Origin of the sequence: Burkholderia sp. Bp8992 (genome assembly GCF_003853705.1) — a bacterium.
In the GTDB taxonomy this organism is placed as follows: Bacteria; Pseudomonadota; Gammaproteobacteria; order Burkholderiales; family Burkholderiaceae; genus Burkholderia.
Genome location: NZ_QTQI01000005.1, coordinates 343,957 through 400,262, shown reverse-complemented (window position 1 = coordinate 400,262; position 56,306 = coordinate 343,957). Strand labels below are relative to the sequence as shown.

54 protein-coding genes and 3 pseudogenes (2 of these 57 only partly in view) are annotated in these 56,306 nt (G+C 64.9%); 31 read left to right on the top strand and 26 right to left on the bottom strand.

Translation table 11 applies throughout. The features are described from left to right. The 6 genes from DIE03_RS11000 to DIE03_RS10975 all read left to right on the top strand — a co-directional run. Positions 1-677, top strand: the 3' portion of a protein-coding gene (locus DIE03_RS11000) for an ABC transporter substrate-binding protein (protein ID WP_124450132.1). Its footprint begins 406 nt before the window's first position; 677 of the gene's 1,083 nt are visible here — the last part of the coding sequence; the start codon falls outside the window, past its left edge; its stop codon occupies positions 675-677. Positions 678-692: 15 nt separating this feature from the next. Then, positions 693-1,535 carry an ABC transporter permease gene (locus tag DIE03_RS10995; protein WP_124450130.1) on the top strand — a complete coding sequence of 281 codons (843 nt, stop codon included), beginning with the start codon at positions 693-695 and terminating at the stop codon, positions 1,533-1,535. A gap of 31 nt (positions 1,536-1,566) precedes the next feature. Beyond that, positions 1,567-2,388, top strand: coding sequence for an ABC transporter permease (locus DIE03_RS10990; RefSeq protein WP_124450128.1), 822 nt, complete (start codon positions 1,567-1,569; stop codon positions 2,386-2,388). 40 nt (positions 2,389-2,428) lie between these two features. Continuing rightward, positions 2,429-3,274, top strand: a complete 846-nt coding sequence (locus DIE03_RS10985; protein WP_124450126.1) for an ABC transporter ATP-binding protein — start codon at positions 2,429-2,431, stop codon at positions 3,272-3,274. Between the two features lie 133 nt (positions 3,275-3,407). Then, complete coding sequence (locus DIE03_RS10980) at positions 3,408-4,361, top strand: TauD/TfdA family dioxygenase (RefSeq protein ID WP_124450124.1); 954 nt, start codon at positions 3,408-3,410, stop codon at positions 4,359-4,361. A gap of 149 nt (positions 4,362-4,510) precedes the next feature. Next, positions 4,511-5,458, top strand: a complete 948-nt coding sequence (locus tag DIE03_RS10975; RefSeq protein WP_124450123.1) for a TauD/TfdA family dioxygenase — start codon at positions 4,511-4,513, stop codon at positions 5,456-5,458. Between the two features lie 44 nt (positions 5,459-5,502). Here the strand turns inward: DIE03_RS10975 and DIE03_RS10970 are convergent, their stop codons facing one another. Next, a complete protein-coding gene (locus tag DIE03_RS10970) occupies positions 5,503-7,164 on the bottom strand; it encodes an ABC transporter substrate-binding protein (RefSeq protein WP_124450121.1) in 1,662 nt (553 codons plus the stop codon). Positions 7,165-7,464: 300 nt separating this feature from the next. On the opposite strand from DIE03_RS10970, the gene DIE03_RS10965 reads away from it, so the two are divergent. Together DIE03_RS10965 and DIE03_RS10960 are read left to right on the top strand one after the other, a co-directional pair. Continuing rightward, positions 7,465-7,872, top strand: coding sequence for a DUF427 domain-containing protein (locus DIE03_RS10965; protein WP_124450119.1), 408 nt, complete (start codon positions 7,465-7,467; stop codon positions 7,870-7,872). A gap of 182 nt (positions 7,873-8,054) precedes the next feature. Continuing rightward, entirely contained in the window at positions 8,055-9,047 is a 993-nt protein-coding gene (locus tag DIE03_RS10960) for a sulfonate ABC transporter substrate-binding protein (RefSeq protein WP_124450117.1), read from the top strand. A gap of 3 nt (positions 9,048-9,050) precedes the next feature. On the opposite strand, the gene DIE03_RS10955 is transcribed toward DIE03_RS10960, so the two are convergent. Further along, entirely contained in the window at positions 9,051-9,632 is a 582-nt protein-coding gene (locus DIE03_RS10955; protein WP_124450115.1) for a putative glycolipid-binding domain-containing protein, read from the bottom strand. 217 nt (positions 9,633-9,849) lie between these two features. On the opposite strand from DIE03_RS10955, the gene DIE03_RS10950 reads away from it, so the two are divergent. Next, the gene (locus tag DIE03_RS10950) at positions 9,850-10,755 is read left to right on the top strand and encodes a LysR family transcriptional regulator (RefSeq protein WP_124450113.1); all 906 of its coding nucleotides are present in this window, start codon (positions 9,850-9,852) and stop codon (positions 10,753-10,755) included. A 3-nt stretch (positions 10,756-10,758) separates the two neighbouring features. Here the strand turns inward: DIE03_RS10950 and potE are convergent, their stop codons facing one another. Next, positions 10,759-12,144, bottom strand: coding sequence for a putrescine-ornithine antiporter (potE, locus tag DIE03_RS10945; protein ID WP_124450111.1), 1,386 nt, complete (start codon positions 12,142-12,144; stop codon positions 10,759-10,761). Between the two features lie 74 nt (positions 12,145-12,218). Beyond that, the gene (locus tag DIE03_RS10940; RefSeq protein WP_124450109.1) at positions 12,219-14,519 is read right to left on the bottom strand and encodes an Orn/Lys/Arg decarboxylase N-terminal domain-containing protein; all 2,301 of its coding nucleotides are present in this window, start codon (positions 14,517-14,519) and stop codon (positions 12,219-12,221) included. A 507-nt stretch (positions 14,520-15,026) separates the two neighbouring features. On the opposite strand from DIE03_RS10940, the gene DIE03_RS10930 reads away from it, so the two are divergent. Both DIE03_RS10930 and DIE03_RS10925 read left to right on the top strand, forming a co-directional pair. After that, complete coding sequence (locus DIE03_RS10930; RefSeq protein ID WP_124450107.1) at positions 15,027-17,207, top strand: ornithine decarboxylase; 2,181 nt, start codon at positions 15,027-15,029, stop codon at positions 17,205-17,207. A 59-nt stretch (positions 17,208-17,266) separates the two neighbouring features. Continuing rightward, positions 17,267-17,788, top strand: coding sequence for a hypothetical protein (locus DIE03_RS10925; RefSeq protein WP_124450105.1), 522 nt, complete (start codon positions 17,267-17,269; stop codon positions 17,786-17,788). A gap of 37 nt (positions 17,789-17,825) precedes the next feature. Here DIE03_RS10925 and DIE03_RS10920 read toward each other — a convergent pair whose 3' ends face one another. From DIE03_RS10920 to DIE03_RS10910, 3 genes are all read right to left on the bottom strand, one after another. After that, a complete protein-coding gene (locus DIE03_RS10920; protein ID WP_124450103.1) occupies positions 17,826-18,983 on the bottom strand; it encodes an iron-containing alcohol dehydrogenase in 1,158 nt (385 codons plus the stop codon). Next, positions 18,980-19,315 (bottom strand): putative quinol monooxygenase, encoded by a 336-nt coding sequence (locus DIE03_RS10915; protein ID WP_124450101.1) that lies wholly within the window; start codon positions 19,313-19,315, stop codon positions 18,980-18,982. The genes DIE03_RS10920 and DIE03_RS10915 overlap by 4 nt, the downstream gene beginning before the upstream one ends. 152 nt (positions 19,316-19,467) lie before the next feature. Beyond that, a complete protein-coding gene (locus DIE03_RS10910; protein WP_124450099.1) occupies positions 19,468-20,187 on the bottom strand; it encodes an SDR family oxidoreductase in 720 nt (239 codons plus the stop codon). A 132-nt stretch (positions 20,188-20,319) separates the two neighbouring features. Between DIE03_RS10910 and DIE03_RS10905 the strand changes: the two genes are divergently transcribed. Further along, positions 20,320-21,303 (top strand): LysR family transcriptional regulator, encoded by a 984-nt coding sequence (locus tag DIE03_RS10905; protein ID WP_124450097.1) that lies wholly within the window; start codon positions 20,320-20,322, stop codon positions 21,301-21,303. Between the two features lie 5 nt (positions 21,304-21,308). Here the strand turns inward: DIE03_RS10905 and DIE03_RS10900 are convergent, their stop codons facing one another. Next, positions 21,309-22,046: an SDR family oxidoreductase gene (locus DIE03_RS10900; protein WP_124450095.1), complete on the bottom strand. Its 738-nt coding sequence runs from the start codon at positions 22,044-22,046 to the stop codon at positions 21,309-21,311. A 103-nt stretch (positions 22,047-22,149) separates the two neighbouring features. Between DIE03_RS10900 and DIE03_RS10895 the strand changes: the two genes are divergently transcribed. The 3 genes from DIE03_RS10895 (at position 22,150) to DIE03_RS10880 (ending at position 25,145) form a co-directional block, all read left to right on the top strand. Next, positions 22,150-23,094, top strand: a complete 945-nt coding sequence (locus DIE03_RS10895) for a LysR family transcriptional regulator (RefSeq protein WP_124450093.1) — start codon at positions 22,150-22,152, stop codon at positions 23,092-23,094. Between the two features lie 116 nt (positions 23,095-23,210). Continuing rightward, on the top strand, positions 23,211-24,599 hold the full coding sequence (locus tag DIE03_RS10885; protein WP_124450091.1) for a nucleobase:cation symporter-2 family protein: 1,389 nt from the start codon (positions 23,211-23,213) through the stop codon (positions 24,597-24,599). A 120-nt stretch (positions 24,600-24,719) separates the two neighbouring features. Then, the gene (locus DIE03_RS10880) at positions 24,720-25,145 is read left to right on the top strand and encodes an NUDIX hydrolase (RefSeq protein ID WP_124450089.1); all 426 of its coding nucleotides are present in this window, start codon (positions 24,720-24,722) and stop codon (positions 25,143-25,145) included. Positions 25,146-25,204: 59 nt separating this feature from the next. Here the strand turns inward: DIE03_RS10880 and DIE03_RS10875 are convergent, their stop codons facing one another. Then, positions 25,205-25,417 (bottom strand): hypothetical protein, encoded by a 213-nt coding sequence (locus DIE03_RS10875; RefSeq protein WP_124450209.1) that lies wholly within the window; start codon positions 25,415-25,417, stop codon positions 25,205-25,207. A gap of 290 nt (positions 25,418-25,707) precedes the next feature. Further along, positions 25,708-26,031 (bottom strand): hypothetical protein, encoded by a 324-nt coding sequence (locus DIE03_RS10870; RefSeq protein ID WP_124450087.1) that lies wholly within the window; start codon positions 26,029-26,031, stop codon positions 25,708-25,710. Positions 26,032-26,440: 409 nt separating this feature from the next. On the opposite strand from DIE03_RS10870, the gene tkt reads away from it, so the two are divergent. Next, a complete protein-coding gene (tkt, locus tag DIE03_RS10865; protein ID WP_124450085.1) occupies positions 26,441-28,498 on the top strand; it encodes a transketolase in 2,058 nt (685 codons plus the stop codon). 110 nt (positions 28,499-28,608) lie between these two features. On the opposite strand, the gene DIE03_RS10860 is transcribed toward tkt, so the two are convergent. Together DIE03_RS10860 and DIE03_RS10855 are read right to left on the bottom strand one after the other, a co-directional pair. Continuing rightward, on the bottom strand, positions 28,609-30,570 hold the full coding sequence (locus DIE03_RS10860; RefSeq protein ID WP_260434855.1) for an FUSC family protein: 1,962 nt from the start codon (positions 30,568-30,570) through the stop codon (positions 28,609-28,611). Between the two features lie 102 nt (positions 30,571-30,672). After that, positions 30,673-31,773 (bottom strand): branched-chain amino acid aminotransferase, encoded by a 1,101-nt coding sequence (locus DIE03_RS10855; protein WP_124450083.1) that lies wholly within the window; start codon positions 31,771-31,773, stop codon positions 30,673-30,675. 183 nt (positions 31,774-31,956) lie between these two features. Here DIE03_RS10855 and DIE03_RS10850 point away from each other — a divergent pair, with 183 nt between their 5' ends. The 5 genes and pseudogenes from DIE03_RS10850 to DIE03_RS38700 all read left to right on the top strand — a co-directional run bounded on the left by DIE03_RS10850 (position 31,957) and on the right by DIE03_RS38700 (position 34,179). Beyond that, the gene (locus DIE03_RS10850; protein ID WP_221623684.1) at positions 31,957-32,415 is read left to right on the top strand and encodes an Lrp/AsnC family transcriptional regulator; all 459 of its coding nucleotides are present in this window, start codon (positions 31,957-31,959) and stop codon (positions 32,413-32,415) included. Between the two features lie 408 nt (positions 32,416-32,823). Further along, complete coding sequence (locus DIE03_RS38225; RefSeq protein ID WP_311767301.1) at positions 32,824-33,117, top strand: transposase; 294 nt, start codon at positions 32,824-32,826, stop codon at positions 33,115-33,117. Further along, positions 33,050-33,325 (top strand): annotated as a pseudogene (locus tag DIE03_RS38220) (IS3 family transposase); the annotation flags it as partial. The gene DIE03_RS38225 and the pseudogene DIE03_RS38220, both read left to right, overlap by 68 nt. A gap of 293 nt (positions 33,326-33,618) precedes the next feature. Beyond that, positions 33,619-33,984: pseudogene (locus tag DIE03_RS38705) on the top strand (transposase); the annotation flags it as partial. Between the two features lie 24 nt (positions 33,985-34,008). Further along, complete coding sequence (locus DIE03_RS38700; RefSeq protein WP_260434863.1) at positions 34,009-34,179, top strand: transposase domain-containing protein; 171 nt, start codon at positions 34,009-34,011, stop codon at positions 34,177-34,179. 259 nt (positions 34,180-34,438) lie between these two features. Here the strand turns inward: DIE03_RS38700 and DIE03_RS10830 are convergent, their stop codons facing one another. Further along, complete coding sequence (locus tag DIE03_RS10830; RefSeq protein ID WP_124450079.1) at positions 34,439-35,845, bottom strand: cation:dicarboxylate symporter family transporter; 1,407 nt, start codon at positions 35,843-35,845, stop codon at positions 34,439-34,441. Positions 35,846-35,871: 26 nt separating this feature from the next. After that, positions 35,872-37,242 carry an adenylosuccinate lyase family protein gene (locus DIE03_RS10825; protein WP_124450077.1) on the bottom strand — a complete coding sequence of 457 codons (1,371 nt, stop codon included), beginning with the start codon at positions 37,240-37,242 and terminating at the stop codon, positions 35,872-35,874. A gap of 154 nt (positions 37,243-37,396) precedes the next feature. Here DIE03_RS10825 and DIE03_RS10820 point away from each other — a divergent pair, with 154 nt between their 5' ends. Next, positions 37,397-38,128, top strand: a complete 732-nt coding sequence (locus tag DIE03_RS10820; RefSeq protein WP_124450075.1) for a GntR family transcriptional regulator — start codon at positions 37,397-37,399, stop codon at positions 38,126-38,128. 105 nt (positions 38,129-38,233) lie between these two features. On the opposite strand, the pseudogene DIE03_RS10815 reads toward DIE03_RS10820, so the two are convergent. The 3 genes and pseudogenes from DIE03_RS10815 to DIE03_RS10805 all read right to left on the bottom strand — a co-directional run. After that, a pseudogene (locus DIE03_RS10815) lies at positions 38,234-38,410 on the bottom strand (ATP-binding protein); the annotation flags it as partial. A 62-nt stretch (positions 38,411-38,472) separates the two neighbouring features. After that, a complete protein-coding gene (locus tag DIE03_RS10810) occupies positions 38,473-38,691 on the bottom strand; it encodes a helix-turn-helix transcriptional regulator (RefSeq protein WP_124450073.1) in 219 nt (72 codons plus the stop codon). A gap of 2 nt (positions 38,692-38,693) precedes the next feature. Beyond that, the gene (locus DIE03_RS10805) at positions 38,694-39,266 is read right to left on the bottom strand and encodes a DUF2975 domain-containing protein (RefSeq protein WP_124450071.1); all 573 of its coding nucleotides are present in this window, start codon (positions 39,264-39,266) and stop codon (positions 38,694-38,696) included. A gap of 404 nt (positions 39,267-39,670) precedes the next feature. On the opposite strand from DIE03_RS10805, the gene DIE03_RS10800 reads away from it, so the two are divergent. Further along, entirely contained in the window at positions 39,671-40,003 is a 333-nt protein-coding gene (locus DIE03_RS10800) for a hypothetical protein (protein WP_124450069.1), read from the top strand. Between the two features lie 306 nt (positions 40,004-40,309). Continuing rightward, entirely contained in the window at positions 40,310-41,290 is a 981-nt protein-coding gene (locus tag DIE03_RS10795) for a S9 family peptidase (protein WP_124450067.1), read from the top strand. A gap of 40 nt (positions 41,291-41,330) precedes the next feature. On the opposite strand, the gene DIE03_RS10790 is transcribed toward DIE03_RS10795, so the two are convergent. After that, positions 41,331-41,702: a hypothetical protein gene (locus tag DIE03_RS10790; protein WP_260434854.1), complete on the bottom strand. Its 372-nt coding sequence runs from the start codon at positions 41,700-41,702 to the stop codon at positions 41,331-41,333. Between the two features lie 42 nt (positions 41,703-41,744). Next, a complete protein-coding gene (glcC, locus tag DIE03_RS10785) occupies positions 41,745-42,515 on the bottom strand; it encodes a transcriptional regulator GlcC (protein WP_124450065.1) in 771 nt (256 codons plus the stop codon). Positions 42,516-42,731: 216 nt separating this feature from the next. On the opposite strand from glcC, the gene glcD reads away from it, so the two are divergent. Genes glcD through glcF form a run of 3 tightly spaced genes read left to right on the top strand, consistent with a single transcriptional unit; the run spans position 42,732 to position 46,564 of the window. Further along, positions 42,732-44,231, top strand: coding sequence for a glycolate oxidase subunit GlcD (glcD, locus tag DIE03_RS10780; protein ID WP_124450063.1), 1,500 nt, complete (start codon positions 42,732-42,734; stop codon positions 44,229-44,231). Continuing rightward, positions 44,231-45,319, top strand: coding sequence for a glycolate oxidase subunit GlcE (gene glcE, locus DIE03_RS10775; RefSeq protein ID WP_124450061.1), 1,089 nt, complete (start codon positions 44,231-44,233; stop codon positions 45,317-45,319). Before glcD ends, glcE begins: the two co-directional genes overlap by 1 nt. Positions 45,320-45,343: 24 nt before the next feature. After that, positions 45,344-46,564, top strand: a complete 1,221-nt coding sequence (glcF, locus tag DIE03_RS10770) for a glycolate oxidase subunit GlcF (RefSeq protein WP_124450059.1) — start codon at positions 45,344-45,346, stop codon at positions 46,562-46,564. A gap of 454 nt (positions 46,565-47,018) precedes the next feature. On the opposite strand, the gene DIE03_RS10765 is transcribed toward glcF, so the two are convergent. The 3 genes from DIE03_RS10765 to DIE03_RS10755 are packed head-to-tail and all read right to left on the bottom strand — an operon-like array spanning position 47,019 to position 49,722. Next, on the bottom strand, positions 47,019-47,285 hold the full coding sequence (locus DIE03_RS10765) for a hypothetical protein (RefSeq protein ID WP_109342621.1): 267 nt from the start codon (positions 47,283-47,285) through the stop codon (positions 47,019-47,021). Positions 47,286-47,289: 4 nt separating this feature from the next. Then, entirely contained in the window at positions 47,290-48,528 is a 1,239-nt protein-coding gene (locus DIE03_RS10760) for a CaiB/BaiF CoA-transferase family protein (RefSeq protein WP_109342622.1), read from the bottom strand. A 6-nt stretch (positions 48,529-48,534) separates the two neighbouring features. Further along, positions 48,535-49,722 (bottom strand): acyl-CoA dehydrogenase, encoded by a 1,188-nt coding sequence (locus tag DIE03_RS10755; protein WP_109342623.1) that lies wholly within the window; start codon positions 49,720-49,722, stop codon positions 48,535-48,537. Between the two features lie 130 nt (positions 49,723-49,852). On the opposite strand from DIE03_RS10755, the gene DIE03_RS10750 reads away from it, so the two are divergent. After that, complete coding sequence (locus tag DIE03_RS10750; protein ID WP_124450057.1) at positions 49,853-50,803, top strand: LysR substrate-binding domain-containing protein; 951 nt, start codon at positions 49,853-49,855, stop codon at positions 50,801-50,803. Positions 50,804-50,891: 88 nt separating this feature from the next. Here the strand turns inward: DIE03_RS10750 and DIE03_RS10745 are convergent, their stop codons facing one another. The 4 genes from DIE03_RS10745 to DIE03_RS10730 form a co-directional block, all read right to left on the bottom strand. Then, entirely contained in the window at positions 50,892-51,485 is a 594-nt protein-coding gene (locus tag DIE03_RS10745; protein ID WP_124450055.1) for a malonic semialdehyde reductase, read from the bottom strand. Positions 51,486-51,529: 44 nt separating this feature from the next. After that, on the bottom strand, positions 51,530-52,066 hold the full coding sequence (locus DIE03_RS10740) for a cupin domain-containing protein (protein ID WP_124450053.1): 537 nt from the start codon (positions 52,064-52,066) through the stop codon (positions 51,530-51,532). Positions 52,067-52,146: 80 nt separating this feature from the next. Then, positions 52,147-53,256, bottom strand: coding sequence for an alcohol dehydrogenase catalytic domain-containing protein (locus DIE03_RS10735; protein WP_124450051.1), 1,110 nt, complete (start codon positions 53,254-53,256; stop codon positions 52,147-52,149). A 134-nt stretch (positions 53,257-53,390) separates the two neighbouring features. After that, entirely contained in the window at positions 53,391-53,972 is a 582-nt protein-coding gene (locus DIE03_RS10730) for an amino acid synthesis family protein (RefSeq protein ID WP_109342627.1), read from the bottom strand. A 120-nt stretch (positions 53,973-54,092) separates the two neighbouring features. On the opposite strand from DIE03_RS10730, the gene DIE03_RS10725 reads away from it, so the two are divergent. The 3 genes from DIE03_RS10725 to DIE03_RS10715 form a co-directional block, all read left to right on the top strand. Beyond that, positions 54,093-54,941: a fumarylacetoacetate hydrolase family protein gene (locus DIE03_RS10725; protein WP_124450048.1), complete on the top strand. Its 849-nt coding sequence runs from the start codon at positions 54,093-54,095 to the stop codon at positions 54,939-54,941. Between the two features lie 28 nt (positions 54,942-54,969). After that, positions 54,970-55,533, top strand: coding sequence for a VOC family protein (locus DIE03_RS10720; RefSeq protein WP_124450046.1), 564 nt, complete (start codon positions 54,970-54,972; stop codon positions 55,531-55,533). A gap of 77 nt (positions 55,534-55,610) precedes the next feature. Next, on the top strand, positions 55,611-56,306 hold the beginning of the coding sequence (locus tag DIE03_RS10715; protein ID WP_124450044.1) for an aldehyde dehydrogenase family protein. It continues 738 nt past the right edge of the window; the window shows 696 of its 1,434 coding nt (coding positions 1-696); its start codon is at positions 55,611-55,613; its stop codon lies beyond the right edge, outside the window.

Below are 56,306 nucleotides of genomic sequence, written 5' to 3'. Positions count from 1 at the left end.
ACTCGACGATCCGTTCGATCAAGGACCTGAAGGAGCGCCGCGTGTCGATCTTCCGCGGCACCAACCTGCAACTCGTCGCCGACAACGCGCTCGCGAGGAACGGCCTCAGCGAGCGTGACCTGCACGTGATCAACCTCGACGCTGCCAGTTCGCTCGCCGCGCTCGCGTCGAAAGGCATCGACGCGTCGGTGGGCGATTACGCGCTCTACAAGCTGCGCGACGCCGGCCTGGCGAAGATCATCTACGAATCGCAGAACGACGGCCCGCAGTTGACGCGGCAGACCCACCTGCTCGTGCTCGACGATTTCGAGCGCGCGCACCCGGACATCGTGCAGCGCGTCGTCACCGCGTACGTGAAAGGCGCGCAATGGTCGTCCGACGAGGCGAACCGCGACGCGCTGTTCAAGCTGTGGACGAAGAGCGGCGTGCCGTACTCGTCGTGGCAGGCCGACTTCGCGAACCAGCGCCTGAAGGACCGGCTGTCCCCGCTGATCGATCCGTTCGTCGTCGCGCGCTACAAGGCCGTCGCGCAGGATGCGCTGAACCTGAAGCTGATCCGGCAGCCGGTCGACGTCGACGGCTGGTTCGAGCCGAAGTATCTCGACAACGCGCTGCGCACGCTGAAGCTCGAGAACTACTGGCCGCGTTACGACGCGGCCGGCAAACCGCTTTCCTGACCCGGACCTGCGCCGATGAGCGACACCGCGTTTTCGATTCCGTCGCCCGAGCATCATGCGCTCGCCGCGCCGCCGCGTCGCGCGGCGGTCGTGAAACGGCTCGCATGGCAGCTCGCACCCTGGCTGCTCCCGGCGCTGCTGTTCGCGCTGTGGACCGTCGGCAGCGCGCGCGGCTGGATCGCGCCGCAGATCCTCCCGCCGCCCGAACGCGTGTATGAATCGCTCGCGGACCTCGCGACGAGCGGCGATCTCGCGCGCCACACGCTGATCAGCCTGCAACGCGTCCTGGTCGGCTTTGCGGCCGGCACGCTGCTCGGCGTGTCAATCGGCGTCGCACTCGGCCTGTCGCGCACGCTGGAGGCCTACGTGCTGCCGAGCTTCAACGCGCTCGTGCAGATTCCGGTGCTCGGCTGGCTGCCGTTCCTGCTGCTGCTCGTGGGCGTCGGCGAACCGCTGAAATACCTGCTGATCGCGCATGCGGCGCTCGTCCCCGTCACGCTGAGCACGTTGCAGGGATTCCGCCAGACACCGCCCGCACTCGACGAAGTCGCACGCGTGTTCGGCTACACGCGCCGGCAACGCATCGTCCATGTCGTGCTGCCGGCCGCGATCCCGACGCTCGCGACCGGCGTGCGGCTCGCGTTCACGAAATCGTGGCTCGCGCTCGTCGTGGTCGAACTCGTCGCATCGTCCGAAGGGCTCGGCTACCTGATCGTGTACGGGCGGCAACTGTTCCAGCTCGATCTCGTGATGGCGTCCGTGGTCGTGGTCGGCGCGGTCGGCCTGCTGATCAACCGGCTGCTCGACGCGCTCGAGGCGCGCCTGCGCCGCGGCGTGCCGTCCGCGTTCCGCGGCTGATCCGGCCTGCCCAACCGAAGGAGCGTCACCCATGCCGGATTCCGCCCACCCCGCACTCCCGCCGGAAGACGCTGCGACACCCGAGCGCCGCCTGCACGCGCCCGACTGGCGTGGCTTCGTGCTGCCGCTCGCGGCGTTCGCACTCTGGTGGGCGATCGCTTCCGCCCATCTCGTGAAAAGCGGGCTGCTCGTCGGCCCGTCCGACGTGCTGCGCACCGCATGGGCACAGGCCACGAGCGGCGCGCTCGGCCGCGCCTTGTCCGCATCGCTCGCGCGCGAAGCGTGCGGCTTCGCAATCGGCGCGACGGGCGGGCTGCTGCTCGGCGCCGCGCTGGGCCTGTCGCGCGTCGCCGCGCGCATGGTCGGCCCGAGTTTCGACACGTTCAAGCAGATCTCGCTGTTCGCGTGGATTCCGCTGATTTCCGTCTGGTTCGGCCTGGGCGACGCCGCCAAGGTCGTGTTCCTGTCGCTCGCCGCGCTGCTGCCCGTCGCCGCGCACACGTGCGACGGCATTCACGCGGTGCCGCGTACGTATGTCGACGTCGCCCGCGCGCTGCGCTACTCGCGGCTCCAGCTCATTCGCCACGTGATCCTGCCGGCCGCGCTGCCGTCGATCTTCACTGGGCTGTATCTCGGCCTGATCTATTCGTGGCTCGCGACGCTCGGTGCCGAATACCTGCTGGTCGCGGGCAGCGGCATCGGCAACACGCTGATCGACGGCAGCGAGCAGTTCCGGATGGATCTCGTGCTGTTCGGGATCATCGTCGTCGGCGTGACCGGCTGGGCACTGAACGCGATCGCACGGGCGATCGAGCGCAAGGTGCTGGCCCGCCGCGGCGACCTGCCGCGCTGATGTTGCGCCCCTTGTCCGCCACAACCTTCATCACCCTGCCATGACGACGCTCGCCTCCGATTCGCTCGACATCCTCCATGTGAGCAAGCACTACGCACAACGCGGCGCGACGCTCGCCGTGCTCGACGACGTGTCGCTGCACGTGCGTGCCGGCGAATTCGTCACGATCGTCGGCGCGAGCGGCTGCGGCAAATCGACCCTGCTGCGGCTGGTGGCCGGGCTCGACACCGACTACGAAGGCGAGATCCGCGCCGGCGACGAACGCGTGCGCGACACGTCGCTGCAGCGCGGGATCGTGTTCCAGGATCACCGGCTGTTCCCGTGGCTGACCGTCGAACAGAACATCTCCGCCGCACTGCGCAACGCGCCGCTCGACGCGGCCGAAAAACGGCGTGCGGTCGCGGATCACGTCGCGCTCGTCGGGCTGAACGGCTTCGAGCACGCCTTTCCGAACCAGTTGTCGGGCGGGATGGCCCAGCGCGTCGCGATCGCGCGCGGCCTCGTGAACCGCCCGCGCGTGCTGCTGCTCGACGAGCCGTTCGGTGCACTCGACGCGCAGACGCGTGCGCGGATGCAGAACGAACTGCTGCGCATCTGGGAACAGGAGCGCATCACGATGATGCTCGTCACGCACGACGTCGACGAGGCCGTCTATCTCGGCGACCGCGTCGTCACGATGGCGCCGCGCCCGGGCCGTATCGAACGCATCGTCGACGTCGCGCTGCCGCGGCCGCGCCGGCGCGATTCGCCGGAATTCGCGCGCTTGCGCGATACGGTGCTCGCCGATTTCGACGAGAGCGAACCGCCGCGCAACGACGGCACGGGCGGCAAGCGTCCCGACACGCCGCGCCCGCACCGGATCGGCGAATGGCGGCTCGCATGGTAGCGGCGCGATTGCTTCGTATCACATATCGTTCATCACAGCGGGAACGCTAAGGTTGTGACGATTCATCGGTTCCGGTTCCGCGCAGTCCCTGCTTGAATGGAGACTCGACCGACCCGACTCCAGGAGACTCACGATGTCCGAAGTCCAGCACGCCGCACAACCGTCTTCGCATGCTTCGCACGCCGCGCCGCGCACGGCCGCCGTTCCGCTTCAGCTTCGCCAGGTCGCCGGCCGGATCGGCGCCGAAATCGCCGGCGTCCGGCTGTCGGCCACACTCGACGACGCGACGTTCGACGCGGTCCACGCGGCGCTGCTGCGCCACAAGGTGCTGTTCTTCCGCGGCCAGCATCATCTCGACGACACCGCGCAGGAAGCGTTCGCACGCCGCTTCGGCGATACCGTCGCACACCCGACCGTGCCGTCCGTCGACGGCAGCGCCCATCTGCTCGAACTCGATTCCGCGCACGGCGCGCGCGCCAATTCGTGGCACACCGACGTGACGTTCGTCGATGCATACCCGAAGATCTCGATCCTGCGCGCGGTCGTGATTCCGCCGTTCGGCGGCGATACCGTGTGGGCCAATACGGCCGCCGCGTACGCGCATCTCCCCGACCCGCTGCGCGCGCTCGCCGACACGCTGTGGGCGCTGCACACCAACGCCTACGACTACGCGTCGACCCATGTGCATGCCGACGACACGCAACTGAAACGCTACCGCGAAGTGTTCACGTCGACCGTCTATGAAACCGAGCATCCGGTCGTGCGCGTGCATCCGGAAACCGGCGAGCGCACGCTCGTGCTCGGCCACTTCGTGCAGCGGCTCAAGGGGCTGTCGTCGCAGGATTCCGCGCACCTGCTGCAGGTCTTCCACGAGCACGTGACGCGTCTCGAGAACACCGTGCGCTGGAGCTGGCAGGAAGGCGACGTCGCGATCTGGGACAACCGTGCGACGCAGCACTACGCGATCAACGACTACGGCGATGCACGCCGCGTCGTGCGCCGCGCTACCGTTCACGGCGACGTGCCGGCCGGCATCGACGGTCGCCGGAGCATCGTGCTGAAAGGGCCGGGTGCGACGCTGCAGTAACGCCCGTCTCTCGCGGCGGCGCCACGTCCCGCGCGCCGCCGCGCCTGTCCTACCGGAGCCCCGATCATGAGCTTCCTGCCGCCGCACCGACACTTGCACGCGCAACGATGTCGGCTCTCCGCCCCGTTCACTTCCGCCAGGAGCGTCGCATGAGCGCCCTACTCGAACCCGCCGCCCAGCCGGTCGACGTGATTCCGCTGTCCGCCCACATCGGCGCGGAAATCCGCGGCGTCGACCTCACGCAACCGTTGACCACGCCGCAGATCGCGGCGATCCGCGCCGCCTTGCTGCAATGGCGCGTCATCTTCTTCCGCGAACAGTTCCTCACGCACGAGCAGCACGTCGCGTTCTCCGCGCAGTTCGGCGAACCGACGGTCGGCCACCCGGTGTTCGGCCATGTCGACGGCCACCCGGCCGTCTATTCGATCGCGAAACATCGCAAGGCGACGCGCTTCGAAGGCGAACCCGTGCGCCGGCCCTGGACCGGCTGGCATACCGACGTGACGGCTGCCGTGAATCCGCCGTGGGCGTCGATCCTGCGCGGCGTGACGATCCCGCCGTACGGCGGCGACACGCACTGGACGAACCTGGTACGTGCGTACGAGACGCTGTCCGCGCCGCTGCGCGGCTTCGTCGACGGCTTGCGCGGCGTTCACCGCTTCACGCCGCCGGCCGGTGCGCGCGCCACCGGCGCATTCGACGCGGCGGTCGAACGCCGCCCGCTCGTGACCGAGCATCCGCTCGTGCGCGTGCACCCGGAGACGGGCGAACGCGCGCTGTACGTGAGCCCGAGCTTCCTGAAATCGATCGTCGGGCTGACGCCGCGCGAAAGCCAGGCGTTGCTCGAACTGCTGTGGGAACACGTGACGCGGCCGGAATTCACGATCCGCTTCAAGTGGGAGCCGCGCAGCATCGCGTTCTGGGACAACCGCGCGACCGCGCATCTCGCACCGGTCGACATCTTCGATCTCGACTTCGACCGCCAGCTCTACCGCACGACGCTCATCGGCGACGTGCCGGTCGGCCCCGATGGCCGTCCTTCGGTCGCACTCGAAGGCTCGCCGGTCGAAGCGGCGGCCGCCGTCGCACTGAACTGACGCAGCGAACGCCGGCGCGCACGCGCGCGCCGGCTGTTCCTCCATCAATCGAGCCACACGCCGTCGAACCGGTGTCCGCCGAGCGGCGAGAACGTCAGCCCGTGCACGCGTTTGGAGATCGGCAGCGACACGATCGACGTCGCGATCGGCGTGAACGGCACCTGATCCTTGAACACGACCTGCGCCTGCTCGTACAGCGACGTGCGCTTCGCGACGTCCCCGTTCGAACGCGCGGCGGTAACGAGTCGTTCGAAATCCTGATTGCACCACTTCGCGAGATTGCTGCCGTGCACGGCGTCGCAGCCGAGCAGCGTGCCGAGCCAGTTGTCGGGGTCGCCGTTGTCGCCCGACCAGCCGTACAGGATCGCGTCATGCTGGCCGTCGTGCTTCGCGCGGCGGTTGTATTCGCCCCATTCGTAGCTGACGATCTTCGCGCGCACGCCGATCTTCGCCCAGTCCTGCTGGATCAGCTGCGCCATCAATTGTGCATTCGGGTTGTACGGCCGCTGCACCGGCATCGCCCACAGCGTCAGGTCGAAGCCGTTCGGGAACCCGGCCTGCGCGAGCAGCGCCTTCGCGGCGGCCGGATCGCGCGGCGCATCCTTCAGGCGCGGGTTGTACGACCATTGCGAGGGCGGCATCGGATTCGTCGCGATCGTCGCATCGCCGTTGAACACGGTCCTGATGATCGCCGTCTTGTCGATCGCGATGTCGAGCGCGCGCCGCACGTCAACGCGATCGAGCGGCGGATGCTGCGTGTTGTACGCGACGAAGCCGACGTTGAAGCCCGTCCCCGAAAACAGCGACAGCTTCGGGTCGCGCCGCACCGTCTCGAGATCGGCCGGGCGCGGAAACGCCGATACCTGGCACTCGCCGGCCACGAGCTTCTGCAGGCGCGCGGCCGGATCGGGCGTGATCGCGAACACGAGGCGCCCGAGCTTCACGTCGTCCGGCTTCCAGTAGTCGGGATTTGCGTCGTAGCGGATCAGCGCATCCTTCTGGTACGAGCGCAGCAGGAACGGCCCCGTGCCGACCGGGAACTGGTTGATGTCCGACTCACGATGACGTTCGGCAAGCTGCGACGCATATTCGGCCGACAGCACCGACGCGAACGCCATCGCGAGGTTGCGCACGAACACGACGTCGGGTGTCTTCAGCACGAAGCGCACCGTGTAGTCGTCGACTTTCTCGATGCGCTCGACGTTGCGGTCGAAACCGAGATCGCTGAAATACGGGAAGCTGACCGGGTAGGCCTTGCGGAACGGATCGTCCGGATCGAGCATGCGGCGAAACGTGAACACGACGTCGTCGGCCTGGAACGGCCGCGTCGGCTTGAACCATGCGGTCGTCTGGAATTTCACGCCGCGCCGCAAATGAAACGTGATCGTGCGCTGGTCGGGCGACACGTCCCAGCTCGTCGCGAGCGCCGGTTCGAGATCGAGCGTGCCGCGCTTGAACTGCACGAGCCCGTTGTAGATCGGGTACGTGCTCGCGTCGAAGTCGGTGCTCGTCGTGTGCTGGCCCGGATCGAAACCGGCCGGGCTGCCTTCGGTGCAGTACACGAGCGTCTTGCCGGTCGGCGCGGCCAGCGCCTGGGTCGCGGCACCGGCGAGCAGCAGCGACGCGGCGATGCAGCGCAGTGCGGCAACGGCATGCGGTACGCCACGCGCATGACGCGTGGCTGACGAAACGTAAGCGTTCTTCATGGTGGCGGAGAGAAAGGATGACTGTCATGCGAATGACGACGGCCGATCTTCGCGCGCCTCCCGCCGATCGCTTACCAATTAATTCGGCGATGCTTATCGTCGCCGATGCATCCCGCTGCCCGTGCATGGAAACGTCCGCGCGAGCGCCGGACGCACGATCCTGCCGCCTTTCGCGCGGCTGCCTTCCGGCCCCCTGCAGACTTTCCGGAATGAGCGCATCGTATCGGCTGGCAAACGCCGGCACCGGCGCGCCGGGATCCGCCCGGTGCCGCTGCGCCGCCGCGTCCTGGAGGATCCACGATGTCGATCAGTCCCGATACGCCCGCTCGTCCCGTGAAATCGCCGGGCCCCGATCATCCGATCACGATCGAGCCGCATCCGCGGCGCGTGGTGGTGACGGTGGCCGGCAAGGTCGTCGCCGATACGCGCCGCGCGCTCGCGTTGCGCGAGGCCAGCTATCCGGCCGTGCTCTACCTGCCGCGCGAAGATGCCGACATGTCGCTGCTGCAACGCACCGACCATGCCACCTATTGCCCGTACAAGGGCGACTGCGCGTACTACTCGATCGCGGCCGGCGGCGAACGCTCGAACAACGCCGTCTGGACCTACGAGCATCCTTATCCGGCCGTCGAAGCGATTCGCGGGCACCTCGCGTTCTATCCGGATCGGGTCGACTCGATCGAGGAAAGCGCGGCCGGCACCGATTGAGCACCGCCGCGCCGCTGATTTGCATATACGCATTCGTTGGTTGGCCACCGGCCGGTGCGGCCGTATCGTCCTGAGTCCGGCGCGGGCCGGCCGGTTGCGTGCAGCGCCCGCATCCGGCCCTGCCTCGCGTCGGCCGCGCCGTCCCTGTGCGCGGCCCGTGAACCCGCACGCAGGATGGCCCGATGAACGACACACCGCACACCGACGTTGAAACGACCCTGGCGAGCCCGCACCGCCGCCAATGGCTGCAGGGCGCGGCCGCCGGCCTGGCCGGGCTTGCGCTCGGGCCGCTCGCGGCACGGCCCGCGCTGGCCGACGACACCGGCACGCGGCTGCGCATCGGCTTCCAGAAGTACGGCAACTTCGTCGTGCTCAAGGCTCGCGGCACGCTCGAGAAGCGTCTCGCGAGCCAGGGCGTCACCGTGCAATGGCTCGAATTCCCGGCCGGCCCGCAACTGCTCGAAGGGCTGAACGCGGGCGCGATCGACGTCGGCACGGTCGGCGAGACGCCGCCGATCTTCGCGCAGGCCGGCGGCGTCGATTTCGTCTATATCGGCAACGAGCCGCCCGCGCCGCAGGGCGAGGCGATCATCGTGCTGCCCGACTCGCCGATCCGCACCGTCGCGCAACTGCGCGGCAAGAAGGTCGCATTCAACAAGGGTTCGAACGTCCACTTCCTGCTCGTGAAGGCGCTCGAACGCGCGGGCCTCACGTATGCGGACATCCAGCCGATCTACCTGACGCCCGCCGACGCGCGCGCCGCGTTCGTGCAGCGCAGTATCGATGCGTGGGTGATCTGGGACCCGTACTTCGCCGCCGCCGAGCGACAGCTCGGCGCGCGCGTGGTCGCGAACGGCGACGGGCTCGTGCGCAACACGCAGTACTACCTCGCCGCGCGCAAGTATGCGGCTGCCCACCCGCAGGTGCTGCGCACGCTGCTCGACGAAGTCGACGCGGTCGACCGCTGGGCGCGCGATCACGTCCCCGAGGTCGCCACCCAGCTGTCGCCGCTCGTCGGCCTCGACGCGCCGACGCTCGAAGTCGCGCTCAAGCGCGCCGGCTACGGCGTGCAGCCCATCACCGATGCGACGGTCGCGTATCAGCAGAACATCGCCGACACGTTCAGCACGCTGAAGCTGATTCCCGGCAAGCTGTCGGTCGCCAGCGCGCGCTGACGCTTATGGCGCGGGCGCGGCGCCGATGCGCCGCCACTCGTCGTAGTCGGTGACGAGGCCCGCATCGTCGATCGCGATATCGGCCGCGTACGTGCCGCTCTCGTAGCGATACACGCCTGGCGCCGTACGCGTATAGCGCTGCTCGCCGCGTACGATCGCGAAATCCGGAAAACGCAGCCACGCCGTGCGGATCACGGCCGATTCGCCGACGGCGAGCGCGAGCCGCCGGATCGGCAGCGTATTGGTCGACGGGCTGAAACCGAGGTCGATATCGGTCGCGCCCGCCAGTGCCGGCGCCTCGACGCCGTCGATCGTCCATTGGCCTGCGTCGCAGGCGATGTCCCACTGCTGCTGCGTCGTGCCGGCCCAACGTGTCACGCGCGCCGAACGCGTCAGCCAGTCGGCACCACATGCAATCGCGTAGTCGACGCGAAACGGCGTGCCGTCGATCGCCCCCGATACCGAACCCGACAGGTCGATGCCCGAGGGCGATTCGACGAGCCGGCACCATTCGCACGCGTGCCACGTCCGCACGATCTGCCATGCGACGCAGCGCGTGCGCACGGCTTCGTCCTGTTGCGTCATGTCGTCTCCTGTCGTCGGTCGCGCGCAAGCCGATTGTCGCTCATCGTGGCGATGAATACACGTGGCGCCGGCGGCCGAATCCGCCGGGCGGCGATCGCCACCGGTTGCCTTCCTGCCGATAGTCAGTATCGGTCCCGCACATACCATCGCGCCGACGCCGCTTTGGTACCATCCGTCGATCGGAAAAATCGAACCGGAAGACAAAAGGCGCGACTTCATGGATTTATTGGCGACGATGCGCATCTACGTCAGGGTCGTGGAGCGCGGAACGATGTCAGGCGCGGCGCGGGATCTCGACATGGGTCAACCGGCCGTCAGCGAGCGCATCGAGAAACTCGAAAAGCATCTCGGCACGCGGCTGCTGATGCGCAGTGCACGCACCCTCGCCTGCACGGAGGAAGGCCGCATCTTCTACGAACGCAGCAAGGCGCTGCTCGAAGCGGCCGACATGGCAGTCGCGTCGGTCGCGAAGACGGAAAACGCGCTCGACGGCACCATCCGGCTCGCGGCGCCGCAATGCTTTGGCGAGGTCGTGATGCCGGGCGTGCTGATGCAGATCCGCGACGCGTATCCGAAACTGCACATCGACCTGGTGCTGAACGACGATATCGTCGATCCGGTCACCGAGGGCGTCGACATTTCGATCCGGGTCGGCCAGCTCGGCGACGGCGGGTTCGTCGCGTACGCGCTCGGCGCGGTCGGCCGCGTGCTCGTCGCCGCACCGTCGTATCTGGATCGGCACGACCCGATCGGTACGAAAGCCGATCTCGCGCACCATCCGTTCATCCGCGTGAAAGGCGTGTTCGCGAACGAACAGGTGCCGCTGCAGCGCGACGGCGGCGCAGTCGAATACGCGCGAATCCAGACGATCATGACCACCAGCCACTGGCACCCGATGTTCGACACGATCGCGGCGGGCGGCGGTATCGGCGTGGTTCAGCACCCGGCTTGCGCCGGCGCGCTCGCGCACGGCCGGCTCGTCCGCCTCCTGCCGCAATACGACATCCCCGACTTCCCGCTCAATGTGCTGGTGCACGCGCAGCGGCCGCTGCCGCCGCGCGTGCGCACCGTCGTCGACCTGCTGAAAAGAGAGCTCCCCCTGCTGATGCAACGTCAGCAGTAGCCGTCACGCCTGCAGTGACTTGCCCGGTTCCTTCACGTGCGCGTCGACTTCCATCTGGTAGAAGCGCGCACTGACGAAGCCGAACAGCGTCCAGCCCAGGAACACGCACAGGCCGCCGAGCATCAGCGCCTGCTCGCCCGAGCTGAACAGCGCATAGAAGCTGTACGCGGTGGCGACCATCGCGATCACGTTCGTCACCAGCGCCTTGGCCGGCGGCACCTTCGCCACCTTCTGGATGGTGATCAGCGCGGCCATCGACATCACGTAAGGCACCAGGTTCGTGACGACCGCGAGATCGACGATCTTCTGGAACTGGCTGCTCAGTTCCGGGCTGATCGTCATCAGCGCCAGCGCGACCTGCGCGACGAGCAGGATCACCATGCCGACGATCGGCGTGCCCGTGCGCGTCGCCCGTGCAAACACCGGCAGGAAGTAGCCGACGTCCGCCGAGCTCTTGAACACCTGCGCGACCGTGAACTGCCAGCCGAGCAGCGAGCCGATGCACGCGATCACCATCAGCGCGGTGACGATCGTGCCGACGGTCGGCGTGAACATCGTCGCGAATGCGATGCCGAACGGCGCGTTCGACTTCGCGAGGATCGCGTTCGGCACGATGCCCGCGATCACGTTGGTCGACACGATGTAGAAGATCGCCGACGCGATCGTGCCGCCGAGCACGGCGATCGGCACGTTGCGCTCCGGATTTTCGACGGCGTCCGAATTCGCGCACGCCGATTCGAGGCCGAGGAACGCCCACAGCGTCACCGCGATCGAGCCGCCGACGGCCGGCCCGAACGGCATGTTGTGCGGATTCCATGCCGCGCCCCAGGTCGCGCCGCTGAACCAGAACCAGCCGATCAGCGACACGACGACGACCGGAATGATCACGCCCCACACGGTCACCGCGCCGATCCGGCCGGTGATGCGAGAACCGCCGAAGTTCGCGACTGTCGTGAGCACGAGCAGGAAGATCGTCCACAGGCCCATCTGCAGCGGCGACAGCGTCGCGTCGAACAGCACGGTGCCGTAGCCGACCGCCGTGACACCGATCGCGACGTTGGCGATCACGAGCGACAGCCCGTACGTGTAGTTCGCCATGTAGTTGCCGGCCTTGCCGAACGCGTACTCCGCGTAGCCGCCCATCCCGCCCGGCTTGCGGCTCAGCATCCCGCAGCGCGCGAACGCGTAGGCCAGCGCGAGCGAGCCGCCGGCCGTGACGATCCACGACAGCAGCGAGATCGTGCCGACCTGCGCGAGCTTCGACGGCAGCAGGATGATGCCGGAGCCCATCATGTTGACCGCCGTGAGGATGGTCAGCTGCCAGACATTCATCCGGTTCTTCGGCGCGGCCGCCGGGGCCGCGTCGGTCATGCTCGCTGCGTTTTCCATGATGTCGATCCTTCGATGTGAGGCCGCCTTGCGGCCGGTCGCTCGTTCGTCCGTTCGTCCGTCCGTTGGGGCGCTCACGCAGTCAGGCAGTACACGCGGTACGTGCCGTCCTCGACTTCGACGCCGTGCGTATCGTGCGCGAAGCCCGGAAAACGCCGGTCGTACGCTTCGAGCGCCTTCAGGTAGCCGAGCACCGGGCCGCCGGCCGGCCCCGCGTTCTCGCCCGGCATCAGGAGCGGAATGCCCGGCGGATACGGCACGACGCCGGTGGCGACCGTGCGCCCGGCCAGCTCCTCGAGCGTGACCTGCTCGACGCGGCCCTGCACGAGATGCTCGTACGCGCACACCGGGCTCATCTCCGGCGTCGGCAGGATCGAGAACGCTTCCGACATCAGCCGCGTCGTGCCGAGCTGCTCCATCGCCGCGAACATCGTGTCGGCCAGGTCCTTCAGCCCCATGCCCGCATAGCGCGAGCCATGCTCCTTCGCGAGCGACGGAATCGCCAGGTCGAGCGGCAGGTTCGCGTCGTAGTCGCGCTTGAAGTCGCACAACGCGCTGACGAGCGAGCCCCACTTGCCCTTCGTGATGCCGATCGAGAACAGGAACAGGATCGTGAAATCGGTCGTCTTCTCGACCACGATCCCGCGCGCGTCGAGATACGCGGTGACGACGCTCGCCGGGATGCCGACCGGCATCAGGCCGCCGGCCGGCGCGACGCCCGGCGTGACGATCGACACCTTGATCGGGTCGAGCATGCAGTAGCCGTCCTCGATGTTGCCGAAGCCGTGCCATTGCGCGCCGGGGCGCAGCACCCAGCATGCCGGGTCGCTCGCGAGCAGCTCGGGCGGTGCGTCGTGGAACGGCAGCGTGCGGCCCGTGCGTGCCTCGAGCACGGTGTCGGGCTGCCAGCATTCGAAGAACCAGTCGCCCTTCGCGCCGAATTCGCCGTTCATCCGCGCGATCATCTGGCGGAATGCGACGGCCTCCTCGATCGACTCGCGCGTCAGCGCCGCGCCGCCGGGACCGTCCATCATCGCCGCCGCGACGTCGTTCGACGCGATGATCGCGTAGTTCGGCGACGTCGACGCATGCATCATGAACGTTTCGTTAAACTGACCATGCGGAATCGGGTTGCGACCGTCGCGCACGTGGATGTACGACGCCTGCGACAGCGCGGTCAGCAGCTTGTGCGTCGACTGCGTCGCGAACACCGTGGGCCGGTCCGCACGATGATCGCGCGGGTCGCCGTGCATCGCATGGCGGTCGCGGTAGATCGGGTTGAAACGCGCATAGCCGTACCACGCTTCGTCGAAGTGCAGCCGGTCGACGCTCGCGCCGAGCAGTTCTTCCACGCGCGTAACGTTGTAGCAGAGGCCGTCGTAGGTCGAGTTCGTGATGATCGCGTGCTTCGGCTGCCGAGCGGCCAGCCCGGCCGCGAGCGGGTTCGACGAGATCGCCTCGCGAATCGCCGTCTGCGTGAGGCGCTCGGACGCAATCGGCCCGATGATCCCGTAGCGGTTGCGCGTCGGCACGAGATAGGTCGGGATCGCACCCGACATCGTCATCGCATGCTCGGCCGACTTGTGGCAGTTGCGGTCGCACAGCGCGATCTGGTCGCGGCTCACGCTCGCCATCAGGATAATGCGGTTCGACGTCGACGAGCCGTTCGTCACGTGATACGTGCGATGCGCGCCGAACACGCGCGCCGCATAGCGTTCGCTTTCGCCGATCGGGCCCGAGTGATCGAGCAGCGAGCCGAGTTCGCCGACCGAAATCGACAGGTCCGAGCGGAACAGCGATTCGCCGAAGTATTCGAAGAACGCACGGCCGACCGGCGATTTCAGGAAGCCCGTGCCGCCCGTGTGGCCGGGCGTATGCCACGAGTATTCATAGACGCGCGAGAATTTCGCGAGCGCGCCGAACATCGGCGGCAGCACGGTCGAGCGATAGCGTTCGATCGCCGCGTGGATGCGCCCGCCGATGAAGTCGGCCGTATCCTCGAGCAGCCACACGAAATCGTCGACCTGCCCCATCACCGCGGACGGCACCGACGACGCGACGCTGCGGTCGGCCAGCAGGAAGATCGGCACGTTGCCGTTGCGCTGCCGGATCGCGTCGACCACGGCCTCGGACGGCCCGTGGCCGTCCACGCCGAGATCCCAGTCGAGCAGCACGCACTGGATCGACGGATCGGAGCGGATCAGCATGATCGCGTCGTCGGCGGACGTCGCCGTGAGCACGTCGATGTCGCGTTGCACGAGTTCCGCGCTCAGCGTACGGACGGCACGCCCGGTCGCGGTTTCCTGCGCGATCTCGTCATCGACCAGCAGCGCGCGCATGCCGAGACGGCGAATGCCGCCAGCAGAAGTATTCATGATGTTGCCCTCGCGGTTCCGATGCTTCGATTGTTGTGTTGTTCATCTCACGAGCACGCGAACAGCAGGCCACGGTCCGCGGCGCGAGACGCTCGCAATTCCGGTTTGATTCGCCATCCGATTCGGAGCCGACTATGCCATGGATGCCATTCGATGAGAAGCTGACGATTCGGCGAAACCATCGGCGTTTTTCAAAACGGATTTCATGATTGGATCATTTTCATGTGCACTGCAGCATGCCGATTCGCGATTATTTGATCATTCTCATCATGCAATGACATTGTCATTCCCGGTCGATTGAACTCGCCCGCTTTTGTTGCTACGATCGGCTGCGCCGGGCACTGTCCGATGGCGGCAGTGCCGCGCCCCGCAAGGCTTGTACGTGAGGCGCGCAGGCGGCATTCAGCATTCGCGGAAGCGTTTCAACCGGCCGCAGCGCACGTCGAATCAGGATGACCTGCCGGCGCGAATGCGGCTCCCGTTTCCGCCATTTACCGGAGAGTTCGCGTGAGCCTGTTGAAAATCGCAGTCGAGCCGGCGCTGATCGGCGCCTTCCTCACCACGCACGAACAGGTCGACGTATTTCAGACCGATTTCACGAATATCGCGGCAATCGTCGTCGGCATCGATTCCGCGGAAAAGGTGCTGAAAACCGTCGAGAGAACCGGTTTCGCGATTCCGTTCTTCGTCGCGGTCGAGCCCGACCAGGAAGTGCCGCCGTCGATCCTGCCGAGCGCGAGCGGCGTGATCCAGCTGCGCCACGGCGGCCGCCACTACTACGGCCGGCAGATTTCCGCCGCCGCCGACATCTACAGCGACAACCTGCTGCCGCCGTTCTTCAAGGTCATGCGCGAATACGTGCAGCGCGGCTACGTCGAGTTCGACTGCCCGGGCCACCAGGGCGGCCAGTTCTTCTCGAATCACCCGCTCGGCCGGATGTTCTTCGACTTCTTCGGCGAGACGATCTTTCGCGCGGACCTCTGCAACGCGGACGTCCGGCTCGGCGACCTGCTGATCCACGAAGGCCCCGCGCTGGAAGCGCAGCGCAATGCCGCGCGGATCTACAACGCGGACAAGACCTGGTTCGTGCTGAACGGCACGTCGACGTCGAACAAGGTCGTCACGAGCGCGCTGCTCGCGCCCGACGATCTCGTTCTGTTCGACCGCAACAACCACAAGTCGGTGCACCTCGGCGCGCTCGTGCTGTCCGGCGCGCGGCCGGTGTACCTCGAAACCGCGCGCAACGCGTGGGGCCTCATCGGCGGCGTCGACAGCGCGGCGCTCGACGAAGCGCGCATTCGCGACGCGGTCCGCGACGTGGCGCCCGAGCGCGCCGACCTGCCGCGGCCGTTCCGGCTCGCGGTGATCCAGCTCGGCACCTACGACGGCACGATCTACAACGCGCGCGAGATCGTCGACCGGATCGGGCATCTGTGCGACTACATCCTGTTCGATTCGGCGTGGGTCGGCTACGAGCAGTTCATCCCGATGATGCAGGACTGCTCGCCGCTGATGCTGACGCTCGGTCCCGACGATCCCGGCATCTTCGTCACGCAGTCGGTGCACAAGCAGCAGGCCGGTTTCTCGCAGACGTCGCAGATCCACAAGAAGGACAGCCACCTCGAAGGCCAGAAGCGCTTCTGCGATCACCGCCGCTTCAACAACGCGTACATGATCCATGCGTCGACGAGCCCGTTCTACCCGATGTTCGCGGCGCTCGACGTCAACGCGCAAATGCACGCGGGCCCGGCCGGCAAGCGCCTGTGGCGCGATTGCGTCGCGCACGGCGTCGATGCGCGCAAGCTGCTGATGAAGACCTGCCGCCAGATCCGTCCGTTCGTCCCGCAACAGATCGACGGCCGCCCGTGGGCCGACTACCCGACCGAGCAGATCGTCGACGACCTGCGCTTCTTCCGCTTCCATCCGTCCGACACGTGGCACGGCTTCGAAGGCTACGCGAACGACCAGTACTTCGTCGATCCGTGCAAGCTGTTGCTGACGACGCCCGGTATCGATCACGACACGCACGAATACGCGTCGTTCGGCGCACCGGCGCCGATCCTCGCGCGCTACCTGCGCGAGCACGGCGTGGTGCCCGAGAAAGCCGACCTGTACACGATCTTGTTCCTGCTCACGCCGTCGGAGAGCTTCGGCAAGCTGCAGCATCTGGTCGCGCACCTCGCGCAGTTCGAACGCCATCTCGACCGGGACACGCCGCTGCGCGAAGCGATTCCGTCGCTGTGCGAAGCATATCCGGAGCTGTACGGCACGATGCGCCTGCGGCAGCTGTGCCAGCGCATGCACGACTTCTACCGCAGCCACGACATGAAGCATCTGCAGAAGCAGATGTTCCGGCGCGCGCAGTTCCCGAAGCAGGCGATGCAGCCGCAGGCCGCGAATGCCGAGCTGATCCGCAACAACGTCGAGCTCGTCACGCTCGACCGCATCGAAGGCCGGATCGCGACCGAAGGCGCGCTGCCCTACCCGCCCGGCATCTTCTGCGTGGTGCCCGGCGAAACCTGGGGCGGCCCGGCGCTCGACTACTTCCGCGCGCTGGAAGCCGGGATCAACGCGCTGCCGGGTTTCGAGCCGGAGATCCAGGGCGTGTACCTGCAGACGAAGCCGGACGGCACGAAGCAGGCGTCGGCGTACGTGGTGGCGACCGGCACCGACGCGTCGCGGGCCTGATCGCGGGCTGTACCTGGCCCGTGCGGTGCTTGCGCACGACGTGTATCATCGCCGCCATCATGCCCATCCGACCGCTTCGTCCGCTCCTGATCGCCCCGGCGCTCGCCGTCTCCATCGTCACACATGCGCAGCAGGTCGGCGTGGTCGCCGACGGCGTCTACTACACGCCGAATACGCATCTCGCGGCAGGCACGTCGCTGCAAGTGCTGCCCGACGACGACAAAGGCGTCGCGCGCTGCTGCGCGACAGTCACCGGCCCCGCCGGCAAGCCCGGCAACCAGATTCTCGACAGCCTGCACGACGACCGCACGATCGCCGCGTACGCTCTGTCGCTGCCGAAGTCGGTGCCGGCGGACACGCGCGGCTTCGGCGTCGTCGGCACCGCGCATTTCGTGCGTCAGGGCTCACACCCGGAAGCCGTGCTCGACGGCGGCTTGCAACTCGCGCTCTCGACCTGCACGTCGGTGGAAGGCACGCATTACCTCGGGCGCAAGGTCGGCGCCAACAAGCTGCTCGTTCACCTGTATCAGTACTTCGACGGTGAATTCGAGCCGACCTGCAAGGATCGCGACCTGAATTGACGGAACCCGGCCGGCGGGCGACATCGCGCCCGCCGCGTCACCATGCCTGCCGGTAGATCGCCAGCGCGTCGGCCTCGGTCACCTCGCGCGGATTGTTCACGAGCAGGCGCGTCTGCAGCATGGCATCCGATGCCATCCGCGGCAGGTCGTTTTCGCCAATGCCGACTTCGCGCAGCGTGCGCGGAATGCCCGTCGCGACGATCAACCGGTCGATCTCGGCGATCAGCGCGTGCGTGCGTGCTTCGTCGCTGCCTGTGGCCGACGGCGCAACAATCGCCGCGAGTTCCGCATACAGCGGCGCGGCGGCCGGCGCGTTGAAGCGCAGCACATGCGGCAGCACCAGCGCATTCGACAACCCGTGCGGCACGTGAAAAATGCCGCCGACCGGATAGGCCAGCGCATGCACGGCCGCGACCGGCGCATTCGCGAACGCCTGCCCCGCGAACATCGCACCGACGAGCATCGCTTCGCGCGCGTGCCGGTTCCCGCCGTCGTCGCATGCTGCGAGCAGGTTGTGCGACAGCAGCGTCAGCGCGTGCGTCGCCAGCATGTCGGATACCGGATTCTTCAGTCGTGCGGACGTGTACGCCTCGATCGCATGCACCATCGCATCGATGCCGGTCGCGGCCGTCGCCGCACGCGGCAGGCCGAGTGTCAGCTCGGCGTCGAGAATGGCGACGTCCGCGAACAGGTTCGGCGATACGACGCCCATCTTGCGCGCCTCGCCGATCGTCACGATCGACACGGCCGTGACCTCGGAACCCGTGCCGGCCGTCGTCGGCATCTGCACGAGCGGCAGCCGCGCGCTCGTGACCTTGTCGACGCCGTACATGTCGGCCAGCGCCTGCTGCCGCGGCACGAGCACCGCGATCAGCTTCGCGACGTCCATCGACGACCCGCCGCCCAGGCCGAGCACGATCTCGGCATCGGCCGCGACGGCGCGCTCGGTCGCTTCGAGCACCACGTGCTCGGGCGGATCGGCGATCACGTCGTCGATCACGGTCACCCGCCAGCCGTGCGCGGCGAGACTCTCCAGCGCAGGCGCGAGCACGCCGCTGCGATGCAGGAACGCATCGGTGACGACGCACAGCCGCGCGAGCGCCGGAAAGCGTTCGCGCAGCAGCGCGCCGAGCCGGCGCGCGGCGCCGAATTCGACGATCTGGGTCGGAACGGTACGGAATTGAAACGGGTTCATCGGGTGCCTCCCGGTGGCGTCGCCGTGCCGGTGTCCGGCTGCACCATGTAGCGCGACACGTCGCGGCGATCGAGCAACGGAATGATGGCCCCGATCCCGATCCGCTGGAAATGCGGCGTTTCCCGATGCGCGTCGAGGCCGTCCGCATCGCGGTAACGTTCGAGGATCACGATGTGGTCGGGATTCTCCGGCGAGCGGAAATATGCGTAGTCGAGATTCTTCGGCTCGGCGCGCGTCGCCGGCGCGAGCTCCGCGAGCAGTTCGATCACGCGGTCGCCGTTGCCGGGTGCCGCGAAATAATGTGCGATGACCTGCAGGTACGGTTCGTTCATGTTGCGCTCCGGGTTCGACAAAAAACCGTCACGACGGAGACGCACGCCATCCGCCGTGAACCGGATGGATTCAAACGCGACGGGCGCCACCGTATCGCAGACTCGTCGTCGCATTGTAGTGAAACGGCACGGCGTTCGCAGTGCCGCGACGACTACCACGGCACCGTCCGCCCCAGGTAGTCGAGATATTCGAGCCCCGGCCGCGCGCGCTTCGCGAGCAGCACGTCGACGAGGCTCGGCACGCTCTCGTCGATGGCCAGGCGCGCATCGGGCCCGCCGAGCTCGGTGCGAACCCAGCCGGGCGCCATCAGCGCCATCGCGCGCCGCGTAGCGGCCTGGCGCGCCGCAAAGCTGCGCATGAACTGGTTCAGCGCCGCCTTGCTGCCGCGATACACCTCGCGCATGCCGCTGACGTTGTTCGCGACGCTGCCCTGCCCCGACGACATGGCGCCGATCAGCCCGTCGTCGGTCACGAGATCCTGCAGCGTCTCGATCACGCGCATCGGCGCCAGCGCATTCGTGATCATCACGCGCACGAATTCGTCGGTCGTCACTTCGCCGATCGTTTCATTCGGATCGTTGGTCGTCCCCGCATTCACGAACAGCATGTCGAAGCGCCGGCCCGACAGGCGCGCGCGCAGTGCGTCCAGTTGCGCAGGTTCGCAGATGTCGAGCGTCTCGATGTCGAGCCGGCCGTCGTACCGGTGCGCGAGGTCGTGCAGCTTCGTGCGTCCCGATCCTTCGCGCACGGTTCCCGTCACGCGCCAGCCCTTGCCCAGGAATGCCTCCGCCATCGCCAGCCCAAGGCCGCGCGAGGCCGCGACGAGGAGAATCGCGGGAACGCTTCGTCGATTCGATTCAGTCGGTTGCATGGATTTCGCCTTTGCCGTGTTTCGTCTTGCGCCCACTATAGGCCGGCACCACGACAGGCGCCAGACGCATCGGATGCAATCCATAGTTGCATTCAACGCCATGTCAGTCGCGCAAAAGCGTATCCTGTCCGCATGGAAGACATCGACCTGAACCTCGTTACGGCACTCGATGCGTTGCTGTCGGAAAGCAGCGTGACCGGCGCCGCGCGCCGGCTCGGACTGAGCACGTCCGCGATGAGCCGCACGCTCACGCGGCTGCGCAACGCCACCGGCGATCAGCTGCTCGTACGCGCCGGGCGCACGCTCGTGCCGACGCCGCACGCCGCCGCGCTGCGCGATCGCGTGCATGCGATCGCGAGCGACGCGCGCGCGGTGCTGCGCCCAGCCACGGCCGACGTCGACATGGCGACGCTCGTGTCGACGTTCACCATTCGTGCAGCCGCGTCGTTCATGGAAATGCTGTCCGGCCCGGTGGTCGCCGCGCTCGGCGAAGTCGCGCCGCACGTGCGCATCCGCTTCGTATCGAAGCCCGACCGCAATCCGCAAGCGCTGCGCGACGGCACGGTCGACCTCGAAATCGGCAAGCGCGGCGACGATGCGCCCGAGCTGCACACGCGCATGCTCTTTCACGACTGGCACGTCGCAGTCGCCCGCGCCGGGCATCCGCTGTTCGCGTCGGCCAGAATCACGCCGGCGCGCTATGCGGCTTGCCGTCACGTCATCTCGGCCCAGCTCGGCGATTTCAGCGGGCCGACCGACGATTCCACCGATCGACCCGGCTCGGGCCAGCCCGTGCACGTCGTGGTCCCCGGCTACCCCGACGCGATGCGCGTCGCGGCCGGCACCGACCTGATCGCGCTCGTGCCGCGCTCGAGCCTCGGCAACGCATTCTCACCCGGGCTTGCGGAAGCCCTCGGGCTGCGCAGCTTCGACCTTCCGGTTCGCCTGCCCGCGATCCTCGTCTCCGCGCTGTGGCACCCGCGCATGCACGGCGACCCCGCGCATCGTCGCCTGCGCGATGCGGTCATCGACGTCTGCCAGCGTGCGTATCCGGATATCCGGCCGCCGCGCGCAACGGCGCGCGGCACCGGCAGCGGCACACGCAAGGCCGGCTGACGCACTCAAACCAGCCGGCCGCCGCCGTCGATGTGCAGGATTTCACCGTTCATGAAGCCGTTGCCCAGCAGGAACGCGATCGCCTCGCCGACTTCGTCCGCGCGGCCGACGCGCCCGCCCGGCAATGCCGACGCGGCGCCCGCGAGGATCGGATCGCGCGCTTCCGGGCCGAACGCGTCGTAGAGCGGCGTCTCGACGAAACCGGGCGCAACGACGTTGACGCGAATCGGCTTCAGCTCCAGCGCGAGCGACTGCGCCAGCGCCTCGACGCCGCGCACGGCGGCGGCAATGACCGACGTGCCGTGCGCGGCAGGACGATCGGACAGTTGCCCGCCGGTCAGCACGATCGAGCCGTTCGCGGGCATCAGCGGCAACGCGGCGCGGATCGCATAGACCGGCCCGGCGATACGTTCCTGCAGTGCGGCGAGCAGATGATCGGGATCGGTCTCGTTCAGCTTGCCGGCGATGAACCGACCGGCCGTGACGACCAGGTGGTCGACGCGTGTCATCGTGTCGAATACGGCCTGCACCGCGTGCCGGTCCGCGATGTCGGCCACCGCGACGCCCGCGCCGCCGATCGCTTGCGCGGCGGCGTCGAGCTTCGCGCGCGTCCGGCCGACCAGCGTGACGCTGCCGCCCCGCGCCTTCGCGGCGCTCGCGGCCGCGAGCCCGATTCCGGAGCTCCCGCCGACGATCACGACGTGCGCGCCGTCCAGTGCCGTAAATTGCGTTGCCTCGTTCATGTCGACTCCTCATCAGGGATTGAAGGTTCGCGAACGATAGGTCATTCTCGATTGCACCGGAACGTGGGAGACTTGCATAGGATTCATGCCCTGAAGGAATGAGATGGATGCGTTGCGCTCCATGCGTGTGTTCGTCCGCGCAATCGAATTGGGTAATTTTTCAGCGGTCGCGCGCGAGGAAGGCACCGGCCAGCCGACGATCAGCAAGATCGTCGCCGCGTTCGAACGGGAACTCGGCGTGCGCCTGCTCGAACGCTCGACGACGAGCCTCGCGCCGACCGACGAAGGCCGCCGGTTCTACGACCGCTGCAAGCGCGTGCTCGACGAATACGACAGCGCGGTGGCCGAGGTGCGCGGGCAAACGCTGCGGCCGGTCGGCAAGCTGGTCGTCAATGCGCCGCTCGGGCTCGGCGAGCTGAGGTTGAATGCGCTCGTGCTCGAATTCCTCGCCGCGTGGCCGGAAATCGACGTCGAACTGCACCTGACCGATCGCGTGATCGACCTGGTCGAGGAAGGCGTCGACGTCGCGATTCGCCTCGGCCACGTGCTGCCGCCGGATGCCGTCGCACGCCATGTCGCGTCGTCGCCGCGCCTGCTGGTGGCCACGCCCGCGTACGTCGCGCAGGCATCGCGGATCCGCCGCCCGGAAGACCTGGCAAAGCACGAATACGTCGGGTACGCCCGCGCGGACATCGGGAGCGAACTGCAGTTTGCCCGCGGCGAGGAGACTGTCGCCGTTCCGGTACACGGCCGGTATCGCGTCAACAGTTCGATGGCACTGCGGGAATGCTTCCTGGCCGGGCATGCGGTCGGCAGCGCGCCGGCATGGCTCGTCCAGGACCTGATCGATGGCGGGCAGCTCGTCCGGCTGCTGCCGAAGTGGGACATGGTGCCGCCGCACGCGCTGCATCTCGTCTACGCGTCGCGCCGCCATCTGCCGCTCAGGACCCGCACATTCCTGCAATTCATGGCGCAGCGGATTCCCGAGCTGCCCGGGTTCGACGCAACCGCGACGCCCAGCGCGATCGCCACGCCGCCAACCCGCTGACCGCCGCGCTTCGATCCGCCCCCTTCCTCGACCGGCCGAATCCCCGCTATTGCGCCGGCGCCGGCGGGCCCTTCGGCTAAAATGCCGCACTTTCCACCTTGTCCGGCCCGCTCGCCATGCAACCCGCCACCTCCGCCCAACCCGCCGCCCACGGCGCCGACGCCGCAGAATCGGCCCGCGACCTCGTCTATGGCCCGAACGACCGGCCGGCGCCGATGGTCGCCTTCGTCGCCGCGCTGCAGCACCTGCTGGCGATCATCGTGCCGATCGTCACGCCCGGCCTGCTGATCTGCCAGGCGCTCGGCGTGTCCAGCCGCGATACGACCCTGATCGTGTCGATGTCGCTGGTGATCTCCGGCATCGCCACCTTCGTCCAGTGCAAGCGCTTCGGCCCGCTGGGCGCCGGCCTGCTGATCGTCCAGGGCACCAGCTTCAACTTCGTCGGCCCGCTGATCGCCGGCGGCAGCCTGATGGTCAAGCAAGGCACGCCGGTCGAGACCGTGATGGCCGCGATCTTCGGCGTCGTGATCGCCGGGTCGTTCGTCGAGATGGGCGTGTCGCGCATCCTGCCGTTCGTGAAACGCCTGATCACGCCGCTCGTCACCGGCATCGTCGTGCTGCTGATCGGCCTCACGCTGATCAAGGTCGGCCTCATCAGCATGGGCGGCGGCTACGGCGCGATGGCCAAGGGCACGTTCGCGAGCGCGGAGAACCTGACGCTGTCGGGGCTCGTGCTCGGCACGATCATCCTGCTGAACCGCGTGCCGGTCGTCTGGGTGCGCAGTACCGCGCTCGTCATCGCGCTCGTGATCGGCTACCTCGCGGCCGCGTTCCTCGGCCGCCTCGACTTCACCGGCATGCACCAGGCCGCGCTGTTCCAGGTGCCGACGCCGCTGCACTTCGGCATCGGCTTCTCGTGGTCGCTGTTCGTGCCGATGCTGATCATCTACCTCGTCACGTCGCTCGAAGCGATCGGCGATGTGACGGCCACCAGCAAGATCTCGAACGAGCCGGTCGAAGGGCCGGTATGGATGCAACGCATCAAGGGCGGCGTCCTCGTCAACGGCGCGAACTCGCTGCTGGCCGGCGTGTTCAACACGTTCCCGAGCTCGGTGTTCGCGCAGAACAACGGCGTGATCCAGATCACCGGCGTCGCGAGCCGCCACGTCGGCATCTGGATCGCGGGGATGCTCGTGGTGCTCGGCCTGTTTCCGGTCGTCGCCGGCGTGCTGCAGGCCGTGCCGGAGCCCGTGCTCGGCGGTGCGGCGATGGTGATGTTCGGTGCGGTGGCCGCATCGGGCATCAACATCCTCGCGGGCGTCCAGCTCGACCGCCGAGCACTGCTGATCATCGCGGTGTCGCTGGCGCTCGGCCTCGGCGTGTCGCAAGTGCCGGACATTCTCAACAGCCTGCCGCACGCGCTGAAGAACGTGCTGGAATCGGGCGTGGCCACGGGCGGTATCTGCGCGCTCGTGATGAACTGGTTCCTGCCGGAACGGAAGTAACCGGGCGAGCGGCGCGGGCTGGCCCTCGACATCGCCAGGGCGGTCCGGCCGGGAGCGGTCAAAAGTCAAACCCGGTCAGGCCGCCTTGGCCGATCGATTCGTGCTGGTTAGAATCACGACATGCCCCAAGCTCCCGCCCCCAGCAACACCCCCGAAGCGAGCGCCGTCCCGGTCAAGGAACGCGCGACCGTCGTCTGCTATCGCGATGAACAGGTGTTGCTCGTCGCGCGCGCGGCGTCGCGCTGGGCCCTTCCCGGCGGCACGATCAAGCGCGGGGAAACGCCGCTCGAAGCCGCGCATCGTGAGTTGCTCGAGGAAACCGGCATGATCGTCCAGGACCTGACGTACTCGATGCAGTTCACCGGGCTCGCCAAGATCCATCACGTGTTCTTCGCGGAAGTCGGCCCTGGCCAGACGCCGCAAGCGAGCAACGAGATCGAGAAATGCAAGTGGTTTCCGATCGACGGGGTCGACCGTTTGCGCGCGAGCATTCCGACGAAGCGAATCGTCGAACTCGTCTACAACCACGAAATCCGCAAGGCGTAGCGCGCCTCGAGCCGTCGCCCGGCTCGAGTCGATTGCCGCGATCAGCGGTGCGCGAACGCTCAGCGCGAGCGCTTTCTTCGCAGTTCGTGCGTCGAATAGACGACGAGGAAGATGCCCAGCATCGCGGCGCCTGACGCCATGAAGTCGTTTGCGCTTCCCGAGTTGCGCAGCGCCGCCGGGAAAATGCCGAAACTCAATCCGGCGCCGGCAAGAAGCAATCCCGCAGCCACACCCCAGATCGGTCCGGCAGTCTTGTCGATTTTGTCCTTCATACAGCCCCCGTCTACAGTCATTACCTGAACGGTATCGGCAAAAAACGCCGCGCCGGCCGTCAGTGGTTCCACTATAGCCGGAAAAAAATTCACGAACTTCTGGTGCTTTTCCCGATCAAGTTCCGGCGACCGCGGCCGCCATGCGCGGACGGGTCGCGCAACACGATGCCGGCGGTTGCGTGACAGAACACTTGGGCGGCTGTCGGTCGGATGCGACACGTTGCCCGACAATGCAACCGCCTCCGGCACGTCATGGGGTGTGCCCGCCCGGCTTCGGGATCACGTCCTCGTCACTGATCGGCACCGCTTCGGCGTCGCCCCCCGTAGACGGCCGCCCGGTTGCCGACGAAAAAACCCTCGTTGTCGTGTCCGCGCTCGATCGCCTTGTCGTGACTCGCCTTGTCGTAACCTTCTTCCGAGGCGAACACCAGTTTTCGCAGCTTGTCATAGTCGTCCCGATGGCCGCAGCCGAACGTCACTCGTTTGCACTGCCCGTTGTCGTGCAAGTCCATGTAATTGATCGGGCGACGCCTTTCGATATGTTCACTGCGCGCCAGTGTGCGCTCGCAGACACGCGCGGTGGTGCCGCCCTCTCCTTCATCGCGGCACGTCATGTCGGGCCTGTCGTAGAAATCGTGTGGTTTGACTGGCGACCGGACATCTCTCCTGATGCATGCAAATGCCAAGCTGGATACGCTTTGGACTGCTTTGTTATTTTCCGGTCGCCTATTACAAAACCGTTTTTTGATCATTACCGGCTTCAGGCATCGTGATGCCAGCCGTGTGCCGACTATTTGAATTCAGGGCGATCGTGAGCATGCACCGGTTACTGCAATCGAGCGCGAACGTTACCGCGCAGCGGCTTGCCGTTATCGCTGCGGATGTCGTCGACTGCGGTCGCGTCGTCGTTTTCGATCGACGGTCGGGGTTGTCACCCGACGTCACCGGACGTGCCGGTCGCGCCGGAGAAGGTATGGATATTGCGCGGTGGCCTGATCTTTCCAGGCCAAAACAGGAGAACCGATGAGTGATCCCACCGCAAATTCCCGGGCGGCCACAAAAGCCGTGCCGCCTCCACGAGATCCCCATCTTCGCGCGCTGGCGAACTGTATCCGCTTCCTTACAATGGACGCAGTGCAGAAAGCCAACAGTGGCCATCCGGGTGCGCCAATGGGGTTGGCTGACGTCGCGACGGTGCTGTTTAAGGAGTTCATGCAATTCGATGCATCGGCCCCCCACTGGATCGATCGAGACCGGCTGATACTTTCCAACGGACACGCGTCGATGCTGCTCTATAGCCTCCTCTATCTGACGGGCTATTCCGACATGACCCTGGACGAGCTCAAGCGATTCCGGCAAGTCGGCAGCAAGACGCCAGGTCATCCGGAGTACTCGCACGCCGATGGAATCGAACTGACGACCGGCCCCCTCGGCCAAGGCATCGCGGAATCCGTCGGAATGGCGTTGGCCGAGCGCATCATGAATGCGCACTTCGGTGACGATCTCGTCGATCACTACACGTACGTATTTCTCGGTGACGGTTGCCTGATGGAGGGCATCAGCCACGAGGCCATTTCCTTGGCCGGCCACCTCCGGTTGGGCAGACTGATTGCATTTTGGGACAACAATTCGATTTCTATCGACGGTGCCACCAGGCTCGCAGTCTCGGACAACGAGATCGAGCGCTTTCACTCGGCTGGATGGCGAGTCCTGGAGATCGACGGTCACGACACCGACGCGATACGGCGCGCTATCGAGACCGCGCGGACAACGGATGACAGACCGACCTTGATCGCATGCAGGACGATCATCGGGTTCGGCTTTCCGACGAAGGCCGGGACCGAGAAAGCACATAGCGATGCGCCGGGCGAGGATGAAATCGCCGGCGCACGACAGATCCTCGACTGGCATTCACCGGCGTTTGAAATTCCGGATGACCTGCTGAATGCATGGCGGGAGATCGGGGCGCGCGGCCGCGAGACGCGACTCGCCTGGGATGAGCGGGTCCGCCGGGCGCCGCAGGCACTGCGTACCGAATTCGAGCGGCGCAATGCGGGAAAGCTTCCGGATGACTGGAAGCAGGCCATTGCCGCGGCGCGGCAGGCCTTTCTTGCCAGTGGCAGTGAAATGGCTACCCGCAAGGCCAGCGGTGAAGTGCTTGATCGTCTCTTTGACGCGATTCCGGAATTGCTCGGCGGCTCGGCGGATCTTACGGTGTCCAACAATACGAAGACGAAGAATCAAATCGCGATCGAGCCTGGCCGGTTCAACGGTTCGTATCTCCATTATGGCGTCCGCGAGCATGGCATGGCAGCGGCAATGAACGGCATTGCACTTCATGGAGGCCTGATTCCGTACGGCGGCACCTTCCTTTGTTTTTCGGACTACTGCCGCCCGGCGATCCGGTTAAGCGCGATGATGCGCGTGCGATCCGTCTTTGTGATGACGCACGATTCGATCGGCCTCGGAGAAGACGGCCCGACTCATCAGCCCGTTGAACATCTCGCGGCACTTCGGGCTATTCCGCAGCTGGCCGTCTATCGGCCGGCCGATCCAATCGAAACGGCAGAGTGCTGGGAATTGATTCTCGAGCAGCCCCGCAGGGCTGCGCTCCTCGCATTGTCGCGACAGCCGGTGCCGCTCGTGCGCAACGAACCCGGCAACGAAAACAAGTCTGCGCGTGGCGCCTACATCTTGCGGGAGGCCGATGGCGGACCGCGCCGACTCACTCTGCTCGCGACAGGCTCGGAGGTTCACCTCGCTGTCCAGGCTCGCCACATCCTGCAAAACGAAGGTGTGCCGACGACCGTCGTATCGATGCCGTGCCGCCTGCTCTTCGAGGAGCAGCCACGCGATTATCAGGAGGCCGTGCTGGGCGCATCTCCTGCGAGAGTCGCGGTCGAGGCCGCGGTCGAACTGGGATGGGAGCGATACATCGGGCCGAAAGGTCGATTTGTCGGCATGCGCGGCTTCGGCGAATCGGGAAAAATCAAGGACGTCTACAAAAAATTCGACATCACGGTAGATGCGGTCGTTCGCGCTGCGCGGGACGTCCTGCAAGATAACGGCAAGCACTCATAGAACACGCGACAGCGCACCTGCTTCTGGCGGCATGCGGACAGCCGGCCTGAACGATCGGTAGATAGCGGGTTCCGCTGACGGCAGCGGGTCGATAGCCCACCGCGGCGAGATCAGTCGGTTGCCGTCGAACCCGCATGCGTTCCAGCACTCCAGGGGGGAGTGCTGCGAGCGCCGCAGTTATCTTCGCCACCGTTCCTCGCCCGTATCTTTCCGAATAGCGCGTCCTCAAACGCCTGGCTGAGTTCGGCCAGTTTCGCGCCGAGCCGAGCCAGTTCCCGATCGGGTGGTAACGGATGATCACCGGATATCGCGAGCGTTCCGTGCCCCACGTTCGCAGCCGTATCGACTCGCATCGAGCGGCCGGGATCCAGATCGCTCATCAATGCATCGATTCGCGTAACGATGGCTACGCGCGCATGCCGCTCGAATGCGACAACCGGCCCACCGCCGTCAACAGGCAGGCGTGTCGCCACGATTCGGCCATACAGCCAGCAGTATAGAAGCGCGTCCAACAACCGTCGGGCATCGCTGGATACACGGAGCATGCGCCACGCGGCCAGCGGCCTGATAGCCATGCGCAGGTCGTGAAAACGGCGATCGGCGACGCGCGTCTGCGCCGCCCCCGGCCGCGTGCCGTCGACGCGTTCGTGCACGAGTTCGCGCAGCGCAGCCAACAAGCTGTGCGAGCGCGTCGCGATGTGGCGCGACGCCGCCAGCGGCATCACCAGCAGCGCCGCCGCGAGCGAAACCGCGCAGCCGATCAACACCTCGCCGATACGCAGTTCCGCAAGCGCGCCGATCTCGAACCCCAGTTGCGCGTAGACGACGCCGATCAGCACCGTCAGAAAGAATACGCCGCGCCCATACGCGTGCAGGATGTGGTATGCCCAGGCAAACACACAAACGCCCATTACGATGACCACGAGTGCATTCGCATGAGAGGCGGCGCTCACGACAAGTACGCTCGCGAGCGCGCCGGCAAGCGTACCGGCGATGCGTTGCGCGCCGCGATAGATCGTGTCCGCACACGAATACGTGCCAAAGAACACGACGAACGTGCTCAGCACCGCCCACATCCATCGCTCGGACGACAGCGCCTCGCCGATCAACATGGCGGCGAACGCAGCCGCCGCGGCGCGGATCGCCGGCAACCATGCAAGCGTGCGCCAGCCGGCGCCCCACGGAACCGCACGCGTGCGCTCCGGCATCGTCGTCGTACGCGTGGCGGCCATGCGCGCCGCCACTACATCGGCGACAGTATCGAAGCGAGCGATCGCGAAGCGTAGTGCAGTGTCGGCAGCGGCGCTCCGATCGTGGTTCAGCACGCGCCGGGCCGCCGCCATCTCCAATGCGACGAGCGTGGTGTGCAACGCATGCGCGTCGCCATCAGCGATGCTCGACGTGTGATTCTCGAGTGCGATGGCGGCTTCGTTCAACGCCAGCAAATGCGCCATCGCATCCAATGCGCCAGCGTCCGACACGTCGCTTCGTGCGATGCATGCCGCTTGCAGTGATACCGAACGCGCGATGAGCCGGGGCGTGTGCGCCGCATGCGTCGGCAACAGCATCCGGCAGACCAGCACGACGCTCGCCGGCCCTGCGATCGACATCGCCAGCATGCGGTCGACCTGTAGCGCGGTCGGATGCAGATAAAGACCGAGGTAGTACAGGGCGATCGCCAGGAACGCACATCCGATCGTGCGCGGCCCCCGGGTTTGGCACAGCATCGAACAGAAAAGGACGATCACGAAACCCGCCTTGCCGACGGCAGGCCACGCGCTCACGACTGCGGCTCCCGCAAAGCTTGCGCATGCGACGCCGTACTGCCATGCAAGCGATTCATACCAATCCGGCCGGTGAGCATCGCGCAGGAACAGTGGTGCGATCATGGCGAAAAGTATTCCGACGGCGCCGGTGGTGATCGCAAAACCGAGATGGAGCGCCGATGCGATGCCGAGCGCGCCGGCAAGCAAGCTCGCCAGCGCGGCGCGCGCACCGCCCAGCAGCCGATGGAGACCGGGGTCGACAATGAACAGGCGGTCAACAGCGCGTGACAACGAAACAGCTGACATGATCGAAGAATTCCAAGAGGCAGCGCAGCTGCTTCGCGGCCGGCATGCCGGCCGCGGCTTCCATGACGGCCATCGCGAGTCGTGATGGCCGCCGAGCCGAACTCAAAACACGCGGTCCACCCAGCCGTGATGATCGGCTGCACGCCCATTCTGGATATCGAGCAGCGCCGCCTTCAGGCGCGACGTGACCGGCCCCGCGCCACCTTCGCCGATCGTGAAGTCGTACGCACGGCCCTTCACGCGGCCGATCGCCGTCACGGCCGCCGCCGTGCCGCACGCGAACGCCTCGACCAGCCGACCGCTGCGCGCGTCCGCCTGCCACTGCTCGATCGTGTAGCCCTCCTCCCGCACCGTGTAATTCAGATCGCGGGCCAGCGTGATCAACGACGCGCGCGTGATGCCCGGCAGAATCGTCCCGTTCAGCGGCGGCGTCTGGATCGACCCGTCGTCGAACACGAAGAACACGTTCATTCCCCCCAGTTCCTCGATCCAGCGGCGTTCGACCGCATCGAGAAACACCACCTGCTCGCAGCCTTCGCGGATCGCCTCCGCCTGCGCAGCCAGGCTCGCCGCATAGTTGCCGCCGCATTTCGCGTCGCCCGTGCCGCCCGGCGCCGCCCGCGTGTACTGCTCCGATACCCACAGCGTCACCCCCGCCGACGCGCCGCTTTTGAAGTACGCGCCGACCGGCGTCGCGATCACGCAGTACAGGTATTCCGGCGACGGCTTCACGCCGAGCACCGCCTCCGTCGCGATCATGAACGGACGCAAATACAGCGCCGCGCCGTCGAACGCCGGAATCCAGTCGCGATCGGCCCGGACCAGCGCACGTACCGATTCGACGAACATCGCCTCCGGCAACGGCGCCATCGAGAGTCGCTCGGCCGAATGGCGAAAACGCCGCGCATTTGCATCGGGACGGAATAGCGCCGCGCCGCCGTCCGGCAACCGGTAGGCTTTCAAGCCCTCGAAAATTTCCTGCGCGTAATGCAGCACGAGCGTCGCCGGATCGAACCGGAACGCTTCGCGCGGCCCGATTTTGGCGTGATGCCACCCTTGTTCCGCCGAGTACCGGATCGTCACCATGTGATCCGTGAAGACACGGCCGAAACCGGGATTGTCGAGCAGCGCGACACGCTCGTCCGCCGCGACGGGGTGAGGATTTTGTTCGAATTCGAAGTGCTGGACGGAATCGGTGCTCATCTCTTGCCCCTTGATCGGCAGCGGGACCGCCCCGGCTGCTACGGGCAAAAATTTATCGTAGAAAAAATAGTTTCAGGTTGTGTGTTCGACTTAATATGGGCACGATTTGGCAATTCCATGCTTCAAAAATCGAACATTCAGGCACTGCGTGCCTCGACCGAATAGGTAGGATCAATGGCCGTGATCGAGCTGGACGAAATGGACCGTCGCATTCTGAGAGTGCTCCAGGAAGATGGGCGAATCCAGAACGTGGAACTGGCGCAGAAGGTGGGCTTGTCGCCGTCACCGTGCCTGCGTCGAGTCAAGCAGCTGGAACAGGCTGGTGTCATCGAGCGCTACGCGGCGCTGCTCGACGCATCGAAGATCGGTGCGGGGTTGACCGTCTTCGTCCGCATCTGGCTGACGAGCCAGGACGCGACAACCGTCGACCGTTTCACGGAGGCGGTTCAACGTCTTCCGCAGGTTCTCGAGTGCCACTTGATGGCGGGCGATTGCGATTGCCTGCTGCGTGTCGTGACCACCGACATCGACGCCTATCGGAAACTCCAGATCGACCACTTGACCCGGATCGAAGGCGTGCAGAGCGTGAAGACCGAGATTCCAATGCAGAAGATCAAGCAGACTTCCGTGCTTCCGCTTTGATCGCGCACGCCGCTGCGGCGTCCGGCAGAAAAAGGCCGTGCCCCGGTTCCTTTGCGACCCGCAAGGCACTGAGCCGGGGCAACTATGCCGCGAAACCCTTGAATGGCGGAAGGCAGCAGACTGCAACCAGCGCTCGCGGAGACCCGCCAGGTAAGACTCCCGCAGTCGCAGATAGCCTCCTACCCACAATCCTACCCATATTCGGCTCAGCTGCAATCCCATATCGGCCGCAATGCCCCGATGGCAAAGGAACGCCGAGCAGTTTCGCGCCCAAATGCCCCCCAAAGTTGCCCTCACGGGCTTGATTACGTGCGGGGCGCTCCCTACAAGCCGTCACGATGCAGGCGTGCGATGCGATCCGACGAGTGGACCGGCCAGCCTTTCGTAGACATCTTCGAGCCATAATTTATGGCAACCGAGGAGGTCAGCATGAGCGGCAAGCGGTACACGGATGAGTTCAAGATCGAGGCAGTCAAACAGGTAACCGAACGAGGTCATTCGGTGACAGAGGTGGCCCAGCGTTTGGGCATCACGACCCACCGCCTTTACGCATGGAAACTGAAGTTCGGCAGGCCCGACGTCGTGCGGCACGCGGAGCTGGATCAGAGCGCCGAGGTTCGGCGACTGAAGGCCGAGCTCAAGCGCATGGCAGTCATTCCTGAAGGCGCACCATATGGTGCCAAGCATGAGTCGGCGCGGTAATTGCCACGACAATGCCGTGGCCGAGAGCTTCTTCAGCGCCCTAAAAAAGGAGCGAATCAAGCGGCGCATCTATCCGAGTCGGGCGACTGCGACCTCGGACCTGTTCGATTACATCGAAATGTTTTATAACCCGGTTCGTCGGCATGGTTCCGCCGGCGATCTTTCACCGGTTGAGTTTGAGCGGCGCTACGCGCTAAACGGCTCGTGAGTGTTTATGAAACTCTGGCCGGTCCACGCTACGTTGCAACCAACCTGCAGATGAAACGTGATGCGCTGGAAACGTTCTGGCAGCATGCAGGGATTCAGTCCGCCAAAACGACGTCTTGGAAGCCCACACCGAATCTTCTGGCGTTTCTTAACTCTCTCTGACTCCCGAGATTTATGTCGTGATCAGTGAAGCGTGACGGCTGATCGCGCAACAGCGACGCCATCGGACTCGGCATAAAACGCAACTCGGGATAATGTGCCTTATGCCGAGCTCAGCATAAGGCACGCGCGCGGAGAAAATACTACGAGGTCCACGCTAGCACGCCGTCGGACGAGACCAAGAGGCCGCTCGAAATGATCGGCGAGCCCTACAGCATCGAAGCCGACATCCGTGGCAAGCCGACCGATGAACAACAGCACATGCGGCAGAGAAAAGCAAGCCGCCGCCGGGAGGCCAGCGAAGCAAGAATCCGGGGGAAAGCTCGCAACGCTGTCGCACAAATCGGAACTGCCCGGCGCGATCCAGTGCTCGCTGAATCACCGGAACGCTCTGACGTTGTTCTGCGAGCCGGGCGAGCCGAGATCAGCAACTCGCTGGCCGAGAACGCTCTGCGCTGCGTGAGCCTTGGGAGGAAAAACTTCCTGTTCGTCGGCTCCGACAGCGGATGCGAGCGGGCTGCCGCGATGTACGGCCTGCTTGGGACGTGCAAGCTCAACGGCGTAAACCCGCGCGCCTATCTGGAATACGTCCTGACCTACATTGCTGATCGCGTCGCCACTCGCGTTGACGAACTGTTACCCTGGAGCATGGCTGACAAACTGACGCCAGCCACTCCGCCCAAGGCGACCATCTGACGCGTAAATCAAGACCTGATCTCTCAGCCAGCTTGAGATCAGGTCTGAGATTGCTACTTCATCAAAGGCCGTGATCGACCCGAAGCGGATAGTTGCCGAAAATTCTCAAACGGCCACCTTAGCTCCGGATTGTGTCACCGCGAGGAAAAGCGAACCGTCCAATCAATGTGGATAGCGATATCGAACGCTGCATCCGGCGAGAACATCGACTCGACCACGAATACGTAGAACCGATGCGCCCGTTCGCCCAGAATCGATGCTACAGACCGCCGCGCTTAAGCCGGGTCCCGTGCGGATGCGGATTCGCGTCGCCGGAATCTTCGGGCAGCAGGTTGCCATCGTCGAGCTTCGCATCGGCACGCGCTGTTGCCGGATAACGTTCCGGGTAAAGGTGGCGCTGGGCGACCGTCTCGTCGAACGTACCAGACCATTTCGCAACGACGACCGTGGCCAGGCTGTTGCCGATCGTATTGCACGTGGCGATCGCCATCGACATGAACCGGTAGACGCCAAAAATCAGCGCGAGCCCTTCCACCGGCAGCAGCCCCGTCGATGTCACCGTCGCCGCGAACACAACGAACGATCCGCCCGATACCGTCGCGGCACCTTTCGACGTCAACAGCATCAGCAGCAGGATCCCCATCTGATGCTCGAACGTGAGCGGCACGTTGTACGCGTGCGCGATGAACATCACGCCCATCGCCATGAAGATAGACGTCCCGTCGAGATTGAACGCATAGCCGGTCGGCAGCACGAGACCGACCGTCTGCTTTGCGCAGCCAAGTCGCTCGAGTTTGATCAGCAGGCGCGGCAACGCGCTTTCCGACGACGCGGTGCCGAGCACGATCAGGATCTCGTCCTTGATGTAGCGCATGAAGCGCCACATGCTGAAGCCGGCCAGCTTCGCGACGACGCCCATCACGACGACGATGAACAGCACCACGACCGCGTAGAAGCTGAGCACGAGTTGCGCGAGCGCGACCAGCACGGCTGTCCCGTTGCTGCCAACCGCGAACGCGATCGCGCCGAAGGTGCCGAGCGGGGCAAGCTTCATCACGAGATTGATGAACGAGAACAGGACCTCCGAAATCTGGTCGAGCCCGTCGTTGATTCGCGTGCGGCGCCCTTCGGGAATCGCAAGAATGCCGATGCCGACCATCACCGCGAGCACGACCACCTGCAGCAGTTCGCCCTTCGCGAACGCGCCGATGAAGTTGTCCGGCACGAGATGCATCACGAATTCGGTAAATCCTTGCGGCGCCGCCTTTGCCGCGGCGACCGGTACCTTGCCGACCGCCACGGACGTCATACCCTGCCCGGTCTGCAGCAGGTTGCCGGCGAACAGGCCGAACGCCAGCGCGATCGTCGACACGACTTCAAAGTAGACGATCGCACGCCAGCCGACCCGCCCCGCGCTCTTCACGTCGCCGGCGGAAGCAATGCCATGCACGATCGTCAGGAACACGAGCGGCGCGACGCCGGCCTTGATCAGCGCGAGAAAAACGTCGCCGAGAATCTTCATCTGCGTGCCGAATTTAGGAAACAGCAGCCCGGCAACGATGCCGAGCACCAGCGACGCGAGCACCTGCATGCCGAGCTTGCGATGCCACGGGCGCTTCGGCGCCGGCGCGACCGGTTCGTCGCGCGAGGTCTGTGCGTGATTCATGATGGTGTCTCCTCCCCGACGTCCGCTCAGATTTCGCGGGACAGTGCGATCGCCCGATCGACCATCTGCGGCGCGAGGCCCAGGTAGTTGACCGGATCCGTCATGCGTTCGATCGCGTCGCGATCGAAGTGCCGCGTCACCTCGGGCAGTGCAGCCAGCGCTTCGGCGAGCGTGCCGCCCTTCTCGTTGACCGTGCGGCATGCGTCATACACGATGTCGTGCGCCTGCTGGCGCCCGGTAAACGGCGCCATCTGCATCATCGCGGCTTCGGCGACGATCAGCCCCTTGCTGATGCCGAGGTTCTGCTTCATCCGCGCCGCATCGACAATCAGCCCGCCGAGCGCAAACTTCGCCTGATGCAGCGCGCCGGATGTCAGGATGAAGCTCTCGGGAATCGCGATCCATTCCGCATGCCACGGACCCGTCGCACGCTCGAAATCCTGGATCATCGCGTCGACCATCAGGCCCGCGTGCTGCCGCACAGCTTTCGCCGCCGCCAGCATCAGCTCGCTCGAGATCGGATTGCGCTTTTGCGGCATCGTGCTGCTTGCGCCGCGCCCCTTGACGAACGGTTCGTACACTTCCGCGAACTCGTTCGACGCCATGATCATGATGTCGAGCGCGATCTTGCCGAGCGAGCCCGTGACCAGCGCAAGCAGGTTCACTGCTTCGGCGAAGCCATCGCGCGCGACGTGCCACGTCGTCGCGGGCACACCGAGCTTCAGTTCTTCCGCAAGCGCCTTCTGGACTTCGAAACCCTTGTCGCCGAGCGACGCCAGCGTGCCGGCCGCGCCCGCGAACTCGACGACCGCGACGCGTGCGCGCAGCTCCGCGAGCCGCTGCTGATGCCGGTCGAACATCGCGAGCCAGATTGCGGCCTTGTAGCCGAACGTGACCGGCAGCGCCTGCTGAAGATGGGTGCGGCCTGCCATCGCGGTGTCGCGGTGCGTGCGCGCGAGGTCGGCGAGAATGCCGCGCAATTCGCGGATATCGGCGTCGATCGAGTCCAGCGCATCGCGTACTTGCAGGGCCACCGCGGTGTCCATTATGTCCTGCGTCGTGGCACCCCAATGCACGTAGCGGCCCGCGTCGCCGCACATCGCGACAAGCTGGTGCACAAGCGGCAGGATCGGATAGCCGACGATGTCCGTCTCCTCGCGCATGTGATCGAAATCGATGCGCTCGATGCTCGCTTCCCGTGCAATCACGTCGGCCGCTTCGGCCGGAATCACGCCGACGCGCGCCTCGGCCTTCGCGAGCGCGACTTCGACGTCGATGTAGCGCTGCACGAGTGAATGATCGGAAAACAGCGCACGCATCTTCGCGGTGCCGAAGGCATCTCGAAACAGAATCGAATCGACGACGGTGCTGGAGACAGGGATGGTGCGGCTTGGCATGGCGACCTCGGGAAACGGAAACGGGGAATGACATCGGACCTTCAAAATCGAGCGCCTCGATATGTCCGGACATATGGAAGATTATTATGTCCGGACATATCGATCCAGCGATGTTTACCCTTAAACTGTCAGCGACGACTGACATGCAGAGAAAATGAACAGACCCCATTTCGCCGAGATCGCGCGCGACCTGACCGAAGGCATCGCGTCGGGCCGCTTTCCCGTCGGCTCGTACTTGCCGACCGAGCTCGAATTGCGCGATCTGTACAAGACGAGCCGGCACACGATTCGCGCGGCGCTGCACGAGCTGCAGCAACTCGGCTTCGTGTCGCGCCGCAAGAACGCGGGGACGCGTGTCGAATCGATGCAACCGAAAAACGACTTCCGGCCGTCTCTTGCTTCGATCGAGGATCTCGTCCAGTTCGGTTCCGAGAATCTGCGCGTGGTGCAGACGGTCGAGGAGCTTGTCGCTGACGGCAAGCTCGCGAAGGTCCTGAAGAGCGACGAAGGTGCGCGCTGGCTGCGCATTTCGAGCCTGCGTGTCGAACGCGATACTTCGCGTCCGCCGATTGGCTGGACGGACGTTTATATTGATCCGAGCTATGCGGAAATCGTGGAGACGATCCGCAACGAGCCGGACACGCTGATCAGTTCATTGATCGAGGCCCGTTACGGACGATGCGTTGCCGAGATCGAGCAAAACGTACAGGCGGTGAACGTCTCGCCGGAGACGGCTGCGAGACTGCAGATCCCGGCGGGAACAGCCGCGCTTGAAATCGTGCGGCGCTATATCGATTCGATGGGCGTTGCGTTCGAAATATCGATCAGCATTCACCCGGCAGAACGATTCTCCGTTTCCATGAGGCTGAAACGGTCAGAGAGTTGAACTGGCGGGCGGATGAAAGTGCCGTCCACGGTGACACGCCGAAGCAGAAGGTAGATCTACTCGGTATCTGCTTTGCCCGTGACATCCCTGCCGCCTTCAATGCTGAACGATGGCCAGGCCCAAGCCGCTGCGCGAGGTGCCGCCGCGAGCGGGATCGAGCCGGACAAACGGATGCAGCACGCGGTCGAGATCGGGCTCGGATACGCCGGGCCCGTGGTCTCGCACCACGAGTTCGTAGTGCTCGCCATGCGCTCGCGTGGTGATTTCCACGGGCGGCTCACCTAACGCGGAATCCCACTGGATAAACGTCGATGATGGGCCAAATACAGCCAAACGCTAGGCACTCAATCGGGTTTGCCGTCTGCCACGTATTCGAGCAAATCCCCCGGCTGACAAGAAAGGGCCTCGCAAAGTGCTTCCATGGTAGAAAAGCGGATTGCGCGAGCCTTGCCCGTCTTAAGCACGGACAGGTTCGGAAGGCTTATCTCGACAATCTCAGAAAGCTCGGTCAAGCTCATCTTACGTCGCGCCAGCATGACATCAAGGTTGACAATTATGGCCATATTCAAATTGTCAGGTTGGCTTCTTCGTCCAAGGTTGCGCCTCTTTTCAACACCTCTGCGCTACCAAGTGCCAAGCCCGCAAGTACTAGTTTGTCAGGCGGTATCACGAGAGCTAAAAACAAAAAGACTGAGACCTCGAACTGTACTCTTGGATCCAGTAGTGCCAAAGACAGGTACGCCACAGGGAAGGTCAGTAGGTCAAGTGCCGAAAATATGAGCAATAAACGCCCAACTCGCCGGAGCGCACTGGCGTTCCGAAGCGACAACAACTTGTTGTTCTGCCCAGCGTTGCCGAAGATCAGTCGCAGTGCCTTATAAACCACGATGATGACAGCCAGTTTGGCCAGGCATGAGCCGATCAGGATTGCCAACGTCAACGCAGGAAAGTGGAGGTACGGGATCCCTGGGCCGCCGCCAATCTTCCATGTCGAATTGGCAAGGCCGAGCGCTGCCTGTACAGGCTGAAAAGTTATCGAGTACGCCGCCCATGCGCTGAACATCCACGTGATCTGCCTGAGATTTGAGTGGTACCAGACGCCCCTCTCTGTCGTCCGACCTTTCATTTTGCCTTCCACCTGCCCGCCTCCTTGAAAGACGCAATCATCACATGGAACCCTTTCCCGTAACCATCTGTCACACAATTTTCTCTTGAAATTTAATGATAAGCGATATCATATTATCGTTTATCATTAACTCGAGTGGCCGACCGTGCCACTCAACTCATTGAGGAACACATGAAGAAAACGCTCATCGCTATGACTGTAGCCACATTGCTTGCAGGGTGCGTGGTTGATCCTCACACAGCTCGCTCGGGTGCTAGGGGCGCGCTTATCGGCGCAGCCGGTGGAGCGGCCATCAGCGCCCTGACGGGAGGGGATCTGGCGCAGGGGGCCGCGCTAGGCGCGGCCGCCGGTGCCACTGTAGGAGTTGCCACTTCTGGTCGCGACCGCCATTATTAATCGATTTGGTGCTTAACGATATGCGGCAACTAGCAGCCGAGAGCGCCGCCGCAGACCCGGTCGAACCTACCGGGGCGGCTGGCACTATGGCGAACGGCATTGTCCGGCAAATTGCAACCTCCGCGTACGAGATTGAACCTGACCGCAATGCGGTGTTCAAGTGGATTACGCAAGCGCCGTTAGCGGCCCTCAGTCACAAAACTGCATTGGAATTGGTAGCAACAGGCAATGGTGACTATGTGCTGAAGTTACTGCAGACATTTCAAAGCCAACGAGAAGCAGGCGGGCTGGAGGCGGTGGCCAAGTATCCTCTGGACGAAGCTAAAGTCACGAAATGCCTCGGATCGGCATAATGATCTTGAGGAATAGATGCAAGATCCTGAGTACGCATATTTGCTGCGACTCGGCGATTACTAGATGATAGTCGCGCCCCCAAAGCGGATTATCACGGAATGCCTATGGATTCTCTGTTCGCGCCATCACAGGGGGCATGTAATCCGCCGAAGATCCGACAGCTTTCCGCTTCGTCGTGAGCGGTCGCCTCCTACGTCTACTGAGTTCTAGTCTTTGACCTGAATAGGCGACATGAACCATCGAGCGGACGATATACGTGCGAGGGATAACATGAAACGTACCACCAACCTAGCCTAGGAACACGGATGAAACGTCTTATTTGGACCACAGCCATCGTCGCGCTCTTTGCAACCGCGTCCACCCGCGGGCAAACCAACGCGACGCAAGCACAGATCGCCGCCTCGCACTCCACAGTGCAGAGGACAACCTATCTTTATGCCACCAAGGATGACCAAAAACTGCACCTAGATCGTCTCGTAGATGGCTCTGTCAAAATAACTGGCAAGCGCGCGGTCATAATCTTCTCCTATGGCGGCGGGTGGGAAGGGGGGGCGCGCAACGATGAGGGCTTTACAGCCGGCCTTGAACATTTCACGTCATTGGGCTATGACGTGATCGCATTGGATTACCGACTGGGCATCAAGATTGCCAAGGAAAGAAATGAGATAACCCCTACTAACGGCACGGAGATGTACCTTCGTGCTATTCAGTGGAGCGTGGAGGATCTGTTCGATGCCACATCATTCGTACTCAAGCATGCAGACGATTGGAATATCGACAAAGATCAAATTATCCTCATGGGCGGCAGTTCCGGTGCCACGAATTCTCTGGTTGCCGAATACAATGTTGCCAACGAAACCGAACTGGCTAGAGTGCATCTACCGGCCAACTTTAGATATGCCGGAGTAATTTCGATGGCAGGCGCATTTTGGCTGAAGGCGAATACACCACTCACGTTCAAGCACAAACCAGCCCCGATTATGTTCTTTCATGGGGCCAAGGATCAGCTTGTTACGTATGACGAGATCGAAGGCCCGTTCTCCGGCTACGGCCCACTTGCATATTTCCGCAAGTTCCCAGGTCCTGATTACCCAAAATGGTTCGTGGATTATCCTCAAGGTGACCACATTATCGCCGGCACGCCGATGATCGACAGCCTAAATGAAATGGACGCATTTCTCGAGAAGCTTGTCAAGGAGCGACAGCAAGTCTCAATCCATACGATCGAGGAAGACAGAATGCCGAAGACTATCGTAAACGCAGCGGCCCTCTTTCCAACGCCATAAAGCTTGGATCACCAATTCATTCTCGCGCCGGGAGATGACGTCAACTCACTCCGGCGTTGCCAATTGAACGGAGTACTTCGTCGGGCAGCCCACGCATCTGCGAAACGGCCCTCGCGCGCACCGCGAACGTCAGGATTACCGCACCGGCGAGCGCCGACGCGCCCGCGAGCACGAATGCACTCGAATAGCCGCCCCCATACTGGACGAGCCAGCCGGTTACGCTCGGCGACAAGATGCCCGCGAGATTCGCAAGCAGGTGAACGAACCCGCCCGCCGAGCCGACGCGTTCGCGCGGCACGATTTCCTGCAGCAGCGACCAGCACGCCTGCGGCGCCATGAACGCGAACAGGCTCGCAATCGCGATCAGCGTAACGGCCGTGCCGAGCGAGCCCACGCGCGATGCCAGCAGCACGCGCCTGATGCACACATCATCGAGCGAACGCCCCTGCACTGCTCAAGTCCACCCTTCGAGCCGCAACGTCGAGCGCACGAGCCGCTGTTCCTCCTGCTCGATCTCGCGCAGATACTCGACGCACTGGCGGATATGTTCGCTCGCGGCCTTGCGCGCCTGATCGGGCAACCGCCCCGTGACCGCGTTGTAGAGCCGCGCATGCTGGCGATCGATCTGCTTCTTCAGCGGCTCGCGGTGATAAAGGTTGTTCACCGACGCGAACACCGAACTGAGCAGCAGGTCGGTCAGCGATTGCAGCGTGTTGACGAGCACGGGGTTGTGCGACGCCTCGCAGATCGCGAGATGAAACGCGTGATCGAGCTTCGCGCGCGCGGCGGGATCGAGATCCTGCGCGTCGGCTGCCGTCATTTCCTCGTAGCGGCGCCGGATCAGGATGAAATCGGCCGGCGTGCCGCGCAACGCGGCGAGCCGCGCGGCCTCGGCCTCGAGCATCCCGCGCACCTCGAACAGGTCGTACAGCGTGCGCGGCTGCGAGCCGAGCAGGTGCATCATCGGCGTGATCTCGCGTTGCGGGGTCAGGCTCGCGACGAACGAGCCCTTGCCGTGCGTCGTGTCGATGATCCCGCGCGCGTGCAGCAGCTTCATTCCTTCGCGCACGGCCGTGCGCGACACGCCGAGCTTCTCGGTCAGCCGCCGTTCGGACGGCAGCGCCTGCCCGGCCTTCAGCACGCCGTCGACGATCAGTTGCTCGATCCGCTCGGCGACGACGTCGGCCACACGCCGCGCCGGCCCTTCTCGATCCTGCATTCCCATACTGGTATGACCACTTTGGACGGATATCGGTGATTTTCGCACAAAGCCTTGTTCATATTGGAACTTCACGATCTCGATCCAGCACCGTACAAGGGCTCTATCAAAAACTGGTATGACCACCTGGAAGACGTCTGGACACGCTCGCGCCGCCCGCCAAGAATCCCCCTTCCGGCGTGTCGCGCATGGCGCGGCCACCCGCATGGTGGAGACAGACCAATGAGTTTCATCTACGACGAACGGATCGACGGCCCGCTGGCGACCGTCGGCCGCGACACGCTCGTCGCCGCGCTCGACGCGGCGGCGCCCGGCCTCGACGTGCTGCACGAACGCGAGGCGCTCAAGCCGTTCGAATGCGACGGCCTCGCCGCGTACCGCACGGTACCGCTCGCGGTCGTGCTGCCCGACACGGTCGACCAGGTGCGCGCGGTGCTGCGTGTCGCGGCCGCGCACGGCGTGCCGGTCGTCGCGCGCGGCGCCGGCACGGGGCTGTCGGGCGGCGCGATGCCGCTCGAAAAAGGCATCCTGCTCGTGATGGCGAAGTTCAACCGGATTCTCGACATCGACCCCGATGCGGGCATCGCACGCGTACAGCCCGGTGTGCGCAACCTCGCGATCTCGCAGGCGGCCGCGCCGCACGGCCTCTACTACGCGCCCGATCCGTCTTCGCAGATCGCCTGTTCGATCGGCGGCAACGTCGCCGAGAACGCCGGCGGCGTGCACTGCCTGAAATACGGGCTCACGGTGCACAACATCCTGAAGGTCGAGATCCTGACGATCGACGGCGACACGCTCACGCTCGGCGCCGATGCGCTCGACGCACCGGGCTTCGACCTGCTCGCGCTGTTCACCGGCTCCGAAGGGATGCTCGGCATCGTCACCGAAGTGACCGTGAAGCTGCTGCCGAAACCGCCGAGCGTGAAGGTGCTGATGGCAAGCTTCGACGACGTCGCCGAAGCGGGCGGGGCGGTTGCGCGAATCATCGGCGCGGGCGTGATTCCCGGCGGACTCGAGATGATGGACAACCTCGCGATCCGAGCGGCCGAGGACTTCATCCACGCGGGCTACCCGGTCGACGCGCAGGCGATCCTGCTGTGCGAACTCGACGGCGCGGCGACCGATGTCGAAGAAGACGCCGAACGCGTCGCCGCGCTGCTGCGCGACGCCGGCGCATCGGAGATCCGCGTCGCACGCGACGAAGCGGAGCGTCAGCGCTTCTGGGCCGGCCGCAAGAACGCGTTCCCGGCGGTCGGCCGCATGTCGCCCGATTACTACTGCATGGACGGCACGATCCCGCGCCGCGAGCTGCCGCGCGTGCTCGAAGGGATCGCGGCGCTGTCCGCCGAATACGCGCTGCCGGTCGCGAACGTGTTCCATGCGGGCGACGGCAACATGCATCCGCTGATCCTGTTCGATGCGAACCGGCCCGGCGAGCTCGACCGCGCGGAGGCGCTCGGCGGCAAGATCCTCGAGCTGTGCGTCGCCGTCGGCGGCAGCATCACCGGCGAACACGGCGTCGGGCGCGAGAAGATCAACCAGATGTGCGTGCAGTTCAACGCCGACGAAATCACGTTCTTCCACGCGGTGAAGGCCGCGTTCGATCCGCAACGCCTGCTCAATCCCGGCAAGAACATTCCGACGCTGCACCGCTGCGCCGAATTCGGCGCGATGCACGTCCATCACGGCAAGCTGCCGTTTCCCGAACTGGAGCGCTTCTGATGCGACGCGAACGCGCAATCGAAATCGAATCGATCGACGACAGCGCGGCGCTCGTCGCGCAGGTCGACGCCGCGATCCACGATCGCCAGCCGCTGCACATTCGCGGCGCGGGCACGAAGGCGTTCGTCGGCCGCGCGGTCGAAGGCCGCACGCTCGACGTGCGCACGCACCGCGGCATCGTTGCATACGACCCGACCGAACTCGTGATCACCGCGCGCGCGGGCACGCCGCTCGCCGAACTCGAAGCGATGCTCGACGCCGCCGGCCAGATGCTGCCGTGCGAGCCGCCGAGGTTCGGCGGCGCGGCCACGGTCGGCGGCATGTTCGCGGCCGCGCTGTCGGGCCCGCGCCGCCCGTGGGCCGGCGCGGTGCGCGACTTCGTGCTCGGCTGCCGCGTGATCACCGGCCATGCGAAACACCTGCGCTTCGGCGGCGAGGTGATGAAGAACGTCGCGGGCTACGACGTGTCGCGACTGCTCGCGGGCAGTTTCGGCTGCCTCGGCGTCGTGACGGAGGTGTCGCTGAAGGTGCTGCCGAAGCCGCGCGCGACCGGCGATCTCGCATTGCCGCTCACGGCGAGCGAAGCCGTGCAGCGCGTCGCCGGATGGCGTCGCGCGGGGCTGCCGCTCGCGGGCGCGTGCCACGCGGACGGCGTGCTGCGCGTGCGGCTCGAAGGCGGCGAGGGCTCGGTAAAGGCCGCGCGCGACACGATCGGCGGCGAACGCATGGACGATCGCGACGATGGCTTCTGGGCGCGGCTGCGCGACCTGTCGCTGCCGTTCTTCGACGATCCGCGCCCGCTGTGGCGCGTCTCGGTGCCCGCGGCCACGCCGCTCGATGCACTCGCCGGCGCGCAGCTCGTCGACTGGGGCGGCGCACAGCGCTGGCTGAAAAGCGACGCCGCCCCGGCCGAGGTGCAGCGGTTCGCCGCGCAGTGGGGCGGCCACGCAGCCTGCTTCACGCCCGGCACGACGCCCGAGCCGTTCCAGCCGCTGCCGCCTGCGCTGCTGCACGTGCACCGGCAGCTGAAGGCGCAACTCGATCCGCATGCGATCTTCAATCCCGGCCGCGTGTACGCGGACGTCTGACGCCAACCCGACTTCGAACCACCGATGCAAACCAATCTCAGCGAAGCCAGCAAGGCCCTCGACCGGGCCGACGAAGCGGAAGCGATCCTGCGCGCATGCGTGCACTGCGGCTTCTGCAATGCGACCTGCCCGACCTATCAAGTGCTCGGCAACGAGCTCGACGGGCCGCGCGGCCGCATCTACCTGATCAAGCAAATGCTCGAAGGCGAGCCGTGCGGCGAGACCACGCAGCAGCATCTCGACCGTTGCCTGACCTGCCGCAATTGCGAGACGACCTGCCCGTCCGGCGTGCGCTATCACACGCTGCTCGACATCGGCCGCGCGGAAGCCGAGAAGCGCGCGCGGCGGCCGGCGCGCGAACGCCTGCTGCGCGCGGGCCTGCGTCACGCCGTGCCGCGGCCGGCGACGTTCGCCGCGCTGCTGAAGGCCGGCCGCGCGCTACGTCCGCTGCTGCCCGGCGCGCTGCAGGACAAGATCCCGGCCGCCGTCCCCGCGGCCGCGCCGCGTCCGGCCGTGCGTCATGCGCGGCGCGTGCTGATGCTCGAAGGCTGCGTGCAGCCGTCGCTGTCGCCGAACACCAACGCGGCGGCCGCGCGCGTGCTCGACCGGCTCGGCATCAGCATCACGCCGGCACGCGAAGCCGGCTGCTGCGGCGCGACCGAATATCACCTGAACGCGCAGGACGCGGGCCTTGCCCGCGCGCGCCGCAACATCGATGCGTGGTGGCCGGCGATCGAGGCCGGCGCGGAAGCGATCGTGCTGACGGCGAGCGGCTGCGGCGCGTTCGTGAAGGAATACGGCGACCTGCTGCGCTCCGACCCCGTCTATGCGGACAAGGCGCGGCGCGTCAGCGCGCTCGCGCGCGACCTCGCGGAAGTGATCGCGGCCGAACCGCTCGACACGCTGGCCGATGCGACGCAGCGCCGTGTCGCGGTGCACTGCCCGTGCACGCTGCAGCACGCGCAGCGGCTCGGTGGCGCGGTGGAAAGCATCCTGACGCGGCTCGGCTTCGACCTGACGAATGTCGCCGACGGGCACCTGTGCTGCGGCTCGGCCGGCACCTATTCGCTGACGCAACCCGAACTCGCGACGAAACTGCGCGACAACAAGCTCGACGCGCTCGAAGCCGCACGGCCGGACCTGATTGTCACGGCCAACATCGGCTGCCAGACTCACCTCAACGGCGCAGGCCGCACGCCCGTGCGCCACTGGATCGAGCTCGTCGACAACCGACTGATCAACTGACCCGATCCCGGAGATAGCCTTTCATACAAAACCGGAGCTCGAATTCGCCGATGTCAACCCCATGCTCGCCCTCAGCCGCGGAGTACGACGGCTTGTCGATTGGCATCGACGACAAGCTCGTGGGCGCCTTGATGCCGCCGTGTCGCATTGCGTGAGGCTCCGATCACCGACTGCCGATCACGCTCACTTTGTCGAAACGTATCGGCGAAACGCAAAATCTATGGTCAGCACGCCGCAGGTCCAAATGCGGTGATTGAAGAAGCGCTGCGCCGAATGGACGCACACTACAGATTCGAAAATCAGATCCCCGACGAACCGTCGGACGAACCTCGCGTTGGCCGCGAGTTCGGTGCACCTGGCCCCCTGACCCGCGATTCGTCTCGCGCGCGGTCCTCATCGCGACAGGTATCCGTCGACCCAACTAACGATAATGTCAGACTTAGGTCAAGTAACGCTAAAGTGCGCCAAGGCCAAGTTGTTCCGACTCGCACTTGGCGGACCTGATCGCCTCATAGAAACTGGATTCGATCGCGACCTCCTTCCGATCGACATGGACGACCCACGCATTGAACATGAAGCGCCAGCGGATACGCCGCTCTTCGAGCATCGCCGCAAACCATCTCCACACCGACGCGTCGTCGGCGTTCGCAGTAGCAGCGGCGGCCATCCGGGCCTCGCAGATTGCCTTCCAGCCCGATGATGGGTCATGGATCGAAATCATGATGTCAGATGATTTTTCGCTCGTGCAATGCGTCGATCTCGTCGTGGCTCAGCCCCAGCCATGCACCCAGGATCTCGTCGGTCTGTTCGCCGAGCCGCGGCGGCGGGCGAAGATACTGGACTGGCGAATCGGACATTCGGATCGGGTTCGCCACGAGCGGCACGCTGCCGGCCGATGCATGCGGCATCTCGATGCGAATGCCGCGCGCCTTGACCTGTTCGTCCGCGAAAACCCGATCAAGCCCATTAATCGGCCCGCACGGCACGCCCGCCTCCTCCATCGCGATGACCCACTCGTCGGTCGACCGGCATGTGGTCACCGCGCCAATCAGCGCAACCAGTTCGTCGCGATGCCGTACGCGTAAAGGATTTGTCGCGAAACGCGAATCGCTCGCCCATTGCGGCTGACCGAGCACCCGACACAGGCTGGCGAACTGACCGTCATTGCCAACAGCGATGATCATGTGGCCATCGAAAGTCGGAAAATCCTGGTAGGGCACGATGTTCGGATGCGCATTCCCCATCCGGTGCGGCACGATGCCACCGACCAGGTAATTGGCCGCCTGGTTCGCGAGCGCGGCGATCTGCACGTCGAGCAGCGCCAGGTCGATGTGTTGTCCACGCCCCGTGCGCTCACGATGGGCAACAGCGGCCAGCACGGCAACCGTCGCATACAACCCCGTCATCACGTCGGTCAGCGCGACGCCGACCTTCACCGGGCCGGCACCTTCCGTGCCGTCGGCGCGCCCCGTCACGCTCATCAGGCCGCCCATCCCTTGTATCAGGAAGTCGTAACCAGCACGTGACGCATACGGGCCCGTCTGCCCGAACCCGGTAATCGAGCAGTAGATCAGGCGCGGGTTCCCGGCGCTGAGCGTCGCGTAATCCAGCCCGTACTGCGCAAGGCCACCGGCCTTGAAATTCTCGAGCACGATATCGGCCTGCTGCGAGAGTTGCCGAACCAGCGACTGTCCGTCCGGCCGGCTCAGATCGACCGCGATCGAGCGTTTGTTGCGATTGGCGCTCAGGTAGTACGCCGATTCGCCCGTCGACTGCCCGTCTGCGTCGAGCAGCCACGGCGGGCCCCACGCCCGCGTGTCATCACCCGTCCCTGGACGCTCGATCTTGACGACATCCGCGCCGAGATCGGCGAGAAGTTGGCCGGCCCACGGCCCGGCCAGCACCCGCGACAGATCGAGTACGCGGAGGCCGGCCAATGCGCCTTGCTGTGCGATCGTTTCCATGGCGGCTCAGAATGCGGCAATGCCGGTGATCGCCCGGCCGAGGATCAGCGCATGGATGTCGTGCGTACCCTCATACGTGTTCACGACCTCGAGATTCACAAGGTGCCGTGCGATGCCGAATTCGTCACTGATCCCGTTTCCGCCCAGCATGTCCCGCGCGACCCGCGCAATGTCGAGCGCCTTGCCGCATGAGTTCCGCTTCATGATCGACGTGATCTCGACGGCTGCCGTGCCTTCGTCCTTCATCCGGCCGAGCCTCAGGCAGCCTTGCAGGCCGAGCGTGATCTCGGTCTGCATGTCGGCAAGCTTCTTCTGGACAAGCTGGTTCGCTGCGAGCGGCCTGCCGAACTGCTTGCGATCGAGCACGTACTGGCGCGCGCGATGCCAGCAATCCTCAGCTGCGCCGAGCGCGCCCCATGCGATACCGTAGCGTGCGCTGTTCAGGCATGTGAACGGCCCCTTGAGACCGCGGACGTCCGGAAACGCGTTCTCCTCAGGGCAGAATACGTCGTCCATCACGATCTCGCCGGTGACCGACGCACGCAGCCCGACCTTGCCGTGAATCGCTGGTGCCGACAAACCCTTCCAGCCCTTCTCCAACACGAAGCCGCGAATCGCGCCCTCGTCGTCCTTCGCCCATACGACGAAAACGTCCGCGATCGGGCTGTTCGTGATCCACATCTTGCTGCCCGTCAGGCGATAGCCGCCGTCGACCTTCCGCGCGCGCGCCGCCATGCCGCCCGGATCGGAACCGTGATTCGGCTCGGTCAGGCCGAAGCAGCCGACCAGTTCCCCCGATGCCAGCTTGGGCAAGTATTTCTGGCGAGTCGCTTCATGACCGAATGCATGGATCGGCACCATCACGAGAGACGATTGCACGCTCATCATCGAGCGATAGCCGGAATCCACACGTTCGACCTCGCGCGCGACGAGGCCATAGCTGACGTAGTTGCTACCCGCGCCGCCATAGGTGTCCGGAATCGTGATGCCGAGCAGGCCGAGCTCGCCCAATTCGCGAAAGATCGCCCGATCGGTCTCCTCGCGACGAAACGCATCCAGAACGCGCGGTGTCAGCCGCTCCTGACAGTACGCGTGCGCGGAATCGCGCACCATGCGTTCGTCCTCGCCAAGCTGCTGGTCCATCAGCAGCGGGTCGTCCCATTGAAACGAAATCAATTTGTGTGCATTAGTCATTTGTTGATCGCCCGCGTGAAGGTGTTACGCCAACTTTATTCGCCACGTATTGTCAAAACAAACGATTTGTTCGCACCAACATGTGCAAAAATCTCACTCGTCGATCTCACTATTCACCTGGACACGCATCATGCGCCGCACAATCCCCTCCACAACTGCCTTGTCCGCATTCGAGTCCGCCGCTCGCCACCAGAGCTTCACGAAAGCGGCGGACGAGCTCGCCGTCACGCAAAGTGCGATCTGTCGTCAGATCGGTGTGCTCGAGGCATTTCTTGGCGTGAAGCTGTTTCGGCGCACCCGCCGCGGCGTGACACTGACCGGAGCCGGTGCGGCTTACAGCCGCCGTGTGGCATCAAGACTCGATCAGATCGAATACGACGCACTGGAGATGATGGCGACGGGCGGCAAAGGCGGTACCCTGGAGCTCGCGGCCGTGCCGACCTTCGCAACCCGTTGGCTGCTGCCGCGCATGCCGGCGTTCATCGATACGCATCCGGACATCACCGTCAATCTGACCGCCATGCCGCGTCCGTTCATGTTCGATGCGACTGGATTCGACGCGTCGCTCCACGCAGGCCTCGCGCCCTGGCCCGGTACGGCCGGCGATTTGCTGATGCAGGAAAGCGTGATCGCGGTCGCCAGCCCGAAGCTGGTCTCGTCGCGCATCCAGCCGACCCGGGCGGACTGGCGGCGCTATCGGTTGCTGCAGCAAAGTACGCGACCGTACGCATGGCGCGAATGGTTCGCGGCGCAAGGACTCGAAATGGAAGGCGACCTGTCCGGACCGCGTTATGAACTGTTCTCGATGCTTGCCGAAGCGGCATCGAGCGGAATCGGAATCGCACTGATTCCTCGACTGCTCGTCGAAGACGAACTATCGCGAGGGACGCTGGTTCAGGTCGGTCGCTACGAACATCCGACCGGGAATGCGTACTTCCTGATCTACCCGGAAGCCAAAGCGGAAAGCTCGACGCTGGCTGCGTTTCGGGAATGGCTGAGCGGCGAAGCGCGACGATACAACGAGAACATTGCGCACATGGCTCAATCACGCGGTGCGCGGCATCACCGGCCCGCACAGTGACTGCATCTGATCGAAACGGCGTTTCGCAAGTGTGCGCGTCAGCTGAAGCGTATGGGCGGCGGACTGGCTCCGTCGCCGCGCCTATAACCTACAGTACCTCGCAAGCGTCGTCGAAACCGAGCCGCGGGCTGCGGGGAAACAGGCCGTCCGGATCGCCATACCCGAGGCAGCAAAGAAAGTTCACGCGCAGTGCCATACCGTCGAAGAACAACTGATCGACCCTGGTCGCGTCGAACCCCGAGAGCGGCCCGCAGTCGAGACCGAGCGTGCGCGCCGCCATGATGAAATAGCCACCCTGCAGCGAGCTGTTGCGAAAGCATGTATCTCGCGCCAGCTCCGGTTGCTCGATGAACATCTTCCCTGCACCCGGCCGATGCGGAAACAGCTTGTCGAGCTGCGTGTAGAACGCCACATCCTGCGCAATGATCGCAACGACCGGCGCGGTACGCACTTTCTCGACGTTCCCCGTAAAAACAGCCGACAACAACTTTTCGCGCGCCGGCAGCGACCGGACGAACACGACGCGCATTGGCGAGCAGTTCATGCTCGTCGGGCCCCATCGGGTCAGTTCGTACAGGTCACGCAGCACCGCATCGGGCACCGCTCGGTCCAACCACGCGTTCTGGCTGCGTGCGTCGGTAAATAGCTGCTGGCGCGCGCGGGTATCGAGCGGCTCGCTCATTCCGTTTTCCTCCAGATCGACCATCGAAAGGCCATGCGCGCGTATCACGTGCGCGTCGCACCGACCATGAAGAACGCCACGATCGCCGGGCTGTTCCCGTTGTTGCGCCATGCATGGCGCGTGCCGTTCTGTACGACGACATCCATCGGCCCGAGCCGCGTCGCCTGCCGGTCATCGAGTTCCAGCCAGATCTCGCCCGACAGCACGATCGCATAGTCGACCGTTACGGTCGCATGCACGCCTGGATGGTCGGGCTCGAACGTCGCTGCGAGATCCGGCATGCGCGCGACACATTCGTTTGCCGCCGCTGCGGGATCAAACTGCGGGGCCGCCATGACCTGATCCGGCGGAAAGGTTACCACCAGGAGACTGGTCGCGCCGGCCGGCGGAATCAGGGTGTCTTTTCCGATCGTCGGATCGGCCGCCGTTGCCAGCGACGGAGATGCCGCAGTTGTCCATACCTGTGCGAATGCATGCCCGGGAATGGAGTCGAACAGGACAGTTCGGGGTGTCGGACCATCGGAAACCACGACGGACCGGCCGTGCGGATCACGGCCGGTCACCACGCGTCGAATGTGCATGAGTTGCCTCGCTGAAAAGAAACGCTTTCGGCCGACGACACCCCGGCGCCGATGTGACGCAGAAGTGTCGCCGATGTGCGTTACGGACAGATCACGTAGTTGCTGAAGCCGCCGTTGCGATTCTCGATCCCGCCCAGCGCGATATTGATGTCCTCCAGCTTGAACGTGCAGTGTTCGAAGACCGACAGATCGACGACGCCGGATTCGACCATGTCCGCCATTTCCTGTCCTTGCCCGGCTGTGAACCAGGCGGAGCCGCTCAGGCGCTGGTCATTGTCCATCATGTAGTGAAGATTGACCGGCACGTCGCCGGCAACCGCGCCGATATTGACGAGATGGCCGCCACGGCGCAGCGTCTTAAGCGATTCTTGCAGCGTCGTATGCGGTGCGCCCGGTCCGAGCGCATCAATCACCGCATCGACACCTTCCCCGCGCGTGATGCGCGCCGCCCATGCGTCGACCGGCTCGTCATCGAGCGCCAGAATCTCGATGCGATCCGGCGCAATCGCCTTCACGCGCTGAAGCAACTCTTTGTTGCGTGCGGTACCGAGAATCTTCCGCGCGCCAAGTGCGAGCCCGAACAGTGCAACCCCAATACCGAGCGTCCCGCTGATGCCGTTGATCAGGATCGTGCTGCTCGGCCCGACTTCCGCCTTCTTCAGCGCACGATAGGCGGTGCCAAGATAGCCGAAGCGCGCTGCGGTCTCATGGCTCAGGTTGTCGGGTATCTTGACCAGGCTGTATTGCGGCGCGGTCATGAACTCGCACAGCCCGCCGTACGGATAGTCGTCGAAGATGGCCTGCGATCGCTGGCTGAACCCGAAATAGCCATTGAATGTGTAGTACGGACAGGCCGTGGTATCACCCGAGCGGCACGCGCGGCAACCGCCGCAATAGCGCGCCGGATTCACGTAGACGCGGTCCCCCACGTTGAATGCATGGACCTGACTGCCGACCTCCTCGATCACACCCGTCGCGTCGAGACCGAAAATCGCCGGCAGCCGGGGAAGCGGCAGGTGGGGAAACCATTTCTGCCAGTTGCTCAGCACGTTGCCGAGGTTGGGCACGATGCCGCATGCCTTGACTCTCACCAGCACGTCGGTCGGCCGCGGCGACGGCACCGGAATATCCTCCACCACCATCGGTGCGCCGACATCGTGCATCCGTGCTGCTCGCATCATCTTCGTCATGTCTGTCTCCTGTCCGTCACTCTTGGTGTATTCACAACACACATTCACCGGCCCGGTCATCTGTCTGCGACTCAAGCCAGGCTAAATGCATGATATCAATTTTTATGCATAAAAATACAAATTCCGCCTGAACTTCATCGCAGGCCGTCGAGACCCTTGACGTCCGTCGCCGCGAGGCCGCCCAGCCGCGCATGCACACGCCCGCCCGTCGCCATCGCGAGTGCGAACGCGATCTCGTTGCGGCGCGGGCCATCCCAGACGGTCACCTCGCACGTGCCATAGTGACTGCGGACATAAGACGCCTGAATATGGCCCAGCGGTACCATCAGGCGCGTACCAACGCCGCCGATCGTCTTGGCCGACGGCACCATTGCTTTCGGCTGGCCCAGCGATTCCCGCATCGCCCAGCCACCGGCTTCGTGCCATACGGCACCATGCTCGAGTTCGCCATCCTCGCCGACGATCGCGCCCTTTCCGTACGCCTGGACGTTCTCCGCGCCGCCGAGCAGCGCCACGGCGCGCGACGACAGGTCATGCCCGAGTTCGCGCAGCGCTTGCATGAACGGCAACAGGTCGGACTCGTACCGCCCCGCATACGGATTCGCGACGATGGCTGTCGCGACCGCAACCCGCAGCGGCTCGCTCACGCGCTCTCCCCCTTCGTGCCAGACCTCCTCCAGGTCGAGCTTGATCTTTCTGACATTGATCAGCGGCATCTTTCTACTCCACGGAAATTGTTCGGATCGCCGGGAGCCAGTTTGTGCTCCCGTGCTTGCATTATATCCATTCCGATGTAATATGCACAAAAACATGTTTTGCGCCCAAATGGAGGAGCAATGAAACTCGTGTCGTATCGCCGGGCCGGCAAGGCCGCTTTCGGTGCAATCAAGGAAGAAGGGATCGTCGATCTCGCGTCGCGCTTGCCCGCGATGTCCGATCTCGCATCGCTGCTCGCGGATGACGCGGCGCTGGAGGAAGCACGCCGGCTCGTCGCCGCGGCCGCGGATTTCCCGTTGGCCGATGTCGAGCTCGAGCCGGTCATTCCACGCCCGAACAAGATCATCTGTGTCGGCATCAACTACGTTGCACATGCTGCCGAGGCCGGCCGTACGGTCGGTAAGTACCCGGTTATCTTCCATCGTTACGCGGAAACTCTGTTGCCGCATGGGGCGCCACTGATTCGCCCGACCGTATCGGACAACTTCGACTTCGAGGCCGAACTCGCGGTCGTGATCGGCCGCGGCGGATCGCATATCGCACCGAAAGACGCGATGAGCCACGTAGCCGGCTATACGTGCTTCAACGATGCCAGCATCCGTGATTGGCAGTTCCATACGCACCAGTACGGGATGGGCAAGAATTTCCGCGGCACCGGCGCGCTCGGCCCGTGGCTCGTCACGGCCGACGAAATTCCGGACTATCGCGAACTCTCGGTCCACGGTCTGTTGAATGGTGAACAGATGCAGATCGGCAAGCTGTCCGAGCTCGCCTTCGACATTCCGGCCCTGATCGCGTACGTATCGCAGGCGCTCGACTGGCAGCCGGGCGACATCCTCGCGACCGGCACCCCGAGCGGGATCGGCTTCAAGCGGCAGCCACCGGTGTTCCTGAAGCCCGGTGACACGTTCGACGTCGTGATTCCGGGTGTCGGCACACTGTCGAACCCCGTTGCCAACGAAGCGTGAGCGATACTCGAACAATCAGGAGACGATCATGGCAGCATTGCCGAAAATTCAGTTCACCCACTGCGGAATCTTCTGCAGCGACCTCGACAGGATGGTCGACTATTACCGCAAGGTGCTCGGGTTCGTGATTAGCGACAAGGGTGTCGCGTCGACCGGACACAATCTGTACTTCATGACGCAGGATCCGGAAATCCATCACCAGCTCGTGTTGTTCGATGGAAAGCCCACCGACCTCCCCTTCAACCCAGTGAACCAGCTTTCGTTCCTGCTCGATTCGCTGGACGACCTGCGGACGTACTACCAGCGTGCGAAGTGCGTGGGCGTCGCCGGTATCGAGCAGGTCGATCACGGCAACGCGTGGTCGATCTATTTCAAGGATCCGGAAGGCAATCCTATCGAACTCTACGTCGACAGCCCGTTCTTTACCGCGCAGCCTTGTCGCGAGCCGCTCGATCTCGATCTGCCGAGCGCCGAAGTGCTTAGACGAACGGAAGCGATGTGCCAACGCCGGCCCGGCTTCCTGACGCGCAACGCGTGGATCGCGGCGATGCGCGAACGCATCGCCGCCCAGCGCACCGCTTTCGACGAATAGACATACCAATCCGCAGCGTCCGCCGCGTTCGACCGCAGGCGGACGCCACCCTGCGAACATAGGGGAGACTACCGGTCATGAAGTGCAATCTGATCGGCGGGTCGTGGCGCACCGGCGCCACTTCACGCCGCAACATCAATCCGTCCGATCTCGACGACGTGATCGGCGAGTACGCGTACGCGGATGCCGAACAGGCACACGAGGCAATCGACGCCGCGTGCAACGCTCAGCGCGGCTGGCGGGACAGCGGCATCCAGGCCAGAGCGAATGCACTCGATACGATCGGCAACGAATTGCTCTCGCGGCAAGCCGAGCTCGGTACACTGCTATCGCGTGAAGAAGGCAAGACGCTTCCCGAGGGCATTGCCGAAGTCGCGCGTGCCGGGCATATATTCAAGTTCCACGCCGCCGAAGCGGTGCGCTCGGGCGGCGAATACCTGCCGTCGGTCAGGCCGCTCGTCGACGTCAGTATCACGCGCGAGCCGGTCGGTGTCGTCGGTATCATCGCGCCGTGGAATTTCCCGATGGCCATTCCGGCGTGGAAGATCGCGCCGGCACTCGCGCACGGCAACAGCGTCGTCTTCAAGCCGGCCGACCTCGTGCCGGGATCGGCGTGGGCGCTCGCGGACATCATCCACCGCAGCGGCATTCCGCCCGGCACATTCAATCTCGTGATGGGGCGCGGCAGTGTCGTCGGCAACGCGATGGTCACCTCGCCGAAGATCCACGCAATCTCGTTCACCGGATCGGTCGATACCGGGCGGAACCTGGTG

Coding starts and splice junctions, on each gene's coding strand:
- DIE03_RS10995 (WP_124450130.1), top strand. CDS start 693: ATGAGCGACACCGCGTTTTCGATTCCGTCGCCCGAGCATCATGCGCTC.
- DIE03_RS10990 (WP_124450128.1), top strand. CDS start 1,567: ATGCCGGATTCCGCCCACCCCGCACTCCCGCCGGAAGACGCTGCGACA.
- DIE03_RS10985 (WP_124450126.1), top strand. CDS start 2,429: ATGACGACGCTCGCCTCCGATTCGCTCGACATCCTCCATGTGAGCAAG.
- DIE03_RS10980 (WP_124450124.1), top strand. CDS start 3,408: ATGTCCGAAGTCCAGCACGCCGCACAACCGTCTTCGCATGCTTCGCAC.
- DIE03_RS10975 (WP_124450123.1), top strand. CDS start 4,511: ATGAGCGCCCTACTCGAACCCGCCGCCCAGCCGGTCGACGTGATTCCG.
- DIE03_RS10970 (WP_124450121.1), bottom strand. CDS start 7,164: ATGAAGAACGCTTACGTTTCGTCAGCCACGCGTCATGCGCGTGGCGTA.
- DIE03_RS10965 (WP_124450119.1), top strand. CDS start 7,465: ATGTCGATCAGTCCCGATACGCCCGCTCGTCCCGTGAAATCGCCGGGC.
- DIE03_RS10960 (WP_124450117.1), top strand. CDS start 8,055: ATGAACGACACACCGCACACCGACGTTGAAACGACCCTGGCGAGCCCG.
- DIE03_RS10955 (WP_124450115.1), bottom strand. CDS start 9,632: ATGACGCAACAGGACGAAGCCGTGCGCACGCGCTGCGTCGCATGGCAG.
- DIE03_RS10950 (WP_124450113.1), top strand. CDS start 9,850: ATGGATTTATTGGCGACGATGCGCATCTACGTCAGGGTCGTGGAGCGC.
- potE (WP_124450111.1), bottom strand. CDS start 12,144: ATGGAAAACGCAGCGAGCATGACCGACGCGGCCCCGGCGGCCGCGCCG.
- DIE03_RS10940 (WP_124450109.1), bottom strand. CDS start 14,519: ATGAATACTTCTGCTGGCGGCATTCGCCGTCTCGGCATGCGCGCGCTG.
- DIE03_RS10925 (WP_124450105.1), top strand. CDS start 17,267: ATGCCCATCCGACCGCTTCGTCCGCTCCTGATCGCCCCGGCGCTCGCC.
- DIE03_RS10920 (WP_124450103.1), bottom strand. CDS start 18,983: ATGAACCCGTTTCAATTCCGTACCGTTCCGACCCAGATCGTCGAATTC.
- DIE03_RS10915 (WP_124450101.1), bottom strand. CDS start 19,315: ATGAACGAACCGTACCTGCAGGTCATCGCACATTATTTCGCGGCACCC.
- DIE03_RS10910 (WP_124450099.1), bottom strand. CDS start 20,187: ATGCAACCGACTGAATCGAATCGACGAAGCGTTCCCGCGATTCTCCTC.
- DIE03_RS10905 (WP_124450097.1), top strand. CDS start 20,320: ATGGAAGACATCGACCTGAACCTCGTTACGGCACTCGATGCGTTGCTG.
- DIE03_RS10900 (WP_124450095.1), bottom strand. CDS start 22,046: ATGAACGAGGCAACGCAATTTACGGCACTGGACGGCGCGCACGTCGTG.
- DIE03_RS10895 (WP_124450093.1), top strand. CDS start 22,150: ATGGATGCGTTGCGCTCCATGCGTGTGTTCGTCCGCGCAATCGAATTG.
- DIE03_RS10885 (WP_124450091.1), top strand. CDS start 23,211: ATGCAACCCGCCACCTCCGCCCAACCCGCCGCCCACGGCGCCGACGCC.
- DIE03_RS10880 (WP_124450089.1), top strand. CDS start 24,720: ATGCCCCAAGCTCCCGCCCCCAGCAACACCCCCGAAGCGAGCGCCGTC.
- DIE03_RS10875 (WP_124450209.1), bottom strand. CDS start 25,417: ATGAAGGACAAAATCGACAAGACTGCCGGACCGATCTGGGGTGTGGCT.
- DIE03_RS10870 (WP_124450087.1), bottom strand. CDS start 26,031: ATGACGTGCCGCGATGAAGGAGAGGGCGGCACCACCGCGCGTGTCTGC.
- tkt (WP_124450085.1), top strand. CDS start 26,441: ATGAGTGATCCCACCGCAAATTCCCGGGCGGCCACAAAAGCCGTGCCG.
- DIE03_RS10860 (WP_260434855.1), bottom strand. CDS start 30,570: ATGTCAGCTGTTTCGTTGTCACGCGCTGTTGACCGCCTGTTCATTGTC.
- DIE03_RS10855 (WP_124450083.1), bottom strand. CDS start 31,773: ATGAGCACCGATTCCGTCCAGCACTTCGAATTCGAACAAAATCCTCAC.
- DIE03_RS38225 (WP_311767301.1), top strand. CDS start 32,824: ATGGCAACCGAGGAGGTCAGCATGAGCGGCAAGCGGTACACGGATGAG.
- DIE03_RS38700 (WP_260434863.1), top strand. CDS start 34,009: ATGTACGGCCTGCTTGGGACGTGCAAGCTCAACGGCGTAAACCCGCGC.
- DIE03_RS10830 (WP_124450079.1), bottom strand. CDS start 35,845: ATGAATCACGCACAGACCTCGCGCGACGAACCGGTCGCGCCGGCGCCG.
- DIE03_RS10825 (WP_124450077.1), bottom strand. CDS start 37,242: ATGCCAAGCCGCACCATCCCTGTCTCCAGCACCGTCGTCGATTCGATT.
- DIE03_RS10820 (WP_124450075.1), top strand. CDS start 37,397: ATGAACAGACCCCATTTCGCCGAGATCGCGCGCGACCTGACCGAAGGC.
- DIE03_RS10810 (WP_124450073.1), bottom strand. CDS start 38,691: ATGGCCATAATTGTCAACCTTGATGTCATGCTGGCGCGACGTAAGATG.
- DIE03_RS10800 (WP_124450069.1), top strand. CDS start 39,671: ATGCGGCAACTAGCAGCCGAGAGCGCCGCCGCAGACCCGGTCGAACCT.
- DIE03_RS10795 (WP_124450067.1), top strand. CDS start 40,310: ATGAAACGTCTTATTTGGACCACAGCCATCGTCGCGCTCTTTGCAACC.
- glcC (WP_124450065.1), bottom strand. CDS start 42,515: ATGGGAATGCAGGATCGAGAAGGGCCGGCGCGGCGTGTGGCCGACGTC.
- glcD (WP_124450063.1), top strand. CDS start 42,732: ATGAGTTTCATCTACGACGAACGGATCGACGGCCCGCTGGCGACCGTC.
- glcE (WP_124450061.1), top strand. CDS start 44,231: ATGCGACGCGAACGCGCAATCGAAATCGAATCGATCGACGACAGCGCG.
- glcF (WP_124450059.1), top strand. CDS start 45,344: ATGCAAACCAATCTCAGCGAAGCCAGCAAGGCCCTCGACCGGGCCGAC.
- DIE03_RS10765 (WP_109342621.1), bottom strand. CDS start 47,285: ATGATTTCGATCCATGACCCATCATCGGGCTGGAAGGCAATCTGCGAG.
- DIE03_RS10760 (WP_109342622.1), bottom strand. CDS start 48,528: ATGGAAACGATCGCACAGCAAGGCGCATTGGCCGGCCTCCGCGTACTC.
- DIE03_RS10755 (WP_109342623.1), bottom strand. CDS start 49,722: ATGACTAATGCACACAAATTGATTTCGTTTCAATGGGACGACCCGCTG.
- DIE03_RS10750 (WP_124450057.1), top strand. CDS start 49,853: ATGCGCCGCACAATCCCCTCCACAACTGCCTTGTCCGCATTCGAGTCC.
- DIE03_RS10745 (WP_124450055.1), bottom strand. CDS start 51,485: ATGAGCGAGCCGCTCGATACCCGCGCGCGCCAGCAGCTATTTACCGAC.
- DIE03_RS10740 (WP_124450053.1), bottom strand. CDS start 52,066: ATGCACATTCGACGCGTGGTGACCGGCCGTGATCCGCACGGCCGGTCC.
- DIE03_RS10735 (WP_124450051.1), bottom strand. CDS start 53,256: ATGACGAAGATGATGCGAGCAGCACGGATGCACGATGTCGGCGCACCG.
- DIE03_RS10730 (WP_109342627.1), bottom strand. CDS start 53,972: ATGCCGCTGATCAATGTCAGAAAGATCAAGCTCGACCTGGAGGAGGTC.
- DIE03_RS10725 (WP_124450048.1), top strand. CDS start 54,093: ATGAAACTCGTGTCGTATCGCCGGGCCGGCAAGGCCGCTTTCGGTGCA.
- DIE03_RS10720 (WP_124450046.1), top strand. CDS start 54,970: ATGGCAGCATTGCCGAAAATTCAGTTCACCCACTGCGGAATCTTCTGC.